At 62.9% G+C, this 46,955-nt stretch carries 39 protein-coding genes (1 of these 39 only partly in view); 27 read left to right on the top strand and 12 right to left on the bottom strand.

Annotated elements, in window-relative coordinates; translation table 11 throughout:
• The 9 genes from NJ75_RS24705 to NJ75_RS03430 form a co-directional block, all read left to right on the top strand.
• Nucleotides 1-3,589: beta strand repeat-containing protein (locus NJ75_RS24705; protein WP_039331464.1), on the top strand; the 3,589-nt coding region annotated here is incomplete at its 5' end.
• A 38-nt stretch (nt 3,590-3,627) separates the two neighbouring features.
• Nucleotides 3,628-5,109 carry a cysteine--tRNA ligase gene (cysS, locus tag NJ75_RS03465; protein ID WP_052241909.1) on the top strand — a complete coding sequence of 494 codons (1,482 nt, stop codon included), beginning with the start codon at nt 3,628-3,630 and terminating at the stop codon, nt 5,107-5,109.
• Nucleotides 5,110-5,173: 64 nt separating this feature from the next.
• Nucleotides 5,174-6,112, top strand: coding sequence for a D-2-hydroxyacid dehydrogenase (locus NJ75_RS03460; protein WP_039331463.1), 939 nt, complete (start codon nt 5,174-5,176; stop codon nt 6,110-6,112).
• A gap of 162 nt (nt 6,113-6,274) precedes the next feature.
• On the top strand, nt 6,275-7,930 hold the full coding sequence (locus NJ75_RS03455; RefSeq protein ID WP_039331462.1) for an acetolactate synthase large subunit: 1,656 nt from the start codon (nt 6,275-6,277) through the stop codon (nt 7,928-7,930).
• Nucleotides 7,931-8,053: 123 nt separating this feature from the next.
• Nucleotides 8,054-9,490 (top strand): aldehyde dehydrogenase family protein, encoded by a 1,437-nt coding sequence (locus tag NJ75_RS03450; RefSeq protein ID WP_039331461.1) that lies wholly within the window; start codon nt 8,054-8,056, stop codon nt 9,488-9,490.
• A 254-nt stretch (nt 9,491-9,744) separates the two neighbouring features.
• Entirely contained in the window at nt 9,745-11,094 is a 1,350-nt protein-coding gene (locus NJ75_RS03445) for a cytochrome c family protein (RefSeq protein ID WP_236727049.1), read from the top strand.
• Nucleotides 11,094-13,082, top strand: coding sequence for a GlcG/HbpS family heme-binding protein (locus NJ75_RS03440; protein ID WP_052241908.1), 1,989 nt, complete (start codon nt 11,094-11,096; stop codon nt 13,080-13,082). The genes NJ75_RS03445 and NJ75_RS03440 overlap by 1 nt, the downstream gene beginning before the upstream one ends.
• Entirely contained in the window at nt 13,082-15,100 is a 2,019-nt protein-coding gene (locus NJ75_RS03435) for a hypothetical protein (protein WP_039331459.1), read from the top strand. The genes NJ75_RS03440 and NJ75_RS03435 overlap by 1 nt, the downstream gene beginning before the upstream one ends.
• Before the next feature lie 11 nt (nt 15,101-15,111).
• On the top strand, nt 15,112-19,689 hold the full coding sequence (locus tag NJ75_RS03430) for an LVIVD repeat-containing protein (protein ID WP_236727048.1): 4,578 nt from the start codon (nt 15,112-15,114) through the stop codon (nt 19,687-19,689).
• Between the two features lie 61 nt (nt 19,690-19,750).
• Here the strand turns inward: NJ75_RS03430 and NJ75_RS03425 are convergent, their stop codons facing one another.
• Nucleotides 19,751-20,134, bottom strand: coding sequence for a hypothetical protein (locus tag NJ75_RS03425; protein ID WP_039331457.1), 384 nt, complete (start codon nt 20,132-20,134; stop codon nt 19,751-19,753).
• On the opposite strand from NJ75_RS03425, the gene NJ75_RS25405 reads away from it, so the two are divergent.
• Nucleotides 20,133-20,267 (top strand): hypothetical protein, encoded by a 135-nt coding sequence (locus NJ75_RS25405; protein WP_255355072.1) that lies wholly within the window; start codon nt 20,133-20,135, stop codon nt 20,265-20,267. The genes NJ75_RS03425 and NJ75_RS25405 overlap by 2 nt on opposite strands.
• A gap of 164 nt (nt 20,268-20,431) precedes the next feature.
• Entirely contained in the window at nt 20,432-21,130 is a 699-nt protein-coding gene (locus NJ75_RS03420; RefSeq protein WP_039331456.1) for a S24 family peptidase, read from the top strand.
• Here NJ75_RS03420 and NJ75_RS03415 read toward each other — a convergent pair.
• The gene (locus NJ75_RS03415) at nt 21,127-21,564 is read right to left on the bottom strand and encodes an acetyltransferase (RefSeq protein WP_039331455.1); all 438 of its coding nucleotides are present in this window, start codon (nt 21,562-21,564) and stop codon (nt 21,127-21,129) included. The two genes, NJ75_RS03420 and NJ75_RS03415, sit on opposite strands and share 4 nt — an antisense overlap.
• A 65-nt stretch (nt 21,565-21,629) precedes the next feature.
• Between NJ75_RS03415 and NJ75_RS03410 the strand changes: the two genes are divergently transcribed.
• Nucleotides 21,630-22,310 (top strand): MBL fold metallo-hydrolase, encoded by a 681-nt coding sequence (locus tag NJ75_RS03410; protein WP_039331454.1) that lies wholly within the window; start codon nt 21,630-21,632, stop codon nt 22,308-22,310.
• Nucleotides 22,311-22,389: 79 nt separating this feature from the next.
• Here the strand turns inward: NJ75_RS03410 and NJ75_RS03405 are convergent, their stop codons facing one another.
• A complete protein-coding gene (locus tag NJ75_RS03405) occupies nt 22,390-22,782 on the bottom strand; it encodes an MAPEG family protein (protein ID WP_039331453.1) in 393 nt (130 codons plus the stop codon).
• Nucleotides 22,783-23,027: 245 nt separating this feature from the next.
• On the opposite strand from NJ75_RS03405, the gene rpmF reads away from it, so the two are divergent.
• The 6 genes from rpmF to NJ75_RS03375 all read left to right on the top strand — a co-directional run bounded on the left by rpmF (nt 23,028) and on the right by NJ75_RS03375 (nt 26,590).
• Nucleotides 23,028-23,207: a 50S ribosomal protein L32 gene (gene rpmF / locus NJ75_RS03400; protein WP_039331452.1), complete on the top strand. Its 180-nt coding sequence runs from the start codon at nt 23,028-23,030 to the stop codon at nt 23,205-23,207.
• Nucleotides 23,208-23,232: 25 nt separating this feature from the next.
• Nucleotides 23,233-24,336, top strand: coding sequence for a phosphate acyltransferase PlsX (gene plsX / locus NJ75_RS03395; RefSeq protein ID WP_039331451.1), 1,104 nt, complete (start codon nt 23,233-23,235; stop codon nt 24,334-24,336).
• A complete protein-coding gene (locus NJ75_RS03390; protein WP_039331450.1) occupies nt 24,333-25,310 on the top strand; it encodes a beta-ketoacyl-ACP synthase III in 978 nt (325 codons plus the stop codon). The genes plsX and NJ75_RS03390 overlap by 4 nt, the downstream gene beginning before the upstream one ends.
• Before the next feature lie 140 nt (nt 25,311-25,450).
• Nucleotides 25,451-25,747, top strand: coding sequence for an integration host factor subunit alpha (locus tag NJ75_RS03385; RefSeq protein ID WP_174544584.1), 297 nt, complete (start codon nt 25,451-25,453; stop codon nt 25,745-25,747).
• A gap of 10 nt (nt 25,748-25,757) precedes the next feature.
• Entirely contained in the window at nt 25,758-26,171 is a 414-nt protein-coding gene (locus NJ75_RS03380; RefSeq protein ID WP_039331449.1) for a MerR family transcriptional regulator, read from the top strand.
• Between the two features lie 50 nt (nt 26,172-26,221).
• The gene (locus NJ75_RS03375; RefSeq protein ID WP_039331448.1) at nt 26,222-26,590 is read left to right on the top strand and encodes a hypothetical protein; all 369 of its coding nucleotides are present in this window, start codon (nt 26,222-26,224) and stop codon (nt 26,588-26,590) included.
• A 113-nt stretch (nt 26,591-26,703) separates the two neighbouring features.
• Here NJ75_RS03375 and NJ75_RS03370 read toward each other — a convergent pair whose 3' ends face one another.
• The 3 genes from NJ75_RS03370 to NJ75_RS03360 form a co-directional block, all read right to left on the bottom strand.
• Nucleotides 26,704-27,045, bottom strand: coding sequence for a hypothetical protein (locus NJ75_RS03370; protein ID WP_052241906.1), 342 nt, complete (start codon nt 27,043-27,045; stop codon nt 26,704-26,706).
• A gap of 72 nt (nt 27,046-27,117) precedes the next feature.
• On the bottom strand, nt 27,118-27,663 hold the full coding sequence (locus tag NJ75_RS03365; protein WP_039331447.1) for a SixA phosphatase family protein: 546 nt from the start codon (nt 27,661-27,663) through the stop codon (nt 27,118-27,120).
• Nucleotides 27,660-30,380, bottom strand: coding sequence for an ATP-dependent DNA helicase (locus tag NJ75_RS03360; RefSeq protein WP_039331446.1), 2,721 nt, complete (start codon nt 30,378-30,380; stop codon nt 27,660-27,662). Before NJ75_RS03360 ends, NJ75_RS03365 begins: the two co-directional genes overlap by 4 nt.
• Before the next feature lie 176 nt (nt 30,381-30,556).
• Between NJ75_RS03360 and NJ75_RS03355 the strand changes: the two genes are divergently transcribed.
• Both NJ75_RS03355 and NJ75_RS03350 read left to right on the top strand, forming a co-directional pair.
• Nucleotides 30,557-31,384 carry a flagellin N-terminal helical domain-containing protein gene (locus NJ75_RS03355; protein ID WP_039331445.1) on the top strand — a complete coding sequence of 276 codons (828 nt, stop codon included), beginning with the start codon at nt 30,557-30,559 and terminating at the stop codon, nt 31,382-31,384.
• 125 nt (nt 31,385-31,509) lie between these two features.
• Nucleotides 31,510-33,117 carry a lysine--tRNA ligase gene (locus NJ75_RS03350; protein WP_039331444.1) on the top strand — a complete coding sequence of 536 codons (1,608 nt, stop codon included), beginning with the start codon at nt 31,510-31,512 and terminating at the stop codon, nt 33,115-33,117.
• Here the strand turns inward: NJ75_RS03350 and NJ75_RS03345 are convergent, their stop codons facing one another.
• Both NJ75_RS03345 and NJ75_RS03340 read right to left on the bottom strand, forming a co-directional pair.
• Complete coding sequence (locus NJ75_RS03345; protein WP_039331443.1) at nt 33,118-34,980, bottom strand: DUF885 domain-containing protein; 1,863 nt, start codon at nt 34,978-34,980, stop codon at nt 33,118-33,120.
• Complete coding sequence (locus NJ75_RS03340) at nt 34,971-35,594, bottom strand: prolyl hydroxylase family protein (protein WP_231735613.1); 624 nt, start codon at nt 35,592-35,594, stop codon at nt 34,971-34,973. The genes NJ75_RS03345 and NJ75_RS03340 overlap by 10 nt, the downstream gene beginning before the upstream one ends.
• A 318-nt stretch (nt 35,595-35,912) precedes the next feature.
• On the opposite strand from NJ75_RS03340, the gene NJ75_RS03335 reads away from it, so the two are divergent.
• Nucleotides 35,913-36,281: a MarR family transcriptional regulator gene (locus NJ75_RS03335; RefSeq protein ID WP_039331512.1), complete on the top strand. Its 369-nt coding sequence runs from the start codon at nt 35,913-35,915 to the stop codon at nt 36,279-36,281.
• Between the two features lie 58 nt (nt 36,282-36,339).
• Here the strand turns inward: NJ75_RS03335 and NJ75_RS03330 are convergent, their stop codons facing one another.
• Entirely contained in the window at nt 36,340-37,275 is a 936-nt protein-coding gene (locus NJ75_RS03330; protein WP_039331511.1) for an RcnB family protein, read from the bottom strand.
• Between the two features lie 191 nt (nt 37,276-37,466).
• Between NJ75_RS03330 and NJ75_RS03325 the strand changes: the two genes are divergently transcribed.
• From NJ75_RS03325 to NJ75_RS03315, 3 genes are all read left to right on the top strand, one after another.
• On the top strand, nt 37,467-38,054 hold the full coding sequence (locus NJ75_RS03325; RefSeq protein WP_039331438.1) for a hypothetical protein: 588 nt from the start codon (nt 37,467-37,469) through the stop codon (nt 38,052-38,054).
• A gap of 75 nt (nt 38,055-38,129) precedes the next feature.
• On the top strand, nt 38,130-38,993 hold the full coding sequence (locus tag NJ75_RS03320; RefSeq protein ID WP_039331435.1) for an AraC family transcriptional regulator: 864 nt from the start codon (nt 38,130-38,132) through the stop codon (nt 38,991-38,993).
• Nucleotides 38,929-39,477: a DUF6265 family protein gene (locus tag NJ75_RS03315; protein WP_156135690.1), complete on the top strand. Its 549-nt coding sequence runs from the start codon at nt 38,929-38,931 to the stop codon at nt 39,475-39,477. The genes NJ75_RS03320 and NJ75_RS03315 overlap by 65 nt, the downstream gene beginning before the upstream one ends.
• Nucleotides 39,478-39,676: 199 nt before the next feature.
• Here the strand turns inward: NJ75_RS03315 and ettA are convergent, their stop codons facing one another.
• On the bottom strand, nt 39,677-41,350 hold the full coding sequence (ettA, locus tag NJ75_RS03310; RefSeq protein WP_039331432.1) for an energy-dependent translational throttle protein EttA: 1,674 nt from the start codon (nt 41,348-41,350) through the stop codon (nt 39,677-39,679).
• Nucleotides 41,351-41,486: 136 nt separating this feature from the next.
• On the opposite strand from ettA, the gene NJ75_RS03305 reads away from it, so the two are divergent.
• Nucleotides 41,487-42,815: a M28 family peptidase gene (locus NJ75_RS03305; RefSeq protein ID WP_039331429.1), complete on the top strand. Its 1,329-nt coding sequence runs from the start codon at nt 41,487-41,489 to the stop codon at nt 42,813-42,815.
• 104 nt (nt 42,816-42,919) lie between these two features.
• Here NJ75_RS03305 and NJ75_RS03300 read toward each other — a convergent pair whose 3' ends face one another.
• Both NJ75_RS03300 and NJ75_RS03295 read right to left on the bottom strand, forming a co-directional pair.
• Nucleotides 42,920-43,924: a sensor histidine kinase gene (locus NJ75_RS03300; RefSeq protein ID WP_082013238.1), complete on the bottom strand. Its 1,005-nt coding sequence runs from the start codon at nt 43,922-43,924 to the stop codon at nt 42,920-42,922.
• 120 nt (nt 43,925-44,044) lie between these two features.
• Entirely contained in the window at nt 44,045-45,292 is a 1,248-nt protein-coding gene (locus NJ75_RS03295; RefSeq protein ID WP_039331427.1) for an acetyl-CoA C-acetyltransferase, read from the bottom strand.
• Between the two features lie 139 nt (nt 45,293-45,431).
• On the opposite strand from NJ75_RS03295, the gene NJ75_RS03290 reads away from it, so the two are divergent.
• Together NJ75_RS03290 and NJ75_RS03285 are read left to right on the top strand one after the other, a co-directional pair.
• Entirely contained in the window at nt 45,432-46,634 is a 1,203-nt protein-coding gene (locus NJ75_RS03290; RefSeq protein WP_039331426.1) for a M20 metallopeptidase family protein, read from the top strand.
• A 59-nt stretch (nt 46,635-46,693) separates the two neighbouring features.
• A protein-coding gene (locus NJ75_RS03285) for a hotdog fold thioesterase (protein WP_052241897.1) crosses the window boundary here: on the top strand, nt 46,694-46,955 show its 5' portion. 110 nt of this gene lie beyond the right edge of the window; the window shows 262 of its 372 coding nt (coding positions 1-262); its start codon is at nt 46,694-46,696; its stop codon lies beyond the right edge, outside the window.

Genomic DNA, 46,955 nt, shown 5'->3' with positions numbered 1-46,955 from the left:
GCTGGCAGGCGGGACGATCACCGGCGGCACGCTCGATGCCGGCACCAGCATCGCCGTGACGGCAACCGGCGCGCTGACGCTGGCCTCGGCAACGTCTGGCACGACGATGACGCTCGGCGCCGACAGCCTGCAGGCAGGCACGCTCGATGCAGGCGGCGATCTCGGTATTTCGACTGCCGGTGGCGTCTCGCTGACCGACCTGCGGACGGGCGGTGCAGTTTCGATCGATGCGGCAGGCCTCGATGCGCTCAGCCTGACCGGCGATGGCAACCTGACTTTGACAATCGGTGACAGGGCAGAAATCGGTACTGTGTCGGTGTTCGGGACCTTCAACCTTACCGCCGCGTCATTACTGCTGGGCACGAGCAGGTCCGGTCTGGACAGCGTGCTCGCAATTTCGGGGAGCGCCCAGATCGGCAGCATCTCGGCGGGGCTGGCTGATACCGGTCAGAATCTCGTGCAGGTCGTGGTGCAGGCGCTGGGCAACTCCTACACTGGCGGACAACTGTTGCCGGTATTCGATGTCTTGCAGGGCCAGACCTTTACTGTCTCGTCATCGACAAACGACCTGTGGAGCGCCGGGCCGCTGCCGCGCTTCTCTGACGCGGATGGCTTGATCGCGTTCCGCCTGTCTACCGCCCAGGACGACTCGGGCATCCAGCCGGGAACGCAGATTGGCGCGCAGTTCGGCTCGTTGACGATCGGTAACTTTACGGCACCATTCGGTGCGCTGGTAGGCGAGGTTGCAGGACAGAGAGTTCTTGTCGGCGCGAACGGCACGATCACGGCACCGGCAACGGGAACCCTTTCGGTTGGCTACTGGGATTCGAATTCCGGCGACAATACCGGCAGCATATCCTTCAACTTCGGGCTGGGGGCAGGAAGCGGTGGCCCGGCGAGCAACCCGGCCAGCGTCACCGTGACGACCGGCTCAAATCTCACGATCGGCACCGCCAAGGCCACATCTGCCATCACTCTTGATGCTGGGGGCGCTCTTCAACTCGGCAGTGCCGATGCAGGAACGGCGATGTCGCTGGTCGGCAATACGATTGATGCTGGAACACTCACTGCGGGGAGCGACATCACGATCGCCAGCACGGGAGCAAGCCTGATTGATACAGCCACTGCGGGCGGGATGTTCACCGCCGCTACCGGTGCACTTGATTTCAATATGATCGATGCTGCGAGCGATGCGCAGATCCGATCGCTCGCCGGTACGCAAGGTGGTGATCTCATCGCAGGCGCGAACATCACCATCGACGACGATGGCGATGTCTCGATCAGTCGTGCCACCGCAGCGGATACAGTCGCCATCGCAACAGGAGGCGCGCTTTCCTACGGCAGCGTCGACGGAAGCAACGTGACCATCAATGCCGCATCGGCTCGTGGCGGCGCGATGACGGCGCGCACGGGTAAGCTCCGCATTGATGTCGTGGGCGATCTGACGACCGGCCAGCTCATCGCGGGTGGGTCGCTTGAGCTGACTGCCCGGGATGCAACGCTTGCGAGTGCGCAATCCGGCGCAGATTTCTCTGCAAGTGTCCGCTCGCTGAGTGCTCCGGTTCTCGGTGCTTCCGGCAACTTCACCTTGGCAGGTTCGGGTAAGGTGGAGGTCGGCACGGCAACGGCGGGCACCGCTCTCGACGTGACAAGCCAGTCCTTGACCTTCACCCGGATGTCGAGCGGCGGTTCGTTGGGCGTCATCACCAGCGGGAACGTGGTTGGCGGTGATCTTGTCGCCACCGGGCAGATCCGGATTGCCACTGGAACCGGCAGCTTCACCTATGGCCGGATCGAGGGTGGGGGCATTGCGATCAGCGGCCGGACGGTTTCGGGAGGGGCTTTGTGGGCACGCACCCTTGATCTCGCCATCTCCGTGAGCGGCGATGCAAGTCTGGGCGCGATTGCTGCCGCCGGAGACGTCGACGTCGTGGCCGGGAACCTCGGCTTCTCGTCGATCACTGCGGGCGGGGCATTCCGGTCCGCCAATACTGCAATGACCGGGACTTCCATCTCCGCAGGAGGTGACATCGATCTCACCACACAGGGCGATCTTGCAGTTTCGGCGTTGTCTGGTGCGTCCGCGCGGATTTCGTCTCGCGGGATCGTCAACATCTCGGGCCTGCAGCTGACGGGCGCGATCAGCGTCCAAGCCGATGCTGTTGGCCTTGATTCCTTGGGCAACCTGCAGATCATTCGCATCGTCGCCAATGACGGCAACGTCGTTGTCTCGGCGAATGGCTCGATCGGAGGTGGAACCGTCGCCGCGGCGGGCGATATCGATCTGCTTGCGAGAAACGGCAGCGTTATCGTCAGTCATCTGTCTGCAGGATACGACTTTGCCAATGGGGCAGGCCTGCGGCAGCTAGCACTGGTTACACCCGGTGTGAGGGGGCAAGGGGATATCGATATCGCGGCCAGCGGCGACATCGTGATCAACGACGTGGCAGATGCCGCAGAGACGCTTACTTTGAACGCGGGCAATACAATCCGTGTCAATGGACTTGCCACGGGTGCGAAGATGGACCTGACCTCGGCCGATCTTGCGATTGCGGCCAGCGGTCGACTTGGGGAGGCCACGCATACCAACGAGATAACCTTGCGCAACACCGGGCAGGGGCCACTGAAGCTTGGTGATAACATTGCCTCGGCAGCGAGCGGTTATGCCATCTCGCAGGCGGAATTTGCGAACATCCGCTCTGGAGGAGATCTGACCATCCGCGCCAACCAGGCGCTGCTGGTAGGCGATCTGGCAGTGGCCGCCCAAGCTGGCACAGTGCCGGGCCAGATCGGGGAAAATGGTACACTTTCGCTTGCTTCGGGCGGACTGGCGTCATTCCTCGGTGCATTGAGCATGAGCAATGCCAGCGGTAACAGACTGGCCGTGGACAGTCAGGCCGGAGTGTTCCTCGACGCCGCGACCGGCTCGATCCGCTTGCGTGAAAATGAAGATGGTGGGGGCACCCTGCGGATATCGGGGACTGGCATTGCCATGGTCACCCGCAGCGCGCTCGAGGACATAGCGCAACTGACGGACACGGCGCTCATCACGGATCGACTTGCCCTGAATGATGGGGTCACTGACGGTCGTACTTTGGTGGAAGCAGATGCGATACAGCTTCGTTCAGACCGCGAGGTTTACATCCAGAACACCTCGCTGGGCACCCGTCTCGATGATCGACGGGGCTTGGTTGCCAAGAGTCTGAGCATTGGCAGTCGTGACGGAGGCCAGCTCGATATCGCGATCAACGGCATCGTGAATGGCGAGGTCGGTGTCGATGCGATCGAGCAAATCGCGTTCGATGAAAGCTTCACCGAGCTTTCGTCGGTCAACGGCTGCGTCATCCTCAGTGCCAATGCCTGCAACAAGTTGCCTTTCGAGATCATCGAACTGCGCGATCTCGTGGAGGAGGTGCTCAAGACCGATCCCGCCGAGAACGCGCTGCAGGTGGTCGACAGCTTCACCAAGACAACGCTCATCCAACTGAACCAGATCGCGCCAGCGGGCTTCGAACCGCTGATCGACGAGCCGGTGACGGGCACGGGCAATGACGATCTGCTTGGTGAGGCGCGCGAAACCGGCGAGTGACTTGACCTGAAGCGGGGGCGCGGGGCAATGGCTGCACCATGTCAGTCCACGGCCCCGCCCCCTTCGCGCCCTCTGCACCGCTCAAGCTGTTCAACAGCCTGACGCGACAGCTCGAGGAGTTCCAGCCCGTCCACGCAGGCGAGGCGCGCGTCTATTCCTGCGGGCCGACGGTCTACAATTATCCCCACATTGGCAACATGCGGGCCTATGTCTTCGCCGACATCCTTGGTCGCACACTGTCGTTCAAGGGGCTGAAGCTAACCCACGTCATCAACATCACCGACGTCGGCCATCTCACCGACGATGCCGATGATGGCGAGGACAAGATGGAGAAGATGGCGAAGGCGCAGGCCCAGTCCATCTGGGACATCGCGCAGCACTACACGCAAGCCTATTGGGAAGACGTCAAGGCGCTCAACATTCGCCAGCCGGCACGCTGGACCATCGCCACGGAATACGTGCCGCAGATGATCGCCTTTGCCGAGAAGATCGCGGCCCGCCACTGCTACGAACTCGACAGCGGCCTCTATTTCGATGTCTCGACCGTGGCCGATTATGGCCGCCTCGCTCGTGCGCAGACCGAGGACGGGGAGGGTCGCATCGAAGCAGTCGAAGGCAAGCGCAACGCCGCCGACTTCGCCATCTGGCGCAAGACACCGCCGGGTGAGAAGCGCCAGATGGAGTGGGATTCGCCATGGGGCAAGGGCGCTCCTGGCTGGCATCTCGAATGTTCGGTCATGTCCGGCGAAGTGCTCGGTTTCCCGTTCGACATCCACACCGGCGGCATCGACCACCGTGAGATCCACCATCCCAATGAGATCGCGCAAAACCAGGCGTTTTGCTGCACGAATGGGCTGGACCTCCCCGCAAATTCCGGCGCTCGGGTCTGGATGCACAACAACTTCCTGGTCGAACGGTCAGGCAAGATGAGCAAGTCGAGCGGTGAATTCCTGCGGCTGCAGCTCCTGATCGACAAGGGTTACTCGCCGCTGGCCTATCGCCTGATGTGCCTGCAGGCACATTATCGCAGCGAACTCGAGTTCTCGTGGGACGGGCTCTCGGCCGCACTCACGCGCCTCAAGCGCATGCTGATCGCGGTGGGTCAGCTCAAGGAGCGGGCGGGCGAAACGGAGGCCCAGCCCGGTCCACGATTCACATCGTTCCTCGAACGTTTCGATGCAGCGGTGTCGGATGATCTCAACACTCCGGTCGCGCTCACCGTTTTCGAGGAAGTGCTCGCGCTGAAAAAGGTCGATGCGTCGGAAAAGCTTGCGGCGCTGGCAGCAATGGATGCTGTCCTTGGCATCGGTTTGCTCACGCTTGACCGAAAGGCGCTCCGCCTCAGGCCCAAGGGCGTCGAGATCGAAGAGGCTGAAATTGAAGCTGCTCTCGAAGCCCGCAGGGCCGCGCGCGCGGACAAGGACTTCGCCCGTTCCGACGCTCTGCGCGACGAACTGGCCGCCAAGGGTGTGGAGGTGATGGACGGCGACCCGCTCGGCTGGGAATGGAAGCTCGTCTGAACGGGTTTCAATCCGCAATCGATAGGGTAAGTCTCTCGCAAATGTTATTGGGAGAGAGCTCAGCATGACCGTCCTCGTGATGAATGCCGTGGCCGCGCCGCTGATCGAGCCGCACCTGCCAAGGTGGGTGGAGCCGCGGTATTTTCGCAGCGCCGAGGAACTGTTCGAACTGGCACCGGAGGCGGAGATCGGCTGGTTTGACCTCTACCAGCCCGGCGGCATGGACAAGGCAATCCGGCTGGCGACAGGGCTAAAGTGGCTGAACTCGGTCTATGCCGGAGTCGATTTCTTCCCGCTCGATGTGCTTCGGGAGCGGGGCGTGATCCTTACCAACGGCACCGGCATCAACGCTATCACCATCGCCGAATATGTAGTCATGGGCATGCTGACCGTGGCCAAGGGCTATCGCGAGGTAGTGCGCTCGCAAGACCGACACGAATGGCTGCTCGACAGTCCAGGCAAGGTCGAACTGGCCGGCAGCCGCGCGCTGATTCTCGGCTATGGCGCTATCGGCCAGAGGGTCGATCGCATGCTGCAGGGTTTCGATGTCGATGTGGTCAAGGTGCGACGGTCGCAGGGGGAGGGCACGCTCGGTCTGGACGAGTGGCGTGGTCAGCTAGGTACCTTCGACTGGGTGATACTTGCCGTCCCGGCTACGCCCGAAACCGAAGGCATGATCGGCAAAGCCGAGATTGCCGCGATGAAACCCGGCTCCACACTGGTCAATGTCGCAAGAGGCAGTGTCGTCGATCAGGAAGCGCTGATTGCGGGCCTGAAGGCGGGCCGCCCGGGTCACGCCTTTCTCGATGTCGTCACCCCCGAACCCCTGCCGGCAAAGCACCCGCTGTGGGACGTGCCTAATGCCCACATCACCAGCCATCTCTCCGGCCGTGCCCAGACGCGGATGTTCGAGCGTTCGGTCACGCGCTTTCTCGAAAACCTCGCCCGCTTCCGCTCGGGCGAGCCGCTCCAGCCGCAGGTGGATCTTTCGCTCGGCTATTGACGGCGGGGCGTGACAGCGGCGCGCACCTTTGATAGCCATGCGGGCAAGGGCAGGCGCGGGGGCCATAACGACACGCGCCGGGAACTTGCCCTGCGGTCGCATCCAAGTTGGGGAGGGTAACGCAGCCTTGGCCGCGCGTTCCCGTTGATGGAGCGACCAAAAATGGCCGAAGGCAAGAAGGCGTCAGACCTGTTCATCGAGTGCCTTGAGGAAGAAGGCTGCGAATACATTTTCGGCGTTCCGGGCGAAGAGAACCTCGATTTCCTCGATTCGCTTTCCCGCTCGAAAAAGATCAAGCTGATCCTCACGCGCCATGAACAGGGTGCCGGATTCATGGCAGCCACTTACGGTCGCCACACCGGCAAGACCGGCGTCTGCATTGCCACCCTCGGGCCCGGCGCGACCAATTTCGTGACCGCCGCCGCCTACGCCACGCTCGGCGGCATGCCGATGTTGATGATCACTGGTCAGAAGCCGATCAAGAAGTCCAAGCAGGGCCGCTTCCAGATTCTCGATGTCGTCTCGATGATGGGGCCGATTACCAAATTCACCCATCAGATGGCCTCGTCCGACAATATCCCCAGCCGCGTGCGCGAAGCCTATCGCCTCGCCGAGGAAGAAAAGCCCGGCGCAACGCATATCGAACTGCCCGAGGATATCGCTGACGAACACACCGACTCCGTCCCCCTCAAGCGCAGTCTCGTGCGCCGCCCCAACGCCGATGCCAAGTCAATCGCGCAGGCCGTTCACGCCTTGCAGAACGCCAAGGCTCCGGTCCTCGTCATCGGGGCGGGCGCAAATCGCAAGATGACCGGCAAGATGCTGCGCGAGTTTGTCGAGAAGACCGGCATACCGTTTCTCACTACGCAGCTCGGCAAGGGCGTGATCGACGAGCGACACCCCAAGTTCCTAGGTTGCGCAGCGCTTTCGGCCGGTGATTTCGTCCACCGTGCCGTCGAGGACGCCGACCTCATCATCAATGTCGGCCATGACGTGATCGAAAAGCCGCCGTTCTTCATGCGTGAAGGCGGTACGCCGGTCATCCACGTCTCGACCAAGACGGCTGAAGTCGACCCTGTCTATTTCCCCGCCATCGAGGTGATCGGCGATATCGCCAACGCGGTCTGGCAGATGAAGGAAGCGGTCGAGCCAAACCCGGCCTGGAACTTCGATCATATGCTGGCCTATCGCGCTGCCGAGGTCGCGCACACCGCACCGCTCGCCGCCGACACTCGTTTCCCGATCTTCCCGCCGCACCTCGTGCAGCAGATCCGCGATGCCCTGCCTGAGGACGCGATCATCTGCCTCGACAACGGCGTCTACAAGATCTGGTTCGCGCGTGGGTACACCGCCTACCATCCCAACACCGTGCTGCTCGATAATGCGCTGGCGACAATGGGCGCTGGCCTGCCCTCGGCGATGATGAGCGCGATGCTTTACCCTGAGCGCAAGGTCATGGCGATCTGCGGCGATGGCGGCTTCATGATGAACAGCCAGGAGATGGAAACCGCGGTCCGCCTTGGTCTCAACCTCACCGTGCTCATCCTGAATGACAGCGCCTATGGCATGATTCGCTGGAAGCAGGCCAACATGGGCTTCGAGGACTTTGGCCTGACCTACGGCAACCCCGATTTCGTGAAGTATGCCGAAAGCTACGGCGCGCACGGGCATCGCGTCACAAGTTCCGAGCACCTCAAGGAACTGCTCGCCCATTGCCGCGATACGCCGGGCGTCCACCTGATCGATTGTCCGGTCGACTATTCGGAGAACGACCAGATTCTCAACAAGGATATCAAGGAACTGTCCAAGGCACTCTAGGGTTCAGGCGATTCATCATGTCGTCACCCCGGGCTTGACCCGGGGTCCCGCTTTTCCACCTGCGGCGGTTCGATAAATAGCGGGATCCCGGGTCAAGCCCGGGATGACGTTGGAGGTTATCAAGTGTCACAGCTCAAGGACGTCTACCCGCTCTATCTCAACAACAAGGCCGTGCAGCCGAACACCGACCTTGCGGTGACGGACAAGTTCACGGGCGAGATCGCGTTCCGCACCGCGCTCGCCACGCCTGACGTGATCGATGAGGCAATCGCCGGTGCCGTCCGCGCCGCCGAACCCATGGCCAAGCTTGCATCCTACGAGAAGCGCGACGTGCTCGACCACTGCGTCCGCCGCTTTGCCGAGCGCAAGGACGAGCTCGCCCATGCCCTTTGCGTCGAAGCCGGGAAGCCCATTGCCGATTCCGAAGGCGAGGTGGGTCGCCTGATCGACACTTTCCGCATTGCCGCCGAAGAAGCCACGCGCAACTACGGCGAAGTCCAGCCGCTCGATATCAGCCCCCGCGCCAAGGGCTACATGGGCATGTGGAAGCGCGTGCCGATCGGTCCGTGCAGCTTCATCTCGCCCTTCAACTTCCCGCTGAACCTTGCCGCGCACAAGATTGCGCCCGCCATCGCCATGGGTTGCCCTTTCGTGATGAAGCCCGCTTCGCTCACCCCGCTGGGCGCGATCATCATGGGCGAAGTGCTGGCGGAATGCGATATCCTGCCGAAAGGCGCATTCTCGATCCTTCCTGCCAGCCGCGACGGCGCCGACCTGTTCACGACTGATGACCGGCTCAAGCTCCTTTCGTTCACCGGCTCGCCGGGCGTCGGCTGGGACCTCAAGGGGAAGGCGGGCAAGAAGAAGGTCGTCCTCGAACTCGGCGGCAATGCAGCCGTTGTCGTCGACAAGGACGCCGACCTCGAACACGCGCTCGCCCGCATCATCTTTGGTGGGTATTATCAGTCCGGTCAGTCGTGCATCCACGTCCAGCGCGTGATCATCCATGCCGACATCTACAACCAGTTCCGCGACATGCTCGCCGCCAGGGTCAAGACGCTGAAGTCGGGTGACCCCAAGCACCGCGATACCTTCATCGGCCCGATGATCTCGGCCAAGGAAGCGCAGCGCCTCAAGACCTGGATCGATGCTGCAGTGGCTGGGGGAGCCACGCTGCTCGCCGGCGGTGGCTGCGATGGCAACATGCTCGAAGCGACCCTGCTCGAAGGCTGCAGCCGCGATATGGACGTTTATACCGAAGAGGCCTTCGGTCCCGTCGTCATCCTGTCCAGGTTCACGGATTGGGATGCCGCGCTCGAGGAAGTAAACGACAGCAAGTTCGGGCTCCAGGCGGGCCTGTTTACGGCCGACATCCACAAGGTGATGGACGCCTGGGACAAGCTCGACGTCGGTGGTATCGTCGTAAACGACGTGTCCTCCTACCGCGTCGACAACATGCCCTACGGTGGGGTCAAGGATTCGGGCCTCGGCCGCGAAGGGATCCGCTTCGCCATGGAAGACATGTCCGAGATCAGGAACATGGTCATCCGCCGGAAGTGATTTCCGACAAAGAAAGGTGCCTGTCTTTCCGATATGTTTCCAAAGATGCCGATTAGCCACTTGAACCAAGGGGTAAGAGTGTCCTAACCTGAAGATCAACGGGGTCGCATTGCAGCACTTCCGGCAGGAGCTATCGCACAAGGCAAAAGCCGCGCGATATGCAGGGCCGGTGGGGACGAGGGGCAATGCTGGGTACTATCTTGCGAATCAGGCAGCTCGCGGCAACTTGCCGGGCCCTACCGCGCTCCGCCGCCATGGCGATGGCGTTCTGCCTTGTCATGGCCGGAGCCGCCCTCGGTGCATCCTCGCTGGTGTCGCCTTCGCTGCAGGCCCAGGGGACTGCACCGGCGGTCCTGCGCGGCCACGTCGGTGTCGCGTCATGCGCGGGCTCCACTTGTCACGGCCGTAGCGTCGCCGATGGTGCTGTCGTCCGGCAGGATGAACTCATGCGCTGGCAGGAAGATTCCTCGCCTTCGGGTGCGCACAGCCGCGCCTGGCGCGTGATCCAGGAGCCGCGTGGGCAGGCCATCGTCAGGCGGATGGGGCTCGATGCTGCTGGCATTCAGCGTGAATGTGCGGGTTGCCACGCCTCGCCGGGATCTGCGCGTCCTTCCGATGGCGTCGATTGCGAAGCGTGCCACGGTGCTTCTGGCGGTTGGCTCTCTTCCCACTACACCGTCGGCGCCAGCCACGCCCGCAACGTCGCCCAGGGCATGACCGATCTGACCCGCCCACAAGTGAAGGCGCAGGTCTGCCTTGATTGTCATTTCTCCGGCGAGGCCAAGGGCCAGTTCATCGCCCACCGCATCATGGCCGCAGGCCACCCGCGCATTTCGTTCGAGCTGGACCTGTTCACCACGCTCCAGCAGCACCACGATGAGGACGCCGACTACGTTAAGCGCAAGGGCGGCAAGACCAACTCGATGCGCATGTGGGCCGTGGGGCAAGCCGAGGCCGTGAAGCGCAGCCTTGAGCTGTTCAGCCAGCCGGCGCGGGCCATGGATGGCATCTTCCCCGAGTTCACCTTCTACGATTGCCACTCATGCCACCGCCGCATTTATGACGGTGAGGATGGAAACGTCACGGCAATCCGCAATCCCGGCCGCCCCGTCGATCTTGGCACGCCTCCCTATAACGACGAGAACATGATCATGCTTCTGGCGGCTGCGCGTGTCATCGCGCCGGATGCGGCTGCCACGTTCGACGCGCGGGCCAAGGCGTTCCACCGGGCGATGCTGGCGAACCGCGGAGAGACCGTCGCCGCGGCCCAGGCACTGCGCCAGTCTGCCGATGCGCTGTCTGCGCGCTTCGCCTCTGCCAGCTTCACACGGGAGCAGACCTTCGCGATCATGGACTCGATTGCCAGCGACGCGATTGGCGAACGCTTCACTGATTACGAGGGGGCCGTGCAGTCGGTCATGGCTGTCGATACGCTGCTCAATGGTCTCGTCAATCAAGGCATGGTCTCGCCAGGTTCCGCCAGCGGTCTGCGCGTCCAGATCAACCAGGCCTATGCCGCCGTTCGTGATCCGAACGGTTTCCAGCCTCTCTCATTCCGCCGCGCCCTCGGCAGCGCGGTACGATCCATCCGGAGCCTTCGCTGATGCGCATGCCGTTGGCTCTCCGGCAGACCACCGCCGTCGCACTCGCGCTCTCTCTCACTTTGTCTGGGTGCGGCGGTGGTGACTCTGGCTCGGGCGGGACATTCACGCCGACACCTACCCCGACATCGTCTTCGCGTTTTTTCGCTGATCCGGCGCAGGAAGCCCTGACTGTCGCGGAAGTCCAGCAAATAATTGCGCAGGCAGTGGGCGAGGCCAAGGCCCTCAACTACCCGGCGATCATCGCAGTGGTCGATCGTGTCGGCAACGTGCTTGCCGTTTTCCGCATGAACGGTGCTGCAACCCGGATGATCATCAGCCCGCGCACCGCCACGGGCGAGATATCGCCGCGTGAAGTCGATGCGCAGGGGCTCGAAGTCGAAGCGACGATGGGAGCCATTTCGAAGGCTGTCACCGCCGCCTACCTTTCGTCGAGCGGGAATGCCTTTTCCACCCGCACGGCCAGCATGATCGTGCAGGAGCATTTCCCGCCGGCGCCGAATACGCCCGGCCTTGAATCAGGCCCGCTCTTCGGCGTGCAGTTCAGTCAATTGCCGTGCTCGGACCTTTCCGCCCGATTTGCCGCGGGCAATGCCGGAAGCGCCGCCTTTATCGGTCCAAAGCGCGCTCCGTTGGGGCTGGCTGCCGATCCAGGCGGACTCCCGCTTTACAAGAACGGGGTCGTGGTTGGCGGCATCGGCATCATGGCCGACGGCGATTATGCCTACGATCCCGATGTGACCGACGTCGACGGCGATCCGGAAGAATTCATGGCGCTCGCCGGCATCCAGGGCTTCGCACCGCCGGCAGAGATTCGCGCCGATCGCATTCCGGTCGATGGTTCCACGCTGCGCTTTGCCGATGCGCGGGTCGAAGGCCTTCATCCGCTTCAGACCAGTTTTTCCGCAATTAACAACACGGCAGGCACCCTCATTCCCGTGCGTGGCTATTATGATGGCACCGCGGTTCTTGCTGGAACGCCCTATGGAACAGAAGCCAGCGGCATTCGGCGTGCGACCCCGAGCGAGTTCTCGCTGGCCGACGCCTACGTCCTGAGCAACGGGTCTGGCGCAAACCGCTATCCCATCAAGGGCGGGACCGATTCCGCTGCCGTCGGCACGGCTTTGACCGCTGCAGAGGTGCGTGCCGTTCTCGAAGAGGCCTTCACGATCATGACGCGCGCCCGCGCGCAGATCCGCCGCCCCCTCGATAGCCGCGCACAGGTTTCGATTTCCGTTGTCGACACCTACGGCGAGGTGCTCGGCCTTGTTCGCGGGCCTGACGCGCCCATCTTCGGGATCGACGTTTCGCTCCAGAAGGCGCGCACCGCTGCATTCTTTTCCAATCCGGTCGCAGCCGAGCAGCTTCTCGCCAATACCGATGCGGAAATCCCCGCATTCGTGCAGCGTACCCGCGATTTCCTCGGCGATCAGACGGCTCTCACTGGCAAGATCGCTTTCGCTGACCGATCGGGCGGTAACCTGTCGCGGCCCTTTTTCCCTGACGGAGAAGTTGGCCGTCCCCATGGACCGCTTTCTCGCCCGATCACGGATTTCAGCCCCTTGGCCACTGGCCTCCAGATCGCTCTGGTCAAGGCCAACTTGTTGCAGCACGCGGTTTTCGTCGAAGGCTCTCTCAACGCGCGTGACGTGGTTCAGCGCTGCACGGCGGTCCCGGACACCCCTACCGGCAAGAAGCGCATTGCCAACGGCATCCAGATTTTTCCGGGTTCGGTTCCGATCTACCGCAACGGCAAGCTGGTCGGTGCCATCGGCATTTCCGGTGACGGTATCGATCAGGACGACATGATCGCTTTCCTGGGAACGCACAATGGCGGTGCCAAGGTGGGCACCATCGGCAACGCGCCCAAGGAAATTCGGGCCGATACCATCGTCGTCCCGGTCGGCCAGGGCGTTCGCCTGCGCTATGTGAACTGTCCTTTCGCCCCGTTCCTCGATACCACTGACCAGAACGTCTGCGAGGGCAAGTGATGCAGCAGGTCGCTCTCCTTCTCGGCATTACCACGCCGGCCTCCCAGCCCGTCACCCTGCCGTTCCACGTTTTGGCAGCCGTAGACGCGGCTTCTCCCGGTGCGGGCGATCCGCAGGAGGCGGCGAACCCGCAGAGCGATGCCGCGGCCGGGCAGGAAGCTGCTCCGCTCCCGGGTGGTGAAACCGATGCCGATGGTGCGCTGATCGATGGGCGTCGCCGCCCCGGCTTCAACAAGCAGCTTCCCGAGAAGGTCGAGCAGGACAATCCCGGTGCGGTCAATGCTCCGCCGCCGGAAGCCTTCTACGACAAGTACGATGGCGAGGGGCCCGTGGGCGATCTCGGCCTTGATGTGGCCCTGCCTGACCGCTGGCGTATCATGTCTTCGCTCTGTCCACAGACGGACAAGGCGACCGGCAAGAAAGACCGCTCGCTCTACACGCTATTCCCGAAGCTCGAATACGTCTGTCATTCGCAGCTCGATCCGTTTCATCATAACCTGCTCAAAGGCGATCGTCCCCTGGCGCGGGGCAAGCGCCCCGGTTTCCTGAAAGGGGATGACTGGTATCTGCTGGCCGGCGCGGTTTCCGATACGGTGGTCGAGCCGCGTAGTTTCCCGATCCCGGTCGGCAACCAGACCACGACCAATCCCAACGCGATTGACGTCTTTGGTCGTAGCCACAGCCTGGTGCTGTCGCAGACCTTCATCGCCAGCCTCTCGCTGCTCAAGGGCATGACGGCCTACAAGCCGCCCGTGGTCGAGTATCGCATTGCGGTGGCTGGCAACATCAACCACGTCGAGGTGCCGGAACGGCGCGTCCTGTTCGTCGAACCTTCAAAGGGAACCAAGCGTACCGATGGCTTCATCGGACTGCAGGAAGCCTTCATCGATTATCACATCGGCCGGTTCGATACGAAGCGCTACGATTTCATATCCTTGCGTGCAGGCATCCAGCCGATGCAGTCGGACTTTCGCGGGTTCCTCTTCAACGACAATCAGTTGGGCGTGCGCCTCTTCGGCAACCGCGACAACAACCGCGTGCAGTTCAACCTCGCCGCGTTCTGGCGGCTGGAGAAGGAAACCAATTCCGGGCTGAACGACGTCAGCCGGGCGCCGCGCAACGATTGGGTGTTCATGGCGAACCTCTATCGCCAGGACTTTCCCGTTGTCGGCCTGACCAGCCAGGTCTCCGTCACCTACAACATGAACCGTGAGCGCAACGACATCACGGTCGATACCAATGGCTTCCCGGTTCGCCCGGCGCTGATTGGTGATCTGCGCGGTCGCGAGTACGACGTGGTCTATCTCGGCTATGCTGCAGACGGCCATATCGGACGCCTCAACCTCACCGCGCAGGCCTACGCTGCACTGGGCGAGGACCGGAACAATTTCCTCACCAGCCGCGCGGCCGAGATCAAGGCGTTCATGGCCGCTGCCGAAGTCAGCTATGATTTCGACTGGACCCGCGTCCGCCTTTCCGGCCTCTGGGCAAGTGGCGACAGTGATCCTTATGACAAGACCGAAGGCGGTTTCGACGCCATCTTCGAAAATCCCCAGTTCGCAGGCGCGGACACCAGCTACTGGATTCGCCAGACGATCCCGTTCGCCGGCGGTGGCCGCAACATCTCGGTCAATGGTCGCAACGGCATCCTGAACTCGCTTCGCTCATCCAAGGAGCAGGGGCAGTCCAACTTCACGAACCCGGGTACGATGCTGCTTGGTCTGGGTACGGATTTCGACCTCACTCCAACTGTGCGGGTCTCGACCAACCTCAACCATCTCTGGTTCGAGAACACCAAGATCCTGCAAGTGCTGCGCAACGAAGGTTCGATCCCGCGCGACATTGGCTGGGATGCTTCCGTCACGGCAATCTGGCGGCCCAACGCCTCGCAGAATCTCGTCTTCCGCCTTTCGGGCGCCGTGCTCGATCCAGGCGCCGGCTTTGACGATCTCTTCGCCCAGATGGGCAAGGCAAGCCGCTTCTATTCCGTCCTCGCCAACGCGACCCTGGCCTTCTGATGACCCAGCCCATGACTGACACGCGCAGCTTCCGCAAACTCTCGCTGGCATGGCTGATAGCGGCGCTCGCCGCCCTGCTGATCCCGAGCGCTCTTTACGCTTCGGGTGAAGAGAAAGCCCAGAAGGTTACGCATACTCGCGCACCCGCCGCGCCGCGCGGCCAGCCCGGTGATACGGTCGAGGAGCAGTGGGCCTACGTCGACAAGCAGAACGCAGGCTGCGTCAGCTGCCATACCAAGAGCGACCATCGCACCATGCACGCCAGCCCAGCTGTGGTGCTGTCCTGTGCCGATTGCCATGGCGGCAACACCAAGGTCATGGCTGACCGGTCATGGAACCGCAATTCGATCGATTATGTCGCGGCCATGAAAGATGCACACGTTCTGCCGAAGTACCCGGCCGCATGGGGCTGGCCGTCGTCAGCCAACCCGAAGCGTTCCTACGCGCTTCTGGGCAAGGAAAGCCCCGAGTTCATCCGCTTCGTCAACCCGTCGGACTATCGCGTTGCGCGTGACTCCTGTGGTGCTTGCCACATGCAGATCATCGAAGCGTCCGAACGCTCGCTGATGTCGACGGGGGCAATGCTGTGGGGCGGGGCGGCCTATAACAACGGCATCGTCCCCTTCAAGAACTACATGTTTGGCGAAAGCTTCACCCGCAATGGTGAGCCTGCCTTGCTGAAGTCGGCCTCGAAGGAGATCGGCGCGGACGGCAAGCCGATGTGGGGCACCGTCACGCCCCGGGAGAAGGCGCGCGGCGCCTTGCCCATCATGTACCCACTGCCGCGCTGGCACACCATCCCGCCGGGCGACGTGTTCCGCGTGTTCGAGGATGGTGGCCGTACGATCAACCCGCAGTTCCCCGAAATCGGCCTGCCCAATTCCACGGGTCTGATCCAGCGCCTGGACGAACCGGGGCGTCCTGATCTCAAGCAGTCCAACCGCGGCCCCGCCACGGGCCTGCGCGTCGCCATCCCGGTGCTCAACATCCACAAGACGCGTTTGAATGACCCGTTCCTGTTCCAGATGGGCACCAATGATCAGCCGGGCGACTATCGCTCCTCGGGCTGCGCGGCGTGCCATGTAATCTACGCGAACGACCGTGAACCGCGTCACTCGTTGAGCTACGGCAAGTGCGGGCGTGACGGGCAGACCATCACGGCTGACCCCACCATAAACTCCCTGCGTGAAGGCCAGCATCGCAAGGGTGCCTATGGCTCCTACAACGCCGAGAAAGAAGAACATCACGACAAGGTGCGCGGCACGGTTCTCGGCGGGAAGCGCGGCTATCTCGGCGGTGACAGCACTGATCCTGAACAGTCGAGAGACATGGAGGGCGATTGCGCCCGCGCCATTTCCTCGGCCGAGCAGCTGGTCTACTCGCCGGGCAAGGGTGTCGCGCCACATGGCTCGATGGACAACGACAAGATGGACCAGGCCTCGGCCCACGCCATGGCCGGACTGGACGCCAAGGGGCACCCGAAGAAGGATGCCCACGGCGAAGATGCGCACCAGGCCGATGGCCCAGTCGCAATGCAGGATCGCGAACGCGGCCACCCGCTGGTCCATGCCTTCACCCGCGCCATCCCGACTGCGCAGTGCATGAATTGCCACATGCACCAGCCCAACATCTTCCTGAACTCTTACCTCGGCTACACGATGTGGGACTACGAGTCCGATGCGCCGAGTATGTGGCCCGGGCCAGAGAACCGAGCGCCCAAGCCTGCCGGCATGTCCGATGAAGACTACGCAAAGACGTTCAAGAAGCAGTTCTACCCGAACATCGACGAGCAGCGCGAAGTGCTGGACCGCAATCCCGAGGGCGCGTCCACGCGCGGTCTGTGGCGCGATGTCGAATTCCTGCGCAACGTCTATGACCTGAACGACAAGCTGGAACGCACCCAGTTCGCCGACTATCACGGCCACGGCTGGAACTTCCGAGCCATCCTCAAGCGCGATCGTCGCGGCAACCTGCTCGATGACGAGGGCGATATGTCCTCCTACGGCACCGACAAGGCGCACATCATCTCGCCTGACGATCCGGAAAAGTTCCGCAAGGCCGGCGAGGGCAAGTTCGTCGAACCGGGTGAGAGCAATCCCGGCAAGGCCGTCCACATGATGGACATCCACGCCCAGATCGGCATGCAGTGCGCCGATTGCCACTTCTCGCAGGACAGCCACGGCAATGGCATGATCTATGGCGAAGTCGCCAACGCGGTCGAGATCGGCTGCAAGGACTGCCACGGCACGCCCGATGCCTACCCGACGCTGCTAACTTCGAACATGGCGGCACCCGAAAAGGGCAACAATCTTGCGCTGCTGCGCAATGCAGACGGCCAGCGTCGCTTCGAATGGTTCAAGGAGGCCGATGGGCGCCGCGTGCTGATCCAGCGCTCGATCATCGATCCCAAGTTGTCCTGGCGCGTCAGCCTGGTGAAGGACTCGGTCGACGCCCGCTTTGCCGGGCAAATGGACACGTCCGGCAAGCCGATCTTCAACCCCAAGGCCGCCCGCGCGAAACTGATGGCCAAGTCCGCGTCGGATGACGGTGTCTACAAGTTCGGCACCGGCGTGGCCAAGGAAGCGCGCGCCCATCGTGACGACGATATGGCTTGCTTCACCTGCCACCTGTCGTGGACCACTTCCTGTGCCGGGTGCCACCTCCCGATCGAGGCGAACTGGAAGTCGGCGACGCACAAGTACGAGGAAGATTACACCCGCAACTACGCGACCTATAACCCGCAGGTCGCGCGCGATGACATGTTCCAGCTTGGCAAGCACCAGCGCAACAAGTCGTCGGGTTCGGACCCGGTGCAGTATGACGCCTCGGGCAATCCGGTGTCGGGCAAGGCGATAACCGCGCCGATCCGTTCAACTTCGGCTCTGATCTTGTCGTCAACCAACATCAACCGCGAACGCATCTACGTGCAGCAGCCGCCAATTTCCTCGATCGGCTACTCGTCACAGGCCTTCGCGCCGCACTTCCCGCACACTGTTCGCAAGAACGAGACCAAGCAGTGCACCGATTGCCACGTCAGCCAGGACGAAGACAATAACGCCACGATGGCGCAGCTTCTCCTGCTGGGCACGAACTACGTGAACTTCGTGGGCATGAACGCCTGGTTCGGTCTGGACGGCGGATTTGAAGCTGTCCGCGTTACAGAATGGGATGAGCCGCAAGCGGTGATTGGCTCATACCTGCACCGCTACGCCTACCCTGATTACTGGAAGCAGCACGTCGAAGATAACGGGCGCGAGTTGAAGAACTGGACGCGAGGCAAGATCGTCGATGGCAAGCTTTCGGGGGAAACAACCGGGCAGGAACAGTTTGCCAACGTGGTGGAGGGGACCAAGGACGCAGTCCGCTGCCTGCAGATGCGCGGCGAGTACATGTACGTCGCAGGGGGCAAGGGCGGATTCCGAGCCTATGACATTGCCGCCATCGGCAACAAGGGCTTCTCGGAGCGGATCGTCACTGCTCCCTTCTCGCCCTTGGGCCATGACACCCATGTCGCTACCACCAACGCGACCTGCATGGCCCTGCCGACCAACCAGTCAATCGCGCCGACCCGCAACACACCCGAATTGCGCACGCTCAATCAGGAGCAGCCGTTCTCGCCGATCTATTCCTACGCTTTCGTGACCGATGCGGTCGAAGGCCTGATCGCGGTCAACGTCGACACTCTCGCCGACGGCGAATTCCGCAACAATTTCTTCAATCGCGCGCTGACCTTCAATCCGGACGGCGTGCTCACTGGCGCTCGGCACATCACGCTCGCCGGGGACTACGCCTATATTGTCACCGACAAGGCGCTGGTCACGGTTCACCTGCCCAAGCCATGGTCTGCGCAAAAGCCGTGCGAAGTCAGTGAGAAGAAGGGCGGCGAAACTTGCCTCGATCCGCGCATCACTTCGGTCGTGCCCTTGCGCGATCCTCGCGCCACGGCGGTGCAGTTCCGTTACCTGTGGGTGACGACGGCCAATGGCCTTGAACTGATGGACATCACCAACCTGGCCCAGCCCAGGGCCGTACCATCGGCAACTGTGCCGATGGTCGACGCTCGCCGAGTCTACCTTGCGCGCACGTATGCCTATGTCGCAGCCAAGTCGCAGGGGCTGGTCATCGTGGACATCACCGCGCCGACACGACCGTCGATCTACACCAGCTACACTGCTGACGGGCAATTGAACGATGCCGAGGACGTGATCGTGGCGTCAACCAACGCCTCGCTCTTTGCTTATGTCGCCGATGGCCGGAACGGGATGAAAGTGCTGCAGCTGACCTCGCCAGCCAGTCAGCCGAACTTCTACGGCTTCTCGCCCGAGCCCAAGCCGGAGCTCATTGCATGGGCTCGTACACCGACACCGGCCCTGGCGCTGTCAAAGGGGCTAGATCGCGATCGCGGTGTCGATGAAACCGGAGGGCAGATGGCTGTCTTTGGTCGGCTTGGTTCCCGCCCGTTCACCCGGCCGGAAATGGAAGAGTTGTTCCTCAACAGCAAGGGCGATGTCTTCCGCGTCACCAACGCCGTAGACATGAGCCTCTGGGTCGGTGCCAAGCCTGCGCCGCTGCTCGCGAAGACGAATTGACCGGTTGGAGAGGAGAGCGGGTGCCTTGAGTCCATGCGCTCAAGAGCACCCGCCGATCTCCTCAGTCCTCGTCGAGCAGCAGGATCTCGCACTCCACTTCCATGAGCGGTGCGGGCAGGACCTCATGGTCAACCCGGGTCACCGCAGCATCGGCCACCAGCCGCCCTCGCAACTTGAACTCGTGTTCGGGCAGAACCGCGATGAAGCTCTCGCCGTCACTTACCGCCTCGCTGCCGGCAAAGCGGAGCACCAGACGGTGCCGCGAGCCTGAAAATGTGATGCTCGCCCACGGCGTCTCGTCATGGCTGACTACTTCGGCGTGTGGCCCGCTTATCTCGCGCACGCCACGCAGCAGGCGCTCGGCGGGAGATGGGCGAGGGGTGAGAGGAGGAGGAACGCATTCAGCAAGCGCCTTGGTCTCGAAAGCATGAGGATCAAGCAGCATGGACATTCTCTCCGAAGTTGTTCATGAAATGTTCTACGCGTTCCACCATTCTGGAACGCGGCTCACGGCCGTTGCGCAGATCACCCACAAGACGGGGATCGTGGGCGGCAAGGCGGCCGAACTTGGTGACTGACATGCCCGTCTGGCGAAGGAAGCTCTCGATCTTGCGGAGCAACATGGCGTTTCTAAACCTCCAGCTGCGGAGTCGGCGAGACGACTCGAAATAGGATTTTTCCTATGTTGATCCTCAAATCCTACAATGCTAGGAAAAGTCCTTCGAAATCGGAGTAAGGCGAAATGGTCCCGGCAGACAGCGAATCGGAAGACGGCACACGCACCCGTCTTGTGGGCCTTGCCACGCAGCGCGGCGTCAGCCTCTCGGCGCTCTCGGCGCTGATCGGTCGTAACACCACCTATCTCCAGCAATTCGTCCGCAAGGGCAGTCCGCGCAAGCTGGAAGAGAATGACCGCCGTACGCTTGCGGAGTTCTTCGGCGTCCCGGAAACCGATCTTGGTGCCTCGCCCCGCGGCGGTGTGATTACCGCGGGGCAGGGAGCATCGCGTGGCGTCAAGCCCACTCGGTCCATCGCCGCCGAATGGGCCGACATTCCCCGCCTGCCGCTGGGCGCTTCAGCTGGTCCCGGCACACTCCCGGCAGAGGAGATTCCTTCCGGTCGCCTGCGCTTCAATCACCGCTGGCTCAAGGGGCAGGGGCTGGAACCGGCGATGCTTTCGGTGATCGAAGTCGAAGGTGATTCGATGGAGCCGACCTTGCGCGATGGCGACGAGATCCTCGTTGACCGCACTCCGCGCCCGTTGCGCGCGGGAATTCACGTGATCCGGCTTGACGACGTGCTGCTGGTCAAGCGCCTCGAATCCGGCCCTGGCGGCACGGTGCGGATCATTTCAGACAATCCCGCTTATCCTCGCCTTGAGCGCCCCTTGAACGAGGTCGAGCTCGTCGGCCGGGTCGTCTGGAAAGGCGGCCGACTCTAGCTGCGCAGTTCCATGAGGATCAGCGGATAGGGCCGCCCTTGGCCGTCCACCTCCTTGCGGCCGATCTCGGCAAAGGCCATCCGGCGATAGAACCCCCGGGCGCGTGCATTCTGCTCGTTGACCTCAAGGCGATGTGCTCCAAGTGCCTGAATCGCATGTTCGATCAGGGCTTTGCCAACGCCTTGGCCATGGCAGGCGGCATCGACGAACAGAGCCTCGATGCTTCCATCGTCCACGATCATGAAGCCGAGGGCGCGGTCGCTCGCATCCACAGCTACAGTCATGGGCGTACCGGGAAGAAAGCCCGCAACCTCTTTGCCAATCGCCAGCCGGTCTTCGGGCGACAGGAAGTCGTGGGTCGCATCCACGGCAGAGGCCCAGATTTCCAGCGCACGCTCGTCATCTGTGGGGCGGGAGGGGCGGATCGATATCATCGGGCAAACCTAAGCCCCGGACCGGAGCATTGCAATTATGGTGCCTTCGCTCCAAATCGGCAGGCATGACCGTAGCCGCCACCCAAACCGCCGCCCAGCCGCCTTTCAAGGTCGCGATCATCCCCGTCACACCACTGCAGCAGAACTGCACGCTGGTCTGGTGCACCAGGACCATGCGCGGCGCCTTCATCGATGCCGGCGGCGATCTGGACAAGCTGCGCAAGGCGATCGAAATGACCGGCGTCACCATCGAGAAGCTGCTGGTTACCCACGGCCACATCGACCACTGCGGCAGCGTCGGTATCTTCGCCCGTGAACTCGGTGTGCCGATCGAGGGCCCCCACGAGGATGACCGCTTCTGGATCAGCCGCCTCGATGAGGACGGCCAGCGCTATGGCATCGATGGCGAAGTGTTCGAACCCACCCGCTGGCTCAATGATGGAGACAAGGTCACCGTCGGCGAGGTCGAGCTCGACGTAATCCACTGCCCCGGTCACACACCCGGCCACGTCGTCTTTCACCACGCCCCGACACAGGTAGCGATCGTAGGCGATGTGCTGTTCCAGGGATCGATCGGCCGCACCGACTTCCCCATGGGCAATCATCAGGACCTGATCGATTCGATCACGCAAAAGCTCTGGCCGCTCGGCAACGAGGTGACTTTCGTTCCCGGTCACGGCCCCAACAGCACGTTCGGCCGTGAACGCCAGACCAACGCTTATGTCAGCGACTATGCCCTGAGCTAAGCAAACGCGCTGAAGTAGCTCCTTTCCCGCAGGTGGACTGGCCTGGGGGTGGGCATGTCACTGCCCACCCTTGCAGATTTCACATATCCAAGGCGATCGAAACCGCCCAGACTCCAAGACCAAGTTGGGTCAGCATCGTCGTCAGCGTACCCACGCCGCGAAGGAACCCAAGCGGCCCGCCGTCCATGCCGACGCCATGGCCAACGCGGCCAAGCATGTAGATAGCGGCCACGCCCATCAGCCACGGGTTGGCTGTCCGCGCCAATTCCACTGCGGCGATCAGCACCAATACGACAGGCGTGTTCTCGACAAAGTTCGCCTGCGCCCGCATCCTCGCGATCAGATCCATGTCGCCGCCATCGCCGATGCTGATCTTCTTGGCAGAGCGGACCATGCCGCAACGGATCGAAAGCCAGATGTTGATCGCCGCAGCGGCCGCAGCCGCGCACAGCGTGATTGGCAGTATAGTCATGCCTTCAGGTACTCCCCCTTGTGTTCGTCCGTCCTGGGATCTGCGGCCAAGGCTAGCGCGGGTGCGCTTGCAAAGCACCAGAAAATCCGTATAGGCGCGCCTTCGCCCAGTGATTGGCGAATCCCGTGTCTGTCTGGCGTCCTTCGCCGCGTACGGGTCCTGCCGCAAACAGGGCTTGTGCGATGGACCGGTTTTCCCTATCGCGCCCGCAACAAAACTACGCAATTCTAAGAACAGGTGCCGAGATGGCCGTCCCCAAAAGAAAGACTTCGCCCTCACGCCGTGGCATGCGCCGCAGCCATGACGCGCTGAGCGTCGAAGCGTTCCATGAATGCTCCAACTGCGGTGAACTCAAGCGCCCGCACAACCTGTGCAATGCTTGCGGTCACTACAACGGTCGCGAAGTCATCGCCGTCGGGCTCTAAGCCTTAAAACGGGGGGACTGAGGACATGAGCCTGCCGCGTATCGCCGTCGATGCGATGGGCGGTGATGAGGGCGTGCGCGTTATGGTTGAAGGCGCGGCACTTGCCCGTCGTCGCCATGACCGTTTCAAGTTCCTTCTCGTTGGTGACGAGGGCCGCATCAAGCAGGCCCTCGAAAACCACCCAAATCTACGCGAAGCTTCGGAAATCCTTCACGCGCCTGATGTTGTGTCGGGTGACGAGAAGCCGACGCAGGCCCTCCGCCGCGCCAAGACCACGTCGATGGGCCTGGCGATCAACGCGGTAAAGGAGGGCCATGCCGGCGCTGCTGTCAGCGCGGGCAACACCGGCGCGCTCATGGCCATGGCCAAGCTCGCCTTGCGCACCATGCCCGGTATCGATCGCCCCGCACTCTCGGCCCTGCTGCCGACGCTCGGCGAACATGACCTGATCATGCTCGATCTTGGCGCGAATACCGATTGCGATGCCCGCAACCTCGTCCAGTTCGCGATCATGGGGGCCGCCTACGCTCGCATCGTCAACGGGCTCGACGCGCCGCGTGTGCGCCTGCTCAACATCGGCACCGAAGAGACCAAGGGTACCGATGCCCTGCGCGATGCCGCCAACCAGCTCAAGGAGCTGGCCGGCGATCTCGCGATGACGTTCGACGGCTTCACCGAGGCGGACAAGCTCTCGCGCGGCGATTGTGACGTTGTCGTCACCGATGGCTTCTCGGGCAATATCGCATTGAAGTCGATGGAAGGCGCGGCCCGCTTCGTCGCCGATCTGCTCCGTCGCAGTTTCTCCTCGTCGCTGCGTTCGAAGTTCGGCTTCCTGATCTCGCGCCCGGCGACCGAGCTGCTCAAGCACCATCTGGATCCCAACAACCACAACGGCGCGGTCTTCCTTGGCCTCAATGGCGTGGTTGTGAAAAGTCACGGCAGCGCATCGGCGCTCGGCGTCGCCAATGCCGTTGCCGTCACGGCCCGCCTGCTGGAGGAAAACCTGACCGAGCGTATCGAAGCCGACCTCGCGCGCCTTGGCGCCGAGACGATCAGGACTTCTGGCCGCACCTCCGGTCGCGGTGGGCGCAGCGCGGCCCCTGCCGCAACCGGTGAGGACGCGGCATGACCGTACGTTCGATCATTCGCGGCAGCGGTTCGGCGTTGCCACAGCGCTGCGTCACCAATGCCGAAATGGCGACCATGGTCGATACGACCGACGAATGGATCGTCGAGCGCACCGGGATTCGCCAGCGGTATCTCGCAGGTGAAGGGGAGACCACTTCTACCCTCGCCACTGCGGCTGCCCGTCGCGCGCTCGAATCTTCCGGGATTGAAGCGGCGAAGGTCGATCTGATCGTCCTTGCCACCGCCACGCCCGACCAGACCTTTCCGGCAACCGCCACCATCGTTCAGCACAACCTCGGCTGCAACGGCGGCATCGCGTTTGACGTTGCGGCGGTTTGCTCGGGCTTTCTCTATGCAATGGCCACTGCGGATTCGATGATCCGTACAGGGATGGCCAAGTGCGCGCTGGTCATCGGCGCTGAGACGTTCAGCAAGATTCTCGACTGGGAAGATCGCACCACCTGCGTTCTGTTCGGCGATGGTGCCGGCGCCATCGTGCTCGAAGCGCAGGACGTTGACGAATCCGATCCCGATTCTCCTGGCGTATTGGCCTCGCGCCTCCACGCCGATGGTGCGCACAACGAACTGCTCTATGTCGATGGCGGTCCGTCAACAACCGGTACAGTCGGCAAGGTCCGCATGAAAGGCCGCGAGGTTTTCCGCCACGCTGTCACCAATCTCGCCAATGTCCTGCGCGAAGTGCTTGAGACGACGGGCCACGATGCCGGCGAGATTGACTGGGTCGTACCGCACCAGGCCAACTTCCGCATCCTCGACGCCACGGCGCGCAAGCTCGATCTTCCCGCTGAAAAGGTGGTCGTCACAGTCGACCAACATGCCAACACCAGCGCTGCTTCGGTGCCGCTCGCCTTCGATGTCGCGATGCGCGATGGCCGCATCAAGCAGGGCGATCTGGTGATGTTCGAAGCCATGGGCGGCGGCTTCACCTGGGGCGCCAGCCTCGTCCGCATCTGACGGACTCGATCTGACGGACTCGGGACGTCCCACGTCGAGCCAGTCTTATCGTTCGCAAGCAATGGATTGCATTGCGTTCCGCAGAATCAGCGTTATTGTCAGCCCCCTTGGCGTCTTCTGACTTCTGGGGGGAATAAAGGATGCGTTCTGTAGGTACACTGACCCGGGCCGATCTGGCCGAGAGCATCAACCGTCGCGTGGGGCTTTCCCGTGCGGATTCGCTCGAAATGGTTGAATCCATTCTTCAGCACATGTGCAATGCACTGGCTGAGGGTGAAAACGTGAAGATTTCCGGCTTCGGCACCTTCCTTCTGCGCGACAAGGCAGAGCGGATCGGCCGCAATCCCAAGACCGGCATCGAAGTGCCGATCACGCCGCGCCGCGTCCTCAGCTTCCGCGCCAGCCAGATGCTGAAGGACCGCATCGGCCAGGGCTGATCACCAGCGGATGAGCGTCCCCGAACTTCCCGATGCCGGACCTATTCCGGACGACGGTAAAGACCCGGCAGCTTTCCGCACAATCGGCGAAGTGGCCAAGGCGCTCGGCATCCGTCAGCACGTCCTGCGCTATTGGGAAGAGCAGTTTCCCACGCTCCGCCCGCTCACCCGAGCGGGCGGCCGCCGTTACTACCGCCCCGAAGACGTCGCCCTCATCACAGAAATCCACCGCCTCCTCCACAAGGAAGGCTTCACGATCAAGGGCGCAAGGCAAGCGCTGCGGGGGAGGAAGAAGGGGGTTGTTTCAGTCGCGGTCCCATCGTTGGAGCCTGCGCCACATTCCTCGGATGAACAATCCGCCGCGCCACTTTTGGCTTACCTGAAATCTATCCGCGACCGGCTGGCTGCTGCGTTGGAAGAGTAGACGTGGCAAGTTTGACTCGTGAAGGTTGAACGCCGTGCAGGCAACTGTGAGTGGAGATTGAGGGCATCCAGATGTTCGCAGCGCCGAATCGCTTTCGACGTCCGCTGATTGGCTTGGCCCTGGGCGTTCCGGTGACCGTTCTGGCTTTGATAGCTGCGATTGTTTCTGCCGGTGCGGGCCACGGTGATTACGTCGCGGCTAGATTGCTGTTCCCTGCACCAATGCTTGCCAGTTTGCTTTCCGGACACACCATTGCAGCACCGTCGATTGTGATCGCACTGCTTCAGTTTCCTGCCTATGGCGCGCTGATCGGTTGGTCTTTGGGGCGGCAGTCGAGCGTCCCCACATTCTTCGCCGCTGCAGTTCACATTGCGGCGGCAATCTTGTGTTTCTCTGGTATGATTCCAAACTTCTCCTGAGTGCAAGCTGGCGTCGCGAAAGCTCGGGGTCCGCATCACGCCTGAACCAATCGCTGGCTTCATCCGTTACAGCCCGCCCCACAAAAGCGGATTTACATCGCCACTCGAGTCTATCAGTGACGGTGAGGAGAGGTCACTGTAAACAATGCCGTGAAGTCGGGGTCCTCGACAACCACATCAGAGTCCGAGAGTTGGTAGACTCCAGGCGCCGCATACTCGATAGCGCTTAGAATTGGTGCAATCACAAACGGTTCGTCGCTTGACTCCTGCCGAATCGTAATTCCAGAACCTTCCTCGGCGGCTGTCACAGTTCCGAACACTTGCAGTCTACGCAGAAATTCACCTTCCGGATCGACGTAAGTTATTCCAACCAGCAGAGTTTGACCCATCAGCTCGTTCGCAAAATCTGGATCCCATTCTTCTTCGTCTTCGAAACCATTATCCTGTTCGCTCATCGCGCTACTATGACAACGCAGAAAATTCACTGCAACAGCAATATGTTGGAACTGCTTTCCAAAAACTTGCGCTCAATCCACCAACACCGGACCCAACGTCGGGTCCAGATCGCGCGGCCGCTTGATCTCCACCAACCGCGCGCAACCCTCGGTCACGTCAGCCCAGTCGTCCACATCAAGCTCCATCACCGCGAAGGTCGCGGTCGGGAACTTCTCTTCCACCACTTCGCGCAAAGGGCTGGAGCCATCATCGGGCACGAGGTCGAAGATCAGGTCCTCCAGCCCCGGATTGTGCCCGATCATCAGGACGCTTTTCGGGTCGCCGGACAGTTCCTTCAGCAGGTCGATCAGCGTGGCCGAGCTGGCAAGGTAGATGCGCCGGTCCCATTCGATCTTGAACGTGCACTTCCACGCCTTGCTGCTTTCCTCGACCGTTTCGGCCGCGCGCACAGCGGGGCTGGCGATCATGCGGTCAAATGTGCGGCCGGTATCGCGGATATATTCGCCCATCGCCCGCGCCCCGCGCTTGCCGCGCTCGTTCAAGGGGCGGTCGAAATCCCGCGCGCGCGCATCGCTCCAGTCAGATTTGGCGTGGCGAAACAGGGCCAGTGTCTTCACGAAATCCCCTCGCGCGGTGTCTGTGCACTCTCTCGCCCAGAAACACTGGCACCGACGCTTTGTAAAGCCACATCGAGCGTCACGCGCCGGATCGGCGTGCCTGCCGGAAAGGCCGAGAGCAGCCGCGAGGGGAAGGCCGAGGACAGCACCACGAAGTGCCCCTTGTCCCCCGCCGAGCGGATCAGGCGCCCGAAGGCCTGTGCCAGCCGTGCGCGAATGATCCGGTCGTCATAGGCCGAACCACCGCCGGCCAGTCGCCGCGCGCGGTGGAGGATCGAAGGCTTGGGCCACGGCACCTGCTCCATCACCACCAGCCGCAGTGAATCCCCGGGTACGTCCACCCCGTCGCGCAGGGCATCGGTGCCGAGCAGCGAGGCGCGCGGATCGTCGCGGAAGATGTCGACCAGCGTGCCGGTGTCTATCGGATCGACATGCTGCGCGAACAGCGGCAATCCGCCCCGCGCCAGGCGGTCGGCAATGCGGCCATAGACCGCGCGCAGCCGCCTGATCGCAGTGAACAGCCCCAGCGCCCCGCCGCCCGAAGCTTCGATCAGCCGCCCATAGGCCGCTGCCAGTGCCGGAATGTCGCCCTTGGGCACGTCGGTCACGATCAGCACTTCGGCTTGGGACGCATAGTCGAACGGGCTGTCCGCCGTGAACAGGCGCGGCGCAATGTCCAGATGCGGCGCCCCGCTGCGCTCCACCGCGCTCTGCCAGTCATCGCCATCGCGCAACGTGGCCGAGGTCATCATCACCCCGTGAGAAGGCGCCAGCACGGCATTGGCAAAGGGCTTCATCGGATCGAGGTAATGCCGGTGCAGCCCGACATCCCACTCACGCCCGTCCGAACGCTCCACCGCAATCCAGTCGACGAAATCGGGGTCGCCCGGCCCACCCAGCCGCGCCAGCAGCGCAATCCATCCCGCGATGAGATCGCTGCGCCAGCCGATCGCACTGCGCGCCCCCTCGATCCGCGCTCGCGCCGGACCATCGAGCCAGTCGGGTCCATCCTCGACAATGGCCTCCAGCCGCAGCCCCAGCCGCACCAGCGGCTTGCGCAAGGCCTCCAGCGCCTCCTGCGCGCGCCCAGCCACCTCGATGAACCCGCCGTCCAGTTGCGCGATCTCGGTCTCGAGCCCATAGCCCGCTTCCTGCCCGCCGCTTTCGTCGCGCGCATAGGCCAGCGCCCGCGCCGCGCTCAACAGCTCCTCCAGTGGCCCTGAAGGCGTGCCTTCCACCACCCGCGCCAGCCAGCCTTCCGAGGGCAGAGCCTCAGCCGCCTCACGCGCCTGCGAAATCGCGCGCTCGCCTTCCTCGTCATAGCTCGCCACATCGGCAAGCCGGGCCGAAAGCCCGCGCCGCCTTCCGCGCGACTTGCCCTCAGGCCCGATCACCCAGCGCCGCAGCTCGATTGTCTCCGCGCCCGTCAGTGCCGCCGAGAACGTCGAATCCGCCGCTTCGAACACATGGTGCCCTTCGTCGAAAACGATCCGCGTCGGCCGCTGCGCAGCGTCGCGCCCGCGTGCGGCGTTGACCATCACCAGCGCATGATTGGCAATCACCAGTTCCGCATCGGCAGAGGCCCGCGCGGCGCGCTCGATGAAGCACTTCCGGTAATGCGGGCACCCGGCATAGACGCATTCGCCGCGCTGGTCGGTCAGAGCCGCGATGCCGCGCTTGCGGAACAGCGTGCCGAGCCAGCCGGGCAGGTCACCGCCGATCATGTCGCCATCTTGGCTGTAGGCCGCCCAGCGCGCCACCAGCTGCGCCAGGATCGCCGCCCGCCCGGCAAAGCCGCCCTGCAGCGCGTCTTCCAGATTGAGCAGGCACAGGTAGTTCTCGCGCCCCTTGCGCACCACCACGGGCGGCTTGCCGTTGCGCGAGGCTGGAAACGCGCGCCGGCTTTCGCGCCGCAACTGCCGCTGCAGCGCCTTGGTGTAGGTCGAGACCCAGACCGTCCCGCCCGATTGCTCCGCCCACAGCGAGGACGGCGCGAGATAGCCGAATGTCTTGCCCGTGCCCGTGCCCGCCTGCGCCAGCACGACATGCGGCTGGCCCTGTCCCTGTCGCGGTGCGAACATGCGCGAGGCTTCGCGCGCATAGTCCTGCTGCGTCGGCCGCGCCTCGGCCCCGGCGCCCGTCAGTTCGGCAAGGCGCGAGACCACTGCCGCTTCGCCCAACACGACCTGCGCCGGCTGAGGCCGCTCGGCCGCCTCTTCCCACTCCGGCAGCTTGGCAAACAGCCAGCGCTCGGCCCGGTCCGGCTTGCGAATGCGCGGGGTCAGCAAGGTGGCCCAAGGCCAGCTCATCCGAACCAGCGATTGCAGCGCTGTCCACGCTCCCTCCCGCTCGGCCCAGTCCGCACTCTCGCATGTGGCAAGCAAAGCCTCTGCGGCTTCCTGCAGCAGTTGCGGCACCTTGTCGTCGCCGGATGGCTCCTCAAGCCCCAAAGCACGGGCCAGGCCCTTCGGCGTCGGCACCATGAACCGCGCCGGATGCACGAACGCGAACAGCTCCAGCAGATCGAGCCCCGAAAGGTCCGGATAGCCGAGCCTGCTCGCCACCAGCGGTGCATTGAGCATAAGCAGCGGCGTATCTGCCGCTGCCACGATCGCCTCGCCCTTGCCAAGTCCGCGCGTGGCAAAGCCGTCACGCAGCCAGCATCCGCCGTGGCTTGCATGAATCGCTGGCAGGGCAAGGGCAGGGCGTTCGGTCACCCCGCAGCGTTAGAACAGGAATGGAACACCGCACAACCCCGTGGCCAGCTAAAACAGAGCCTTTCACCGCGATTTACCGTCCCCCTTAAAACCTGCGCCCCGCAGCCGTCCTTCTCCACAGCAACCAATACCGGCGTGTCCCACCAGATGCTCCGGCCCATAGTGGAGAATGGGAAATGGCAGTCATCAACACGAATATCAGCGCCATACGCGCTACGAATGCTTCGAACTCGGCCAACAAGATGCTGGGTACAGCGATGGAGCGTCTGTCGACCGGCAAGCGCATCAACGGCGCGAAGGACGACGCCGCAGGCCTCGCCATCAGCACGACCATGACCTCGCAGATCAAGGGCATGGGCCAGGGCGTCCGCAACTCGAACGACGGCATCAGCCTTGCTCAGACCGCCGACGGCGCGCTGAACGAAGTGACCGCAATGCTGCAGCGCATTCGCGAACTGGCCGTCCAATCGGCCTCGGGCACCTATCAGGACGCCACCGACCGCGTTTACATGCAGAGCGAAGTCGACCAGCTTACCGCGCAGGTCGATCAGATCATCACCAACACCAATTTCAATGGCGTGCAGCTGTTCGACGGCACCGTCACGTCAATCACGATCCAGGCAGGCTCGGACGCTTCGGACCAGGTCATCCTCGAGATCGCCGATCTCACCACGCTGCAGGCCTCGGGCGGTGCTGCCGGCTCATACGATGTATCGACGGCAACCGCAGCCAACACCCTGCTCGGTACGCTGGACTCCGAACTGGACTCGATCTCTGGCGCGCGTTCGCTGCTTGGTGCAGGGCAGAACCGTCTTGAATCGGTGATCAACAACCTCAACGACAACATCACCAACCTGTCGGATGCCCGCTCGCGCATTCTCGATACCGACTATTCGGCGGAAACCACCGCCATGGCCAAGGCACAGATCCTCAGCCAGGCGTCGACCGCCATGATCGCCCAGGCCAACCAGGCCCAGCAGAACGTGCTCTCGCTTCTGAAGTAAGCCTCCCTCAGAAGCCTCCACGGAAGGGCGGACGTCGCGTGAGCGTGGCGCCCGCCCTTTCGTCGTCTGGTCATCCCCGGTTTTCTCTTGCACCCGTCGCGCCCACGCGCAAAAGGGCAGGCACCATGACAGACGCAATCAGCACCGCCGCCCAGACCTCCAAGGCTTGGCCCTTCGAGGAAGCCCGCAAGCTCATAAAGCGGTTCCACGGCGGCAAACGCGATGCGTCAGGCGAACTGATCCCGGTTCTGTTCGAAACCGGTTATGGTCCTTCGGGCCTGCCGCACATCGGCACCTTCCAGGAAGTCCTGCGCACCACGCTGGTCCGCCGCGCCTATGAAGTGCTGACCGGAGGCCATCCCACGCGCCTCGTCGCCTTTTCCGATGACATGGACGGCTTGCGCAAGGTGCCTGACAACGTGCCGAACAAGGCGCTGCTCGATGCCCATCTCGGCCATCCGCTCAGCCGCATTCCCGACCCTTTCGAGAAGTTCGAAAGCTTCGCCCACCACAACAACGCCATGCTGCGCGATTTCCTCGATCGCTTCGGCTTCGATTACGAGTTCGTCTCGGCTTCGGACCGCTACAATTCCGGCGCCTTCGACGACGCATTGAAGGGCGTGCTACGCAACTGGCAGGCGATCATGGACATCATGCTCCCCACCTTGCGCGAGGAACGCCGGAAGACCTATTCGCCGGTCCTGCCGGTCTCGCCGACCACCGGCGAAGTGCTGCAGGTGCCGGTCGAGGTGGTCGATGCCGAAGCCGGCATTGTCCGCTTCACCGACAGCAATGGCGAAACCATCGAGCACACCATCCTAGGCGGCTGGTCCAAGCTGCAGTGGAAGGTCGACTGGGCGATGCGCTGGGTCGCGCTTGGCGTCGATTACGAGATGTGCGGCAAGGACCTCACCGACAGCGTCACGCAGTCGGGCAAGATCGCCCGCGTGCTCGGCGGCCAGCGCCCCGAAGGCCTGATCTACGAACTCTTCCTTGATGAGAAGGGCGAGAAGATCTCCAAGTCCAAGGGCAACGGCCTGACCATCGAGCAGTGGCTCGAATACGGCAGTGAGGAGTCCCTGGGCTTTTACCTCTTCCGTGAGCCCAAGAGCGCCAAGTCGCTCCACGTCGGGATCATCCCCCGCGCGGTCGACGAATACTGGCAGTTCCGCGAAAAGATCCCGACCCAACCGATCGAACAGCAGCTCGGCAACCCCGTATGGCACCTGTTGCGCACCAACGGTCCGGCCGAGGGTGAGGGCGAAAAGCTCCCGGTCACGTACGGCCTGCTGCTCAACCTCGTCGGCGTATTGGGCGCGCAGGCCACGCGCGATCAGGTCTGGTCGTATCTTGGCAACTATGTCGAGAACGCCGATCCTGCAGCGCACCCCGCACTCGATGGCCTCGTCACCCGCGCTCTGGCCTACAACCGCGATTTCATCGCCCCCACGCTGCAGCGCCGCAAGCCGGAAGAGAACGAGGCAAAGGCTCTGGCAGCGCTCGACGAGGAACTCGCCGGTACGTCCGATGATGCCACCGCAGAGGAACTGCAGAACATCGTCTACGAGATCGGCAAGGACCCGCATTACGGGTTCGAGCAGCTCCGCGACTGGTTCAAGTGCCTCTATGAAACGCTTCTGGGCTCCAGCGCCGGACCGCGGATGGGCAGCTTCATTGCGCTCTACGGCGTCAGCAATACTCGCAAGCTGATCGCCGAAGCGCTCGGAGATTGATCAACGGGCAGCGCGGGTGCGCGCGATCCACCCGCGCACCTTGCCTTCCAGCACTTTCATCGGCAGCGCTCCACTGCCAAGCACCTGGTCATGGAATGCGCGGATGTCGAACTTTCGGCCAAGCGCGCCTTCCGCTTCCTTGCGCAGCCGCTGGATCGTAAGCGCCCCGATCTTGTACGATAGCGCTTGTCCCGGAATGGCAATGTAGCGGTCGACTTCCGCCTCGGCGTCGCTGCGGCCCATGCCCGAATTGGCAAGCATGTAATCTACCGCCTGCTCGCGGGTCCACCCCTTTGCGTGAAGGCCCGTATCCACCACCAGCCGCATCGCCCGCAGCATCTCGTCGTCCAAGGTGCCCCAATGCTGCATCGGGTCCTTGTAAAGACCCATCTCGAAACCCAGGGTTTCGGCGTAGAGCGCCCAGCCTTCGATGTAGGCGTTGTTGCCGCCAAAGCGCTGGAAATCGGGCAGGGCCGTGTTCTCTTGGGCAAGGCTGATCTGGAAGTGATGGCCCGGCGCGCCTTCATGCAGGTAAAGTGTGGTCACGCCCGTCAGGTATCGGCTCTTGAGGTCGTAGGTGTTGAAGAAGAACGTGCCCGGCTGCACGCCATCGGGCGTCCCTTGCGCATAGCTGCCACCTGCTTCGAACTTCGCGCGGTAGGCAGGGTAGGGCTGGATCTGCAGGGGCGTGCGCGGCAACTGCAGGAAATAGCGTGGAGCCAGAGCGTCAACCTTGCGACCGACCGCGCGAAAGCCCTCCGCGAGCTGTTGTTCGGTTCTGGGGTGGTAGCGTGGATTGGTTCGCAGATCGTCGAAGAACCCGCGCAAGGGACCAGTATAGCCCAGCTCCGTCTTGACCTGCTCCATCTCGGTCTGGATTCGCGACACTTCGCCCAGGCCCATTGCGTGAACGGTCTCGGGGTCGAGATCAAGCGTGGTATAGGCCCGAATCAGTTCGCGGTAGAGCGGGCCACCTCCCGGCAAGGCAGAGAGGCCCACCTGCTCGCGGGCTGCAGGGCGATAGTCATCCGCCAGAAACCGACGCAGCTTCCGATAGGCCGGGTAGATGTCGCGCCGTGTGACTGCATACAGATCCCTGCGCAGCCGCAGTTTCTCCGCGCTTGAAAAGGTGCTGGGAAAGCTGCGCGCCGGGCTGGTGAATGGCGATCGCTCGACCGGCTGGGCCAGCAGGGCATCGATCTGGGCGATCATGTTGTCCACCGTCAGCCTCGGCTCGGTCACTCCGCTTGCCATTCCCTCGCGGAAGCGCGCAGTAGCCTGATCAAAGACGCGCCCGAGCACGCGGTGCCGTGCGATCAGAAGCTCGTAATCGCGCGTCGTCTCCAGGGCGATGCCGCTGCCCGGAGATGACAGTTCGGGGTAGGAAACGTGGAAACCGCCAAAGTGGTTGAACGGGCGAACCTCGGTCAATGCCAGAAGGTCGGGTTGCAGCAGTGCGGCGTCTGCGCTTTTTGCATCGATCAGCACTTCGCGCGACAGGCGATGTGGCTCGTCCAGTTTGCTGGGGCTTATTTGCCGCAGCCGCGCCAGCAGTTGCGCATTTGCCTCGCGCCGCTCCCTGGCAAGTTCTGGCGAGAACAACTGCAGGAATGCCTCGACCGAAACGCGCTGGCCTTGCTGCAGGGCGCCAACAGGATCGAGCGCGAAGCCTTGCCGCATTTCATCGGCAAAGATCCGCTCAAGCTGGGCATTTTCCGGAAGACCGGATGATGCCTGCGGGCCATTGTCGATCTGCGCGGCGACAACGGAAGAACCTGTGGCAGCAGTTGCAGCATGGCTTGCGCCCGGCTGCAGCAAAGCGAGTGCAATCAGGCCGTGCCAGGCCCCCCATTTCAGTGCCACGGGCGCGACCTGTACCACTTGGTCAGGACATACTTCTTGCCGCGCACAACCGGCGTTCCGGCGTGCAGGGCATCAGGATTTGGTGTGCCGTCGGGCTTCATGTTGTTCCAGAGCAAGAGCGCACCCGGTTGCGGCGGGATGGAGAGGTTGACACGGGTGAAGTCGGTTGTCCCGCCTTCCTCCACGGCGTTGAGATACGCCATGGCCGTCCAACTACGCTGGCCGCCGCGTTTCTGTTCCGTATCCCAGAAGTGCTGCGAAGGCAGAAAGTGGTCATAGTGGCCACGAAACTCCTGTCCCGGTTCGTAGCGTTGCCCCTGGATCGTCTCGCCGAACGCGGGATCGATTCCGATCAGGTCGTCAATCCGGCGCTGCAGCATGAGGATGAAAGGGTCAAACGGATCCACGTCCCCGGTATAGCTGGTTCGGCCAGTCGCGTCCGTACCTTTGTAGGTGGGGGAGGGGCGCGCCACCTTGTCGACGATGGCGATCAGCCTTTCGCACTCTGCGGCCGAAAAGAAATCCGCCACGCCAAAGATCTCGAGCCCATCCACCGGGATACGATAGACGCCAGAGTCGTTTGCGAGACGCTTGCGGACTGTCTCTCCGATCAAACGCAGCGCCGAGGTCTCTGCATATGACTGACTCTTCTTTGAAAACAATCCCATATTGCACGATCTCATGTTGGAATCGGCTCGTCACCGCAATCCAGTTCAATTGATCCGAACCGGACTAATACTATGGATTTGGCGAAGCTTTCTGCAGTCCTTTGCGTTAACCAAACTTCCTTATGAGGTCATCTCGGGTCACCAATAGATCATGAACGCTGCCAGACCTTCAAGGGTCGGTATCTGCAAAGCCGCAATGCCACTTGTCGGCGCCGGGTGCCAGCACGCTCCTCGTGATTTCTTGTCGCTCGCATGGAGCATTGCTTGGACGCTTACGTAGATCCCAACGCCGAAATCCTTCGTCTTGCAAAGGCGCTCTACAACCTGCGTCGCAAACGTGACGAGGCAAGCGGGCGACCAGGCCTTTTCGCAGAGCCCGGCTGGGACATCCTTCTTGATCTGTTCATCGCCGACTGCCGCCGCACCGATATCCAGGTGTCGAGCGTCTGTCTCGATGCGGGAATTCCGTCGACGACTATCCTGCGCTGGATTGCTCGCCTTGAAGAGGAAGGGCTGATCTTTCGCGAACCGGATAGTACTGATGCCCGCCGCCGCTATGTGCGGCTGACGGGGCAAGGACGTGAAATGATGACAAACGTGCTGCGCGCGCTGGCGGAGTACAGCAGGGCCTGACCGAGCACGAAAAAGGCCCCCGCACCGTCGGGTGCAGGGGCCGGATGGGTTGCTCGTCTTACCAGAAGAAGTCGTGGATCACGTCCACCACTTCGCCGGAATAGACATCGACCAGCAGCACGTCGTCCCAGTAACGCACCCAGCGATACGGACCGTATGCGGGGGGCAGGCGGTAAGCCCAGGGATCATTGATCCAGTAGTTCTGGCCATAGAAGCCAGAGTTCAGGAAAATGCCGATCGACAGGCGGCTGTAGTTGTACCCACGATAGGGTGAGTAGTACCGTGGCATCCGGTAGATCCCGCGGTTCACGCTGCGGTAGTGGTTCCAGTTGTAGCGGTTGTCCCGCCGCCAGTCATTGCTCCAGCGGCGATAGTCTCCGCGATAACTGTTGCGCCAGTTGTCGCCCCGGCGATCGTCGCGCCGCCAGTTGTCGCGGTTCCAGTCACGCCCGTCGCGATCACGGCTCCAGTTGCGCCCGTCCCGGTCACGGTCACGGTTCCAGTCACGACCGTCGCGGTTCCAATCCCGCCCGGCGTTCTGGTTGCCAGGGTTGGTCCCGTTCCACTGTCTGCCGTCCCAACCGCGCTGCGGCACGGCAGGCCTGCCCGCGTTCTGCGCCGGTGCCGGACGGTTCACGGTGCCCGATTGCCAGTCGCGGCCCTGCGAACGTCCCCAATCCCGCTGCGAACCCTCGGTCCGCCCCCGCCATGCGGGTCGCGACTGGTCAGGCCGTGATTGCTCTGGCCTTGCCTGCGCCTGGGGGTTGGACCCGCCCCAAGCCGGACGCTGAACCTGCGGTGCGGCGGGACGCTGCACTTGTGGTGCCTGCGGGCGTTGCGCCTGCTGGTTGCGAAAATCACCACCACCGCGCCAGTTGCCACCACCGCGGTTCTCACCGCCTCGATTTTCACCGCCGCGCTGCCAACCGCCACCACGCTCTTCGCGCTGTTGCTGCTGGGCGAATGCCGTGGATGGAATTGCTGTTGCGGTCATGGCCACAGCCAGTGCGTAAAGTGCACTGCTTCTGAAGATTGACTTGCCGGACATCGTGACCGACCCTTTCCCGATATGAAGAGCCGCGACACCCTTCGCAGCTTTAATACGATGGTAATAAACGATTCGCGCTGTCCGATGTCTGAACCGGGTTGGTAGCCTTTTGTTCAGGTTCGTATGGGGAAAGATGAATGGAGTTGACGCTCGATAGCGTTCTTGCCGATGCCACCGATCGCCTTGCCAAGGCTGCAAGGCAGCGCCGCAGTGCGATGCACACGCCGGTCGTCGGCACTGCTGATGGCGATCTCAGGATGATGGTCCTGCGCGAGGCGACACCGGACCTGACCCTGCGTTTCCACACCGACCTGCGCAGTCCCAAGTGCGCGCTGATCGGCAATTGCGCCCCGGTCAGCGTCCTTGCCTACGATCCCGAAACCCGCATCCAGATCCGCATGCGTGGTGAAGGGCGGATCGAACATCGCGGTCCTGTCGCCGATGCCGCGTGGGAGTGCGCCACCGCCTCCAGCCGTCGCTGTTACCTCGCCGGTGACGGCCCGGGCGCTGTGCTGGAAGCCGCCGGGTCGACCATTCCCGAACACCTTCTGCACCGCGCGCCGACCGTCGAGGAAACCTTGCCCGGTCGCGGCAATTTCGCCGTCCTGCTGGTCGAAGTCCGCAGCCTTGATTGGTTGCACCTCACTCACGAAGGCGGCACCCGCGCCCGCTTCACCCGCGAAGACGAAGCCTCGCCGTGGCACAAGACCTGGCTCGCTCCCTAGAAAGCGCAAGATCGGGAACGACAAGACCCCGGCAGCGAGACATGAGGGCAGTGCATGAGACCCGGAAGGACACGCATGAAGCCTGACCAACGCAGCCGCTACGCCACTCGCATCGAACGCGCCATTGCCCTGCTCGAACGCAGTCTCGCCACAGGCGAAGTGCCAAGCCTCGCGGACCTTGCAGCAGAAGCGGCGATGTCGGAATATCACTTTCACCGGATATTTCGCCTGATGACCGGCGAAGCTCCCGGTGCCGCCATTACCCGCGCACGCCTCGCCGGAAGCCTGCCAGCTCTGTCAGCGCAAGGCATCAGCGCCGCCACCGGGCAGAGCGGCTATGCCACGTCGCAAGCCTATGCCCGCGCCCTGCGTGCCACGACGGGCCAGACTCCGTCTGCCCTCGGCAGTGACCCGCAAAGCCTCAGCAACACCGCCAAAGCCTTGGGCGAGCCCCGATCGGACCCGCAGAGCGCGCTGCGCATCGAGATCGTCGAACTCGCCCCACTGCGCCTGCTCGCCGTCCGTAATGTCGGCGCCTATTCCGAACTGAACCGCGGCTTTGGACGGCTGTTCGAACTCGCGCTTGCCCAGTTGGGGCCGGAAAGCCTGCAGGCGATCTGGGGCATGCCGCACGACGATCCCCGCTACGCCGCACCCGAAGCCTGCCGCTTTACCTGCGCCCTCGATACCGGCGGTCTCGGCACACCCGGCGGCGACCTTGAAGAGCGCCAGATTCGGGGCGGCCCGCACCTCTCGTTCTTCGCTACCGGCGACTATGACGACCTGCATGGCCTGATCGACACGCTTTACGCAGAGCTGCTCGCACGCGATTTGGAACTGGGTGAGGGACCTGTCCTGATCAACTACCTCGACGATGCCGACGAGGTCGCCCCGCCACACCAGCGCGCGCACGTCTATCTGCCACTGGCGCTCGATTGAGGGAGGAAACCATGAAGCTGCTCTTGTCCGCCTTCGCCGCCTTGCTGCTCACCCCGATCACCGCCGCGCCGCGCCGCCCGCAACATTGGCGGACGTCGCGTGGCTGCAGGGTTCTTGGGAAGGTGAGGGCATCGAAGGCGCACCCGCGCTCGAAGCCTATGCCCCGGCAGCTGGCGGGCAGATGGTCGGCCACTTCCGCCAGTTGAACAAGGACGGCACGGTGATGTTCTATGAACTCATCACCATCGTCGAAGAAGGCGGCTCGCTCGCCTACCGTCTCAAGCACTTCAACGCCGATCTCACCGGCTGGGAGGAGAAGGGCAAGGTCGTCTCTTTCCCGCTAATCGAGCGCAAGGGCGACCGCCTCGATTTTTCCGGCCTAGTCTACGAACGCACCGGCAAGAACACCATGACCGCCTCGGTCACGGTCAAGGAAGGCGGCAAGACCGAAACCCTCACCTTCCGCTTCCGCCGCAAGGGCTGATCCCCTTGGTCGTCATTTTGTGCGGCAGGTCGGTGTATTCTCACCGTCATGCTGAACTTGTTTCAGCATCCATCCCTCGCCAAACACCGTCCGTGCGTGTGGCGAGATGGACCCTGAAACAAGTTCAGGGTGACGAAATAGGATGACGCCCCGCCCGCCAAGATGGCCAGCGGGGCGCGCCCATTACTGACAAAGAAGATCAGCGCGTCAGTTTCTTGTACGCCAACGCGGTCGGACGATCTGCCGCGTCACCCAGGCGGCGGCGCTTGTCTTCCTCATAGGCCGCGAAGTTGCCTTCGAACCATTCGACGTGGCTGTTGCCCTCGAACGCCAGGATGTGCGTTGCCAGACGGTCAAGGAAGAAGCGGTCGTGCGAAATGACCACGGCGCAACCGGCGAAGTTCTCGATCGCGTCTTCCAGTGCGGCCAGCGTTTCCACGTCAAGGTCGTTGGTCGGTTCGTCCAGCAGCAGCACGTTGCCGCCGGCCTTCAGCATCTTGGCCATGTGCACGCGGTTGCGCTCACCGCCCGAAAGCTTGCCGACGTTCTTCTGCTGGTCGGGACCCTTGAAGTTGAACGCGCCGACATAGGCGCGGGTTGACATGTCCTGACCGTTGACCTTCATGTAATCGAGGCCGTCCGAGATTTCCTGCCACACGTTGTTGGCGGGGTTCAGGTCGTCGCGGCTCTGGTCGACATAGCCGAGGTGGACGGTCGAACCGATTTCCACCGTGCCGCTGTCGGGCGTTTCCTTGCCGGTCAGGATCTTGAACAGCGTGGACTTGCCCGCACCGTTCGGCCCGATCACGCCGACGATGCCACCGGGCGGCAGCATGAACGACAGGTCTTCGAACAGCAGCTTGTCGCCATAGGCCTTCGAGATGTTCTTCACCTCGATCACCTTGCCGCCAAGGCGCTCCGGCACCTGGATGACGATCTGGGCCTTGCCGACCGGACGGTTGTCCTGGGCGTTCTGCAGTTCCTCGAACTTGCGGATACGCGCCTTGGACTTGGTCTGCCGCGCGGCCGGGGTCTGGCGGATCCACTCGAGTTCGCGCTGCAGCGCCTTCTGCTTGCCGCTTTCCTCACGCTCTTCCTGGGCCATGCGCTTGGCCTTGGTTTCGAGGTAGGTCGAATAGTTGCCCTCGTAGGGGAAGTACTTTCCGCGGTCGAGTTCGAGGATCCAGCCCACCACGTTGTCGAGGAAATAGCGGTCGTGGGTGATCATCAGCACCGCGCCGGCATAGTCCTTGAGGTGGTTTTCCAGCCATTCGACGGATTCAGCGTCAAGGTGGTTGGTCGGTTCGTCCAGCAGCAGGATCGAAGGCTTCTGGATGAGCAGGCGGGTCAGCGCGATGCGGCGCTTTTCACCGCCCGAAAGGCTCGCCACCGACCAGTCGCCGGGCGGGCATCGCAGCGCTTCCATCGCGATTTCGAGTTGGTTGTCGAGCGTCCAGCCATCCACCGCGTCGATCTTGTCCTGCAACTCGGCCATCTCGGCACCGAGCGCATCGAAGTCGGCATCTTCCTCGGCCATTTCCATGCCGATCTGGTTGAAGCGCTCGACCATGTCGGCGATCTCGCGCGCACCGTCCTTGACGTTCTCGAGCACGGTCTTGCTCTCGTCGAGCTGCGGTTCCTGCTCAAGGTAGCCGACGGTGATGTTTTCACCCGGCCAGGCTTCGCCGGTGAAGTCCTTGTCGATCCCGGCCATGATCTTGATCAGGGTGGATTTACCGGCACCGTTCGGGCCGACGATGCCGATCTTGGCACCCTGATAGAACTGCAGGTTGATATTGCTCAGCACCGGCTTCTGCGCGCCGGGGAAGGTCTTCGTCATGTCTTTCATGACGTAGGCGTATTGGGCAGCCATCTCGGGTCCTTGGGTAGAAGGCAAAAACTGTTGCGCGCCCTCTATCCGAGCGCGAAGGGTCGGGCAAGCGGGGCTTGTGCGACAAGGGCGGCGGGCAGGGCTTGGCAGGCGGTGGGGCGGGCGATAGCACGGTTGCATGAGAAACCATGCTCGCGCCCTTGCGCTCATCGCCACCCTTTCCGTCTCAACCGCTTATGCGCAGGATCCGAAGGGCGATGTCGCCTGGGACCTGCTCGCCGGGCTTACCAGCGAAGTCGGGCCGCGCATGCCCGGGTCCGAAGCCGAAGCGCGCGCCCGCGTCTGGGCCGAAGCGCGATTGAAGGCGCTGGGCTTCAGCAAGGTCGCGGTCGAGCCGTTCAGGATCCGCGGCTACGTGCGCGGCCGGGACGAAGCCAACTTGCTTGCTCCGATCCCGTTCAAGCTTGCGATCACTGCACTGGGCTACAGCGGCACCACGCCGGAAAAGGGCATCGAAGGCGATGTCGTCTATTTCCCCACGCTCGATGCGCTGAAGGCCGCGCCGGCCGGCTCGCTCAGCGGCAAGATCGCCTTCATCGACCACGCGATGAAGCGCAACCAGGACGGCAGCGGTTATGGTCCCTACGGGCAGGTCCGCCGTGCGGGGCCAGCTATCGCCTCGGGCAAGGGCGCGATCGGCGTGGTGATCCGCTCCATCGGCACCGACAGTCACCGCAACCCCCATACCGGCGGCACCACGTTCCCCGATGGCGTCAAGCCGATCCCGGCAGGCGCGGTCTCCAATCCGGATGCCGATCTGATCGCCCGCATAGCGCGCAGCGGCAAGGCAATCCGCCTCAGTCTCACGCTCACCGGCAAGACCACCGACAATCTTCCCTCGGGCAACGTCATCGGCGATCTGCCGGGCCGCGATCCCTCGCTCCCGCCGATCCTGCTCGGCTGCCACCTCGACAGCTGGGATCTCGGCACCGGCGCGATTGACGACGCAGCGGGGTGCGCCATCATCACCGCTGCCGCCTTGAAGGCGCAGGAGGGCGGCGCGCCCTTGCGCACCATCCGCGTTCTCTGGGCAGGCTCGGAGGAACTCGGCGGCTTCGGCGGCAAGGCCTACGCGGAAAAGCACAGCGAACCCCACGCCCTCGCGATGGAGAGCGACTTCGGCGCCGCCCGCGTCTGGCGCGTCCAGTTCAACATGGCCGACAAGGCCCTGTCCGACCGCATCGCCGCTGCCCTGTCACCGATGGGTATCGTCCGTGGGAGCGGCAAGGCCGATGGCGGGACCGACGTCGAGCCGGTGATCGAAAAGCAGAAGCTCAGCGTGGTCGACCTGAACCAGGACGGCACCCATTACTTCGATCTTCATCACACGCCTGACGACACCCTGGACAAGGTCGATCCCGCCGAATTGGCGCAAAATGTCGCTGCCTGGGCCGAGGTCCTGAAGGTCGTCGCCAACGAAGCGGGACCGATCGCTGCGGCACCGTGATCGTGCATGGGCAAAGCCCCGCCCAGTGGGGCGTTTGCCTACACGAGTCAGGGGGGAGTTAGGGGTGAGTTGCGGTAGAGTTGGGAGAGAGTTGGAAACTGCCCTCAGCCCTCCGGAAACTCGACAATCGTCCTCACCCCGTTGCTGCCGTCGACAGTGATCGTGCCGCCGAGCTGGGTGGCAAAGCCCTTGGTGATGGCAGTGCCGAGGCCGCGATGGCGCGGGACGTCGGCGTGTCCCGGAGAAAGGCCGCGCCCGTTGTCTGCAATCGTCAGGCGCAGCCGTCCGTGACTGGCGGGTTCCAGCGTGAGACGAACCTCACCGGACGAACCTTCCGGAAAAGCGTGCTTTATCGAGTTGTTGAGCACTTCCGTGATGAGCAGCATCAGCGTCATCATACGGTCTACGGCAAGGGGTGCATCGACCGCGCTGATGATTACCTTGACGTCCTCGGCCCCGGCCACGTCCTGCGCCTGAGCCACGACATTTTCGATCTGTTCGGGCAGGGGAATCTCACGGGCCGCCGGGTTGTAGAGTTGGCGATGCACGCGGCCCATCAGTTCGATGCGCTGGTCGGCGCTTTCAAGGACCGTGAGAGCGATTTCCGGCGTCCGCTCGATCTGTCGGCGCTGGATGCGCAGCATCGAGGAGACCGAGGCGAGGTTGTTCGCCACGCGGTGCTGAAGTTCCTGAAAAAGCAGGGTTTGCTGGTCTGCCATCGCGCTCAGCTGGCGCTGGCTTTCGACCAGCTGCTCCTGGCGCTGTTGCAGCCCGTCGATCAGAAGGACATCCACAATCACCACTGCTGCGAAGAATAGCAGCGCGGTCGCCACTGGAGCAGAGAGCACGAAAGTATTCGCTGGCGGAATGAAAAAATACCATGAAGACAACAGACTAAGCACGCCACAGAGCGCGCCGGGGCCGCGTCCGGCAACAAATGCGGTGACGATCACGGCGGGAAAGAACGTCAGGAATGGGAAGCCGGGAGGTAGAAGATTGTCGGCTGCCTGCCTGAGTATCGTGGCGATTATCGCAAGGCCAATCGCTACGGCGTAGCCGGACAGCTTACCGCGCAGGGGTCTGACAAGAGTTCGCGGAAATGCGGGCATATTAGCTCGACAAATGCCAGCGCTGGCGACGTATTGCAACGTAACATTTGCAACTTCTTGAAAAACAATGGCCCGGCATTCGATCGCCGGGCCACTAATTGTCTCGAGTATTTACTTTGGTTAAATGCGTTCGATAATGATCGCCGGTGCCATGCCGCCAGCAGCACACATCGTTACAAGGCCGTAGCGTCCGCCCGAACGCTCGAGTTCATCGAGAGCGGTGCCGATCAGGATCGAACCGGTTGCGCCGATCGGGTGGCCAAGCGCCATGGCGCCGCCGTTGATGTTCACCTTTTCGCGATCGAGTTCGAGGTCGCGGATGAATTTTTCGGCAACGACAGCAAAGGCTTCGTTGATTTCCCAGACGTCGATATCGTCCTTGGAAAGCCCGGCCTTGGCCAGCACCTTCCTGGCGGCAGGCACGGGCGCGTTCAGCATCAACGTCGGATCATCGCCCTGGTTGGCGTAAGCCACAATGCGGGCGCGCGGCTTGAGGCCGTGCTTTTCGGCATAGGCGGGCGAAACGATCAGCAGCGCCGCTGCGCCATCAACCACGCCCGAGGAGTTGCCCGCGTGATGGAAGTGCTGGATTTCCACGTCAGGATAACGGCGGTTGATCTGCTTGCGGAAAGACGTGCCGCCAAGATCGAAGTCGGCAAGGCCGGCAAAGCTCGGCTTCAGCGCGGCGAGGCCTTCGGCAGTTGTTTCGGGGCGCGGGAATTCCTCGCGGTCGAGCGCGACCGAACCGTCCTCGTTCAGGACCGGCACGACCGACTTGTTGAAGCGGCCTTCCTTGATCGCGCGGTCGGCGCGCTGCTGGCTGACGAGGGCAAGCGCGTCGAGCGCTTCGCGGCTGATGCCTTCGATGCTGGCGATGGCATCGCCACACACGCCCTGGTGCGATTGCGGATGCAAGGCGTCGAGCGCCATGTTGCCTGAGCCCATGCCCAGCGGCTTGATGCCAGCATTGGCCTGTTCCGCTCCGTGCGCGGCGGTGAAGCTCATCATTTCGGTACCGCCGGCGATGACGCAGTCTTCCATCCCCGACATCACGGAGGCGCAGGCCAGGTTCACCGAGGTGATGCCGCCGCCGCAGAAGCGGTCAAGCGTCGTGCCCGACGCCTTGATGTCGTACCCCGCTGCCAGCGCCGCCATGCGGCCGAGGTCGCCGCCTTGCTTGCCGACCTGCGAGGAGGTTGACCAGATGATGTCGTCCACCGTCGCGGTATCGAGATTGTTGCGCTCCTTCAGGGCCTTGAGGACAGTCGCGGCGAGGTGCTGCGGGTGCAGGTGCGAAAGCGCGCCCTTGCCGGGCTTGCCGACCCCGCGCGGAGTGCGGACGGCATCGATGATATAGGCTTCGGGCATCGGGACTCTCTCCGTCAGTGGACTATTTAATCGAACGATTAACGCGCTCTGCCCGCTGGTGCAAGTCCCAAGGCCAAGTCTCGACAGCAGCGCTGCAACGTGCCAGCCTAGTGTCGATCCCTTCCACAAGAGGCCTCCGATGCTTCATCCCGACTTGCTCGAACAGGCGCGAGGCCTTTCCGATTCGATCGTCGCGCTGCGCCGTGCGATCCATGCCGAACCCGAACTCGGCCTGCACACACCCAAGACCCGGGACAAGGTCCGCGCCGCGCTCGCTCATCTTCCACTGACATGGCGTGAGGGGCCATCGACGACCGGGCTGGTGGCCACGCTGAAAGGCAGGGCCGGACCTGGACGGCGTGTCCTCCTGCGCGGCGACATGGACGCGCTGCCCATGACCGAAGAGACCGGGCTCGACTTCTCCTCCACCATCCCGGGCGCAATGCACGCCTGCGGCCATGACACGCACACCGCCATGCTGGCAGGTGCCGCCGAACTGCTTTGCGCCCGGGCTGATGACCTTGCAGGCGAGGTGCAGTTCATGTTCCAGCCGGGCGAAGAGGGATTCCATGGCGCTCGCTTCATGCTCGAAGACGGGCTGATAGATCCGCTGCCCGATGCTGCCTTTGCCCTGCACATCATGCCCAACAGTCCGCATGGCCTTGTGGCCGGTCGGGCAGGACCATTGCTTGCTTCGGCAGACCAGTTCGACATCGTCGTGCACGGCCGGGGCGGCCATGCCTCGATGCCGCACGATGCGCTCGATCCGGTGCCAGTGGCTTGTGAGATCGTCACCGCGCTCCAGACGGTCGTCACGAGGAAGTTCCCGGTGAGCGATCCCGTCGTCGCCACAGTCGCGAAGATCGAGGCGGGTACGGCCCACAACGTGATCGCCGACCGGGTCGCCATGCGCGGCACATTGCGCACGCTTTCTGCCACCAATCGCGCGCGCATCCATGAAGCATTGAAGCTGGTGGCGACGAACATCGCCGCGGCCCACGGAATGACGGCCGAGGTCGCGATCACGCCGGGGTTCCCTGTCACCGTATGCGATGGGCGCGCGGTTGATTTGGGCGAGAGGGTGGTTCGCGATCTAACCGGCGAGCATGGCTTTCACCGGCTGGACGCTCCGATCATGGGGGCGGAAGACTTTTCCTATGTGCTTGAAAAGGTGCCCGGAGCAATGTTCTTCCTTGGCGTGGCCCATGAAGGCGCAGACTGGCGCTCTTGCTGTTCGATCCACTCCACCAGAATGATGGTGGACGAAAGCGTGTTGCCGCTCGGCACTGCCGTGCTGGCCGGATGCGCCGGGCGTTTTCTTGCTGAAGGATTTGCTGCTTGATCTGGTGGAATGGTGAGAAGCCCTCGCTCGAGCGACTGACGAAATTGGGCAGTTCCTCGATGCCGGCGCACCTTGGCATCGAGTTCCATGACTGTGGCGATGACTGGATTTCCGCGCGCATGCCGGTCGACCATCGCACGCATCAGCCTTTTGGCCGGTTGCACGGTGGCGCATCGGTTGCGCTGGCAGAAACGATCGGTTCCATGGCAGGAGCCATGGTGGTGGACCCTGACCGGTTCGCTTGCGTGGGGATGGAAATCAACGCCAACCACCTGCGACCGGTGCGCGACGGATGGGTTTACGCGACTGCACGACCCGAGG

Source organism: Novosphingobium subterraneum (assembly GCF_000807925.1).
Classification (GTDB): Bacteria; Pseudomonadota; Alphaproteobacteria; order Sphingomonadales; family Sphingomonadaceae; genus Novosphingobium; species Novosphingobium subterraneum.
Note: the sequence above shows the minus strand (reverse complement) of the source record. Positions and strands in the feature narration are given on the sequence as shown.

What these genes read in the sequence shown, in the direction of transcription:
- cysS (WP_052241909.1), top strand. Translation starts at nt 3,628, where the DNA reads ATGTCAGTCCACGGCCCCGCCCCCTTCGCGCCCTCTGCACCGCTCAAG.
- NJ75_RS03460 (WP_039331463.1), top strand. Translation starts at nt 5,174, where the DNA reads ATGACCGTCCTCGTGATGAATGCCGTGGCCGCGCCGCTGATCGAGCCG.
- NJ75_RS03455 (WP_039331462.1), top strand. Translation starts at nt 6,275, where the DNA reads ATGGCCGAAGGCAAGAAGGCGTCAGACCTGTTCATCGAGTGCCTTGAG.
- NJ75_RS03445 (WP_236727049.1), top strand. Translation starts at nt 9,745, where the DNA reads ATGGCGATGGCGTTCTGCCTTGTCATGGCCGGAGCCGCCCTCGGTGCA.
- NJ75_RS03440 (WP_052241908.1), top strand. Translation starts at nt 11,094, where the DNA reads ATGCGCATGCCGTTGGCTCTCCGGCAGACCACCGCCGTCGCACTCGCG.
- NJ75_RS03435 (WP_039331459.1), top strand. Translation starts at nt 13,082, where the DNA reads ATGCAGCAGGTCGCTCTCCTTCTCGGCATTACCACGCCGGCCTCCCAG.
- NJ75_RS03430 (WP_236727048.1), top strand. Translation starts at nt 15,112, where the DNA reads ATGACTGACACGCGCAGCTTCCGCAAACTCTCGCTGGCATGGCTGATA.
- NJ75_RS25405 (WP_255355072.1), top strand. Translation starts at nt 20,133, where the DNA reads ATGGACATTCTCTCCGAAGTTGTTCATGAAATGTTCTACGCGTTCCAC.
- NJ75_RS03425 (WP_039331457.1), bottom strand. Translation starts at nt 20,134, where the DNA reads ATGCTGCTTGATCCTCATGCTTTCGAGACCAAGGCGCTTGCTGAATGC.
- NJ75_RS03420 (WP_039331456.1), top strand. Translation starts at nt 20,432, where the DNA reads ATGGTCCCGGCAGACAGCGAATCGGAAGACGGCACACGCACCCGTCTT.
- NJ75_RS03415 (WP_039331455.1), bottom strand. Translation starts at nt 21,564, where the DNA reads ATGATATCGATCCGCCCCTCCCGCCCCACAGATGACGAGCGTGCGCTG.
- NJ75_RS03410 (WP_039331454.1), top strand. Translation starts at nt 21,630, where the DNA reads ATGACCGTAGCCGCCACCCAAACCGCCGCCCAGCCGCCTTTCAAGGTC.
- NJ75_RS03405 (WP_039331453.1), bottom strand. Translation starts at nt 22,782, where the DNA reads ATGACTATACTGCCAATCACGCTGTGCGCGGCTGCGGCCGCTGCGGCG.
- rpmF (WP_039331452.1), top strand. Translation starts at nt 23,028, where the DNA reads ATGGCCGTCCCCAAAAGAAAGACTTCGCCCTCACGCCGTGGCATGCGC.
- plsX (WP_039331451.1), top strand. Translation starts at nt 23,233, where the DNA reads ATGAGCCTGCCGCGTATCGCCGTCGATGCGATGGGCGGTGATGAGGGC.
- NJ75_RS03390 (WP_039331450.1), top strand. Translation starts at nt 24,333, where the DNA reads ATGACCGTACGTTCGATCATTCGCGGCAGCGGTTCGGCGTTGCCACAG.
- NJ75_RS03385 (WP_174544584.1), top strand. Translation starts at nt 25,451, where the DNA reads ATGCGTTCTGTAGGTACACTGACCCGGGCCGATCTGGCCGAGAGCATC.
- NJ75_RS03380 (WP_039331449.1), top strand. Translation starts at nt 25,758, where the DNA reads ATGAGCGTCCCCGAACTTCCCGATGCCGGACCTATTCCGGACGACGGT.
- NJ75_RS03370 (WP_052241906.1), bottom strand. Translation starts at nt 27,045, where the DNA reads ATGAGCGAACAGGATAATGGTTTCGAAGACGAAGAAGAATGGGATCCA.
- NJ75_RS03355 (WP_039331445.1), top strand. Translation starts at nt 30,557, where the DNA reads ATGGCAGTCATCAACACGAATATCAGCGCCATACGCGCTACGAATGCT.
- NJ75_RS03350 (WP_039331444.1), top strand. Translation starts at nt 31,510, where the DNA reads ATGACAGACGCAATCAGCACCGCCGCCCAGACCTCCAAGGCTTGGCCC.
- NJ75_RS03330 (WP_039331511.1), bottom strand. Translation starts at nt 37,275, where the DNA reads ATGACCGCAACAGCAATTCCATCCACGGCATTCGCCCAGCAGCAACAG.
- NJ75_RS03325 (WP_039331438.1), top strand. Translation starts at nt 37,467, where the DNA reads ATGGAGTTGACGCTCGATAGCGTTCTTGCCGATGCCACCGATCGCCTT.
- NJ75_RS03320 (WP_039331435.1), top strand. Translation starts at nt 38,130, where the DNA reads ATGAAGCCTGACCAACGCAGCCGCTACGCCACTCGCATCGAACGCGCC.
- NJ75_RS03315 (WP_156135690.1), top strand. Translation starts at nt 38,929, where the DNA reads ATGCCGACGAGGTCGCCCCGCCACACCAGCGCGCGCACGTCTATCTGC.
- ettA (WP_039331432.1), bottom strand. Translation starts at nt 41,350, where the DNA reads ATGGCTGCCCAATACGCCTACGTCATGAAAGACATGACGAAGACCTTC.
- NJ75_RS03305 (WP_039331429.1), top strand. Translation starts at nt 41,487, where the DNA reads ATGAGAAACCATGCTCGCGCCCTTGCGCTCATCGCCACCCTTTCCGTC.
- NJ75_RS03300 (WP_082013238.1), bottom strand. Translation starts at nt 43,924, where the DNA reads ATGCCCGCATTTCCGCGAACTCTTGTCAGACCCCTGCGCGGTAAGCTG.
- NJ75_RS03295 (WP_039331427.1), bottom strand. Translation starts at nt 45,292, where the DNA reads ATGCCCGAAGCCTATATCATCGATGCCGTCCGCACTCCGCGCGGGGTC.
- NJ75_RS03290 (WP_039331426.1), top strand. Translation starts at nt 45,432, where the DNA reads ATGCTTCATCCCGACTTGCTCGAACAGGCGCGAGGCCTTTCCGATTCG.